General features: G+C 31.4%; 59 protein-coding genes, 3 pseudogenes and 1 other annotated feature (1 of these 63 running past the window's edge). Of the genes and pseudogenes, 13 read left to right on the top strand and 49 right to left on the bottom strand.

Features of this window, described 5'->3' with window-relative positions; all coding sequences use genetic code 11:
* The 7 genes from COC46_RS19220 to COC46_RS22400 all read right to left on the bottom strand — a co-directional run.
* A protein-coding gene (locus tag COC46_RS19220) for a GntR family transcriptional regulator (RefSeq protein ID WP_098811519.1) crosses the window boundary here: on the bottom strand, positions 1 to 159 show its 5' end (the start). Its footprint begins 564 nt before the window's first position; 159 of the gene's 723 nt are visible here — the first part of the coding sequence; the start codon lies at positions 157 to 159; its stop codon lies off the left edge, out of view.
* 18 nt (positions 160 to 177) lie between these two features.
* Complete coding sequence (locus tag COC46_RS19215; RefSeq protein WP_098811518.1) at positions 178 to 1,191, bottom strand: sugar kinase; 1,014 nt, start codon at positions 1,189 to 1,191, stop codon at positions 178 to 180.
* Entirely contained in the window at positions 1,184 to 1,936 is a 753-nt protein-coding gene (gene dagF, locus COC46_RS19210) for a 2-dehydro-3-deoxy-phosphogluconate aldolase (RefSeq protein WP_098811517.1), read from the bottom strand. Before dagF ends, COC46_RS19215 begins: the two co-directional genes overlap by 8 nt.
* Positions 1,933 to 3,042, bottom strand: a complete 1,110-nt coding sequence (locus COC46_RS19205; protein WP_098811516.1) for a DgaE family pyridoxal phosphate-dependent ammonia lyase — start codon at positions 3,040 to 3,042, stop codon at positions 1,933 to 1,935. The genes dagF and COC46_RS19205 overlap by 4 nt, the downstream gene beginning before the upstream one ends.
* Positions 3,020 to 4,123: an amidohydrolase/deacetylase family metallohydrolase gene (locus tag COC46_RS19200; protein WP_098811515.1), complete on the bottom strand. Its 1,104-nt coding sequence runs from the start codon at positions 4,121 to 4,123 to the stop codon at positions 3,020 to 3,022. Before COC46_RS19200 ends, COC46_RS19205 begins: the two co-directional genes overlap by 23 nt.
* 457 nt (positions 4,124 to 4,580) lie before the next feature.
* Entirely contained in the window at positions 4,581 to 8,681 is a 4,101-nt protein-coding gene (locus COC46_RS23045) for a S8 family serine peptidase (protein WP_098811514.1), read from the bottom strand.
* 397 nt (positions 8,682 to 9,078) lie between these two features.
* Positions 9,079 to 9,228 carry a hypothetical protein gene (locus COC46_RS22400; protein WP_098811513.1) on the bottom strand — a complete coding sequence of 50 codons (150 nt, stop codon included), beginning with the start codon at positions 9,226 to 9,228 and terminating at the stop codon, positions 9,079 to 9,081.
* Positions 9,229 to 9,392: 164 nt separating this feature from the next.
* Between COC46_RS22400 and COC46_RS22895 the strand changes: the two are divergent.
* Both COC46_RS22895 and COC46_RS22395 read left to right on the top strand, forming a co-directional pair.
* A pseudogene (locus tag COC46_RS22895) lies at positions 9,393 to 9,497 on the top strand (DMT family transporter); the annotation flags it as partial.
* A gap of 307 nt (positions 9,498 to 9,804) precedes the next feature.
* Positions 9,805 to 9,972, top strand: a complete 168-nt coding sequence (locus COC46_RS22395; RefSeq protein WP_176545227.1) for a hypothetical protein — start codon at positions 9,805 to 9,807, stop codon at positions 9,970 to 9,972.
* Between the two features lie 207 nt (positions 9,973 to 10,179).
* On the opposite strand, the pseudogene COC46_RS23160 reads toward COC46_RS22395, so the two are convergent.
* Positions 10,180 to 10,343, bottom strand: a pseudogene (locus COC46_RS23160) (IS3 family transposase); the annotation flags it as partial.
* A gap of 217 nt (positions 10,344 to 10,560) precedes the next feature.
* On the opposite strand from COC46_RS23160, the gene COC46_RS22890 reads away from it, so the two are divergent.
* Complete coding sequence (locus COC46_RS22890) at positions 10,561 to 10,893, top strand: WGxxGxxG family protein (RefSeq protein WP_255294975.1); 333 nt, start codon at positions 10,561 to 10,563, stop codon at positions 10,891 to 10,893.
* 288 nt (positions 10,894 to 11,181) lie between these two features.
* Here the strand turns inward: COC46_RS22890 and tsaA are convergent, their stop codons facing one another.
* The 5 genes from tsaA to COC46_RS19155 all read right to left on the bottom strand — a co-directional run bounded on the left by tsaA (position 11,182) and on the right by COC46_RS19155 (position 14,200).
* On the bottom strand, positions 11,182 to 11,640 hold the full coding sequence (tsaA, locus tag COC46_RS19175; RefSeq protein ID WP_098811512.1) for a tRNA (N6-threonylcarbamoyladenosine(37)-N6)-methyltransferase TrmO: 459 nt from the start codon (positions 11,638 to 11,640) through the stop codon (positions 11,182 to 11,184).
* A 126-nt stretch (positions 11,641 to 11,766) separates the two neighbouring features.
* Positions 11,767 to 12,468: a hypothetical protein gene (locus tag COC46_RS19170; protein ID WP_098811511.1), complete on the bottom strand. Its 702-nt coding sequence runs from the start codon at positions 12,466 to 12,468 to the stop codon at positions 11,767 to 11,769.
* Positions 12,465 to 13,343 carry an ABC transporter ATP-binding protein gene (locus COC46_RS19165; protein WP_098811510.1) on the bottom strand — a complete coding sequence of 293 codons (879 nt, stop codon included), beginning with the start codon at positions 13,341 to 13,343 and terminating at the stop codon, positions 12,465 to 12,467. Before COC46_RS19165 ends, COC46_RS19170 begins: the two co-directional genes overlap by 4 nt.
* A gap of 12 nt (positions 13,344 to 13,355) precedes the next feature.
* A complete protein-coding gene (locus COC46_RS19160) occupies positions 13,356 to 13,727 on the bottom strand; it encodes a GntR family transcriptional regulator (RefSeq protein WP_098811509.1) in 372 nt (123 codons plus the stop codon).
* Between the two features lie 230 nt (positions 13,728 to 13,957).
* Positions 13,958 to 14,200 carry an S-Ena type endospore appendage gene (locus COC46_RS19155; protein ID WP_369700069.1) on the bottom strand — a complete coding sequence of 81 codons (243 nt, stop codon included), beginning with the start codon at positions 14,198 to 14,200 and terminating at the stop codon, positions 13,958 to 13,960.
* A 223-nt stretch (positions 14,201 to 14,423) separates the two neighbouring features.
* Here COC46_RS19155 and COC46_RS19150 point away from each other — a divergent pair, with 223 nt between their 5' ends.
* Positions 14,424 to 16,019: a peptide chain release factor 3 gene (locus COC46_RS19150; protein WP_098811507.1), complete on the top strand. Its 1,596-nt coding sequence runs from the start codon at positions 14,424 to 14,426 to the stop codon at positions 16,017 to 16,019.
* A 378-nt stretch (positions 16,020 to 16,397) separates the two neighbouring features.
* Here COC46_RS19150 and COC46_RS19145 read toward each other — a convergent pair whose 3' ends face one another.
* Complete coding sequence (locus tag COC46_RS19145; protein ID WP_098811506.1) at positions 16,398 to 17,309, bottom strand: DMT family transporter; 912 nt, start codon at positions 17,307 to 17,309, stop codon at positions 16,398 to 16,400.
* Positions 17,310 to 17,876, bottom strand: coding sequence for a GNAT family N-acetyltransferase (locus COC46_RS19140; RefSeq protein WP_098811505.1), 567 nt, complete (start codon positions 17,874 to 17,876; stop codon positions 17,310 to 17,312). It abuts the gene before it with no gap.
* Between the two features lie 247 nt (positions 17,877 to 18,123).
* On the opposite strand from COC46_RS19140, the gene COC46_RS19135 reads away from it, so the two are divergent.
* Complete coding sequence (locus COC46_RS19135; protein WP_098811504.1) at positions 18,124 to 19,452, top strand: glycosyl hydrolase family 18 protein; 1,329 nt, start codon at positions 18,124 to 18,126, stop codon at positions 19,450 to 19,452.
* Between the two features lie 376 nt (positions 19,453 to 19,828).
* Here COC46_RS19135 and COC46_RS19130 read toward each other — a convergent pair whose 3' ends face one another.
* From COC46_RS19130 to COC46_RS19110, 5 genes are all read right to left on the bottom strand, one after another.
* The gene (locus COC46_RS19130; protein ID WP_098811503.1) at positions 19,829 to 20,737 is read right to left on the bottom strand and encodes an SH3 domain-containing protein; all 909 of its coding nucleotides are present in this window, start codon (positions 20,735 to 20,737) and stop codon (positions 19,829 to 19,831) included.
* A gap of 217 nt (positions 20,738 to 20,954) precedes the next feature.
* Entirely contained in the window at positions 20,955 to 22,430 is a 1,476-nt protein-coding gene (locus tag COC46_RS19125) for a DHA2 family efflux MFS transporter permease subunit (RefSeq protein ID WP_098811502.1), read from the bottom strand.
* A gap of 349 nt (positions 22,431 to 22,779) precedes the next feature.
* Entirely contained in the window at positions 22,780 to 23,028 is a 249-nt protein-coding gene (locus COC46_RS19120; protein ID WP_098811501.1) for a DUF3243 domain-containing protein, read from the bottom strand.
* A gap of 165 nt (positions 23,029 to 23,193) precedes the next feature.
* On the bottom strand, positions 23,194 to 24,054 hold the full coding sequence (locus COC46_RS19115; RefSeq protein ID WP_098811500.1) for a DegV family protein: 861 nt from the start codon (positions 24,052 to 24,054) through the stop codon (positions 23,194 to 23,196).
* 169 nt (positions 24,055 to 24,223) lie between these two features.
* The gene (locus COC46_RS19110; protein WP_098811499.1) at positions 24,224 to 24,865 is read right to left on the bottom strand and encodes a DUF6944 family repetitive protein; all 642 of its coding nucleotides are present in this window, start codon (positions 24,863 to 24,865) and stop codon (positions 24,224 to 24,226) included.
* Between the two features lie 108 nt (positions 24,866 to 24,973).
* Positions 24,974 to 25,234: a binding site (T-box leader), on the top strand.
* Positions 25,235 to 25,318: 84 nt separating this feature from the next.
* On the opposite strand from COC46_RS19110, the pseudogene lysS reads away from it, so the two are divergent.
* Positions 25,319 to 26,828: pseudogene (gene lysS / locus COC46_RS19105) on the top strand (lysine--tRNA ligase).
* A gap of 55 nt (positions 26,829 to 26,883) precedes the next feature.
* On the opposite strand, the gene COC46_RS22385 reads toward lysS, so the two are convergent.
* Positions 26,884 to 27,036 (bottom strand): hypothetical protein, encoded by a 153-nt coding sequence (locus tag COC46_RS22385; RefSeq protein WP_165347078.1) that lies wholly within the window; start codon positions 27,034 to 27,036, stop codon positions 26,884 to 26,886.
* A gap of 152 nt (positions 27,037 to 27,188) precedes the next feature.
* Here COC46_RS22385 and COC46_RS19100 point away from each other — a divergent pair, with 152 nt between their 5' ends.
* Positions 27,189 to 27,698, top strand: coding sequence for a hypothetical protein (locus COC46_RS19100; protein ID WP_098811498.1), 510 nt, complete (start codon positions 27,189 to 27,191; stop codon positions 27,696 to 27,698).
* A 103-nt stretch (positions 27,699 to 27,801) separates the two neighbouring features.
* Here the strand turns inward: COC46_RS19100 and COC46_RS19095 are convergent, their stop codons facing one another.
* The 5 genes from COC46_RS19095 to COC46_RS19075 all read right to left on the bottom strand — a co-directional run bounded on the left by COC46_RS19095 (position 27,802) and on the right by COC46_RS19075 (position 31,877).
* Positions 27,802 to 28,419, bottom strand: a complete 618-nt coding sequence (locus COC46_RS19095; RefSeq protein WP_098811497.1) for a rhomboid family intramembrane serine protease — start codon at positions 28,417 to 28,419, stop codon at positions 27,802 to 27,804.
* A 228-nt stretch (positions 28,420 to 28,647) separates the two neighbouring features.
* On the bottom strand, positions 28,648 to 29,583 hold the full coding sequence (locus COC46_RS19090; protein WP_098811496.1) for a serine hydrolase domain-containing protein: 936 nt from the start codon (positions 29,581 to 29,583) through the stop codon (positions 28,648 to 28,650).
* A gap of 144 nt (positions 29,584 to 29,727) precedes the next feature.
* A complete protein-coding gene (locus COC46_RS19085; RefSeq protein WP_098811495.1) occupies positions 29,728 to 30,345 on the bottom strand; it encodes an NUDIX hydrolase in 618 nt (205 codons plus the stop codon).
* A gap of 144 nt (positions 30,346 to 30,489) precedes the next feature.
* Positions 30,490 to 31,260 carry an exodeoxyribonuclease III gene (locus tag COC46_RS19080; protein ID WP_098811494.1) on the bottom strand — a complete coding sequence of 257 codons (771 nt, stop codon included), beginning with the start codon at positions 31,258 to 31,260 and terminating at the stop codon, positions 30,490 to 30,492.
* Positions 31,257 to 31,877 (bottom strand): 3'-5' exonuclease, encoded by a 621-nt coding sequence (locus COC46_RS19075; protein ID WP_098811493.1) that lies wholly within the window; start codon positions 31,875 to 31,877, stop codon positions 31,257 to 31,259. Before COC46_RS19075 ends, COC46_RS19080 begins: the two co-directional genes overlap by 4 nt.
* A 162-nt stretch (positions 31,878 to 32,039) precedes the next feature.
* Here COC46_RS19075 and COC46_RS19070 point away from each other — a divergent pair, with 162 nt between their 5' ends.
* A complete protein-coding gene (locus tag COC46_RS19070) occupies positions 32,040 to 32,447 on the top strand; it encodes a CidA/LrgA family protein (protein WP_176545226.1) in 408 nt (135 codons plus the stop codon).
* Entirely contained in the window at positions 32,434 to 33,123 is a 690-nt protein-coding gene (locus tag COC46_RS19065) for an LrgB family protein (RefSeq protein ID WP_098811491.1), read from the top strand. Before COC46_RS19070 ends, COC46_RS19065 begins: the two co-directional genes overlap by 14 nt.
* Positions 33,124 to 33,264: 141 nt before the next feature.
* On the opposite strand, the gene COC46_RS22380 is transcribed toward COC46_RS19065, so the two are convergent.
* The 11 genes from COC46_RS22380 to COC46_RS19010 form a co-directional block, all read right to left on the bottom strand.
* Positions 33,265 to 33,462: a hypothetical protein gene (locus tag COC46_RS22380; protein WP_098811490.1), complete on the bottom strand. Its 198-nt coding sequence runs from the start codon at positions 33,460 to 33,462 to the stop codon at positions 33,265 to 33,267.
* A gap of 166 nt (positions 33,463 to 33,628) precedes the next feature.
* The gene (locus COC46_RS19055; RefSeq protein WP_098811489.1) at positions 33,629 to 34,516 is read right to left on the bottom strand and encodes a GNAT family N-acetyltransferase; all 888 of its coding nucleotides are present in this window, start codon (positions 34,514 to 34,516) and stop codon (positions 33,629 to 33,631) included.
* A 23-nt stretch (positions 34,517 to 34,539) separates the two neighbouring features.
* Positions 34,540 to 35,769: an MFS transporter gene (locus COC46_RS19050; protein WP_098811488.1), complete on the bottom strand. Its 1,230-nt coding sequence runs from the start codon at positions 35,767 to 35,769 to the stop codon at positions 34,540 to 34,542.
* A 235-nt stretch (positions 35,770 to 36,004) separates the two neighbouring features.
* Positions 36,005 to 36,622 carry a TetR/AcrR family transcriptional regulator gene (locus tag COC46_RS19045; RefSeq protein ID WP_176545225.1) on the bottom strand — a complete coding sequence of 206 codons (618 nt, stop codon included), beginning with the start codon at positions 36,620 to 36,622 and terminating at the stop codon, positions 36,005 to 36,007.
* A gap of 169 nt (positions 36,623 to 36,791) precedes the next feature.
* A complete protein-coding gene (locus COC46_RS19040) occupies positions 36,792 to 37,103 on the bottom strand; it encodes an MTH1187 family thiamine-binding protein (protein WP_098811486.1) in 312 nt (103 codons plus the stop codon).
* Between the two features lie 130 nt (positions 37,104 to 37,233).
* Positions 37,234 to 38,163: a D-2-hydroxyacid dehydrogenase gene (locus COC46_RS19035; protein WP_098811485.1), complete on the bottom strand. Its 930-nt coding sequence runs from the start codon at positions 38,161 to 38,163 to the stop codon at positions 37,234 to 37,236.
* A 679-nt stretch (positions 38,164 to 38,842) separates the two neighbouring features.
* Positions 38,843 to 39,565: an amino acid ABC transporter ATP-binding protein gene (locus tag COC46_RS19030; protein WP_098811484.1), complete on the bottom strand. Its 723-nt coding sequence runs from the start codon at positions 39,563 to 39,565 to the stop codon at positions 38,843 to 38,845.
* Positions 39,562 to 40,218 (bottom strand): amino acid ABC transporter permease, encoded by a 657-nt coding sequence (locus COC46_RS19025; protein ID WP_098811483.1) that lies wholly within the window; start codon positions 40,216 to 40,218, stop codon positions 39,562 to 39,564. Before COC46_RS19025 ends, COC46_RS19030 begins: the two co-directional genes overlap by 4 nt.
* Positions 40,219 to 40,282: 64 nt before the next feature.
* Entirely contained in the window at positions 40,283 to 41,092 is an 810-nt protein-coding gene (locus COC46_RS19020) for a basic amino acid ABC transporter substrate-binding protein (protein ID WP_098811482.1), read from the bottom strand.
* Positions 41,093 to 41,364: 272 nt separating this feature from the next.
* Positions 41,365 to 44,445 carry an AAA family ATPase gene (locus COC46_RS19015; protein ID WP_098811481.1) on the bottom strand — a complete coding sequence of 1,027 codons (3,081 nt, stop codon included), beginning with the start codon at positions 44,443 to 44,445 and terminating at the stop codon, positions 41,365 to 41,367.
* Between the two features lie 2 nt (positions 44,446 to 44,447).
* Positions 44,448 to 45,602 carry an exonuclease SbcCD subunit D gene (locus COC46_RS19010; protein WP_098811480.1) on the bottom strand — a complete coding sequence of 385 codons (1,155 nt, stop codon included), beginning with the start codon at positions 45,600 to 45,602 and terminating at the stop codon, positions 44,448 to 44,450.
* A 193-nt stretch (positions 45,603 to 45,795) separates the two neighbouring features.
* On the opposite strand from COC46_RS19010, the gene COC46_RS19005 reads away from it, so the two are divergent.
* Positions 45,796 to 46,113, top strand: coding sequence for a thioredoxin family protein (locus tag COC46_RS19005; protein WP_098811479.1), 318 nt, complete (start codon positions 45,796 to 45,798; stop codon positions 46,111 to 46,113).
* Between the two features lie 252 nt (positions 46,114 to 46,365).
* Here the strand turns inward: COC46_RS19005 and COC46_RS19000 are convergent, their stop codons facing one another.
* Both COC46_RS19000 and COC46_RS18995 read right to left on the bottom strand, forming a co-directional pair.
* The gene (locus COC46_RS19000) at positions 46,366 to 46,989 is read right to left on the bottom strand and encodes a phosphatase PAP2 family protein (RefSeq protein WP_098811478.1); all 624 of its coding nucleotides are present in this window, start codon (positions 46,987 to 46,989) and stop codon (positions 46,366 to 46,368) included.
* Between the two features lie 89 nt (positions 46,990 to 47,078).
* On the bottom strand, positions 47,079 to 47,255 hold the full coding sequence (locus tag COC46_RS18995) for a YozD family protein (RefSeq protein WP_087997714.1): 177 nt from the start codon (positions 47,253 to 47,255) through the stop codon (positions 47,079 to 47,081).
* A gap of 153 nt (positions 47,256 to 47,408) precedes the next feature.
* On the opposite strand from COC46_RS18995, the gene COC46_RS22375 reads away from it, so the two are divergent.
* Positions 47,409 to 47,564: a hypothetical protein gene (locus tag COC46_RS22375; RefSeq protein WP_176545224.1), complete on the top strand. Its 156-nt coding sequence runs from the start codon at positions 47,409 to 47,411 to the stop codon at positions 47,562 to 47,564.
* A 13-nt stretch (positions 47,565 to 47,577) separates the two neighbouring features.
* Here COC46_RS22375 and COC46_RS18990 read toward each other — a convergent pair whose 3' ends face one another.
* The 4 genes from COC46_RS18990 to phaQ form a co-directional block, all read right to left on the bottom strand.
* Positions 47,578 to 48,153 (bottom strand): hypothetical protein, encoded by a 576-nt coding sequence (locus COC46_RS18990; RefSeq protein ID WP_098811477.1) that lies wholly within the window; start codon positions 48,151 to 48,153, stop codon positions 47,578 to 47,580.
* 62 nt (positions 48,154 to 48,215) lie between these two features.
* Positions 48,216 to 48,347: a hypothetical protein gene (locus tag COC46_RS22885; protein WP_255294974.1), complete on the bottom strand. Its 132-nt coding sequence runs from the start codon at positions 48,345 to 48,347 to the stop codon at positions 48,216 to 48,218.
* 160 nt (positions 48,348 to 48,507) lie between these two features.
* Positions 48,508 to 49,086 (bottom strand): hypothetical protein, encoded by a 579-nt coding sequence (locus COC46_RS18985; protein ID WP_098811476.1) that lies wholly within the window; start codon positions 49,084 to 49,086, stop codon positions 48,508 to 48,510.
* The gene (phaQ, locus tag COC46_RS18980; RefSeq protein WP_098811475.1) at positions 49,083 to 49,505 is read right to left on the bottom strand and encodes a poly-beta-hydroxybutyrate-responsive repressor; all 423 of its coding nucleotides are present in this window, start codon (positions 49,503 to 49,505) and stop codon (positions 49,083 to 49,085) included. The genes COC46_RS18985 and phaQ overlap by 4 nt, the downstream gene beginning before the upstream one ends.
* A gap of 160 nt (positions 49,506 to 49,665) precedes the next feature.
* Here phaQ and COC46_RS18975 point away from each other — a divergent pair, with 160 nt between their 5' ends.
* Together COC46_RS18975 and COC46_RS18970 are read left to right on the top strand one after the other, a co-directional pair.
* Positions 49,666 to 50,448, top strand: coding sequence for an alpha/beta fold hydrolase (locus tag COC46_RS18975; protein ID WP_098811474.1), 783 nt, complete (start codon positions 49,666 to 49,668; stop codon positions 50,446 to 50,448).
* A gap of 352 nt (positions 50,449 to 50,800) precedes the next feature.
* A complete protein-coding gene (locus COC46_RS18970) occupies positions 50,801 to 51,403 on the top strand; it encodes a hypothetical protein (protein WP_098811473.1) in 603 nt (200 codons plus the stop codon).
* A 101-nt stretch (positions 51,404 to 51,504) separates the two neighbouring features.
* On the opposite strand, the gene COC46_RS18965 is transcribed toward COC46_RS18970, so the two are convergent.
* From COC46_RS18965 to COC46_RS18940, 6 genes are all read right to left on the bottom strand, one after another.
* On the bottom strand, positions 51,505 to 52,974 hold the full coding sequence (locus COC46_RS18965) for a recombinase family protein (protein WP_098811472.1): 1,470 nt from the start codon (positions 52,972 to 52,974) through the stop codon (positions 51,505 to 51,507).
* Between the two features lie 403 nt (positions 52,975 to 53,377).
* Complete coding sequence (locus COC46_RS18960) at positions 53,378 to 53,596, bottom strand: YozE family protein (protein WP_098811471.1); 219 nt, start codon at positions 53,594 to 53,596, stop codon at positions 53,378 to 53,380.
* A 105-nt stretch (positions 53,597 to 53,701) separates the two neighbouring features.
* Entirely contained in the window at positions 53,702 to 53,992 is a 291-nt protein-coding gene (locus COC46_RS18955) for a YokU family protein (protein WP_098811470.1), read from the bottom strand.
* Complete coding sequence (gene kamA, locus COC46_RS18950) at positions 53,985 to 55,394, bottom strand: lysine 2,3-aminomutase (protein WP_098811469.1); 1,410 nt, start codon at positions 55,392 to 55,394, stop codon at positions 53,985 to 53,987. The genes COC46_RS18955 and kamA overlap by 8 nt, the downstream gene beginning before the upstream one ends.
* Positions 55,395 to 55,598: 204 nt before the next feature.
* Positions 55,599 to 55,715 (bottom strand): YjcZ family sporulation protein, encoded by a 117-nt coding sequence (locus COC46_RS18945; RefSeq protein WP_098811468.1) that lies wholly within the window; start codon positions 55,713 to 55,715, stop codon positions 55,599 to 55,601.
* Between the two features lie 217 nt (positions 55,716 to 55,932).
* The gene (locus COC46_RS18940) at positions 55,933 to 57,504 is read right to left on the bottom strand and encodes an L-lactate permease (RefSeq protein WP_098811467.1); all 1,572 of its coding nucleotides are present in this window, start codon (positions 57,502 to 57,504) and stop codon (positions 55,933 to 55,935) included.
* Between the last annotated feature and the right edge of the window lie 167 nt (positions 57,505 to 57,671).

Genomic DNA, 57,671 nt, shown 5'->3' with positions numbered 1-57,671 from the left:
GGCATTTCTAATCGTAATTTTACTTACACTAAACTCTTCTTCTAATTGAGGTTCAGAGGGAATGTTTTCGTGAATTGGATAAACTCCATGTAAAATTCGATCCTTTATCATTTCTTTAATTTGTAAGTATAACGGTCCTTTTTTACGATTCACATTCATTCCCATACCTCTCCTTTTTTAACGCTTAATATCATCAAGTGTACCAGCCATTGCCGATAAAATCTCATCTTCTGTTGACATTGGTGTATCCCCTACGATTGTACACGCTAACATTCCTGCTGCTTGAGCAAAGCTAACGGTTTCTTTAGGTGAAAACTCAGCCAATACACCGTGTAGAATACCACTTGTATAAGCATCTCCAGCACCTATTCGATCGTATACGGAAAACGAAATATTTTCAGAGAAATAAAACTCCTCATTCGTGTAAATATATCCCTTTAATGAATGAGTATTGTCACTGTTAATTGCTCGATGCGTTCCGGCTATAGTTTGGATGTCAAATCTTTTGGCAACTTTAGGAATAAGATCTTTTAGCTGAGATTCTCTAGAAGTTTCCTCCGTCTCCATCCCTAGAACATACATCGCATCTTTTTCATTCATCATGACAATATCAGCTAATGCGAGCATATCTTCATAATGAGGTTTAGCTTTACTGTATCCTCCTCCCCATAAGGAAGGTCGGTAATTACAATCAAAACAAACTAATCCACCTGTTTCTTTTACTTTTTTCGCAAGAAATTTCATAGTTTTTCTGACATCATCTGTCATTGCTAATGTAATTCCGCAAAAATGGATAACATCTGCTTGATTGGCAATTTGATCAAGATCATAATCGGTTTGTGACGCTGTATTAAAGCTACTTTCTAACCGATTTGTATAGGTCACACGACTTGAGCGTTGTCCAAAACCATTTTCTAAGAAGTACAGTCCAAGATATTTTCCGCCTCTAGTAATATAATTTCGGTTTATTCCTAATCGTTGTAAGAAGGCAATCGCCGCATCTCCTAATGGATTGTCAGGCAATTTTGTTACTAGTAAGCCATCATGACCTAACTTAGTCATCGCCGAAGCTACATTTACACCTGTTCCTGAGAAAGAATATTGTAATGTGTTTGCCTGTGCCAGTAGTTCATACCCTGGCACCTGCAATCGCATCATTACTTCTCCGAAAGCAACAATCTGTTTACGCATATTTTTCAACCAGATTTTTAGTCATTGCTAATAATTTTCTTACATCCTCAGGATTAGTTTTTCCAGTTTCTGCATTAATAATTGATGAATAGACGTGTGGAATAATTTTAGATACTTTTTCTTCCAAAGCAATTTCTAAAATTTCTTCAAAATTCTCTAAATCAATGCCACCTGTAGGCTCAAGCGCAAACCCTTCTTCACCACAAGCTTTAGCTACAGCACGGTACTCGTCCACATGCTTTAACCCTTTCATCGGGAAGTATTTTATTGCATTTCCTCCCATGTCACGAATTAATGCAATGGCAGATTTGATTGGAACAATTGCTGTTTCGCTTGCAGCACTTACAGGACCAGTAGAAATATTTACGTAACCAACTTTTCCAGTCGGTGATACTAGGGAATTTATCCAGCTATCTTTCTCTCCTAAATTAGCGCGTGTTGCACCAACCGCTGGAAATACTTGGTTGATATGGCTACCTGGGTAGTATTTTGCAATTTCAGCTACAACTGCAGCTTGTCTGTTATCACCTGCACCTAGACCAATCGATACAGCCTCATCGATTGCAGCACCGTATTCCTTCATTGCTGTAACAGCAGCCTCTACAGTTGGATAATCCTTTGAAAGAACCCCAACTAATACATGACCTTCTGCAGCTTCGAAAACTTCAACTGCATTTTCAATACTATTTGCTAATACATTTAATGCTACTCGGTTGTTATAAAAACGTTTTTCAATATTTGTCATTGTTCTCTTCCTCCTAAAATTGCTCTTAACCTTGCTTCGATTACATAAATATCATCTGATTGTAATGGGCGTGGATCAATATCGAAAAACCCTTGACGAACTCCATAATCACGTGTGTAAATCGCTATATTTCCATTCTTAAGCTTATCATTGACTTCTTTCGCTGTAGTTTTCGTTAAGACAGGATCGATATGAATTCGGGCTCTAAAAATTGCGCGACCAGCTTCATCTTGTACAATCACTACTTTAACTCCATCAATTGATTCTAATGATTTTAAAACTTGTAAACTAGCTTTTTCGTTTTCACTATTGTCTGTTTTGACAAAATACTCATCCAAAGCCTGTAATAGTCCAAAAGTCGTTTCTTTTCCGACCTTCATACTTCTCCCGATACAATGTAATTGAACTTTTAACCATTCGATATATTTTTGTTTACCTGCAACAATACCTGATGTAGGTCCTTCAATTGCTTTCGAACCACTATATATTGCTAAATCGGAAACTTTAACATATTTTTGTAAATCCTCTTCAGCGGCTGCATCTACAATTAATGGAACATTATTTGCTTGAGCTACTTCCCATGCCTCTTCAACAGAAATCATATTTTTTTGAACAGCATGATGAGATTTCACATATAAAATTGCAGCTGTATTTTCATTTATAGCATCTGCAATGTGCTCTACTTTCCCTTCATTTGCATATCCTACTTCTACTAATTTACCTCCACCAAGGAAAACCATCGTCTCTACTGGAGCACCATACTGTACGTTATGTCCTTTTAACATTACGATTTCATTTTTTTGAATTGATTCTTGGTGTAATCTTTCGCTTTTACGTCTGTTTCCTTCAGTAACAATTGCTGCGACTGAAAGAGCAATCCCACTTGAAGCCGAGTTAACAACTACTGCTGCCTCTGAGCGAAGTAGACCTGCAATATGATTTCCAGCTTTATCAACTAAATCTGAAATTTCAACGTAATTTTGTCCACCAATTTTCATAGCTTCCATGACAGTGTCCGTAGGAGCGGAAACACCTAAAATACTCATCCTACCACTTGCATTTATAACCCTTTTCAAACCATATTTAGCATTCAACGTGTTCTCCATTAATAACCACTCCTTTTACTACGATTTTTTGTTCAGCTTTACGCTCTTCTCCTTCAGAATCTAGTAATGATGTTACTCCATCCTCAACAGTAAATAGTGTAAGGTTTGCAAGATCTCCTACTGAAATTCTTCCAAGCTCTGGTTTATTTAGCCACTTTGCAGCATTAACTGTAACCGCATCAATAATCTCTTCTAGTGAATAACCTAGGTATAAAAATTTCGATAAGACATGTGACATACTGTAAACTGGTCCATTTAATCGATTTTTCCGATAAATATCTGTACTAATCGTATCGAATTTAATACCCTGCTCTTTAGCTTGTAACGCTGTTTTAAAGGAAAAACTTGCATTCCCGTGCCCAACATCTAAATGAACACCTCGTTTGATTGCCTCCAAAAACTTAGGTAGAGGTTTACCATTTTCATCAAACAAATTATTAGCCTTTCCATTTAAGTAGTGCGTAATAATATCCTTATTTTCTAGTAAGTCTAGAACATCATTAATATCCGGTGGACCTGAACCGATATGAACCATGAGCGGTAAATCCGTTTCATTCGAGAACTTCCGAGCTAATTTTAATGGTTCAACTCCATTTGAACCTACTACACTTTTGCTGATCCTTGCCTTCAGTCCGACGATAAAATCTTTATGTTCAATAATTGTCTTTTTAAGTTCATCTTCATCTAACCAAGATAAATCAGATAACTCGTCAATTCGTTTTAAACCAATTCGCGAAATATTTAAAAAAGCGAATACATTTGTTTTTGACTTTTTACAGCTATTCACCAATTTTGACATATGATCAGCACCGGTGCTGCCAGCATCAACAATTGTTGTTACCCCTGTTTTATAGCCAATCTCGTCCACATCATCTCCATATGGCTCAAAATCAGCAAATGCATGGACATGCATATCAATCCAACCGCTGGAAACAAATACCTTGTTCTTGTAATCTACTATTTTTTCACCATTACAAGTTCCAGCAGCTACAATATCCATAATTTTTTTATTTTCCACTACGATATCTACAGAACTTCCATTTAGCATTTTTACATTCTGCAGTATGAAATGATTCGTCATTTCCCTCATCCTTTTTAAGTAAACGAATTAATTGATAAATGTATTCGTTTACAACTATCTTGTTTATTATTCCAATGTAGAATAACATCTAATTTAACATTAGTCAATATAACGTTATAATGTTTAATTTTTTTTTATTCCGTTTCTTTTAATTTTGCTCCATTTCCTATTTCTCTTATACTGAACAAAGTCAATTAAAGTCCCGATTTTTCATATCTTGCCTTTAGATTTAAGTTTTTTTTATTAATAGGTTATTTAAGTAGATTGTTGATTTAGATCTGTAATTTATTGACCGAATTAGTTGAATAAGGATTGTTATTATAAAAGGAATTAGAAATATGTCTAAATTTAAACAGTGAGGTAAATTTAATTGATAAAAAAAGGAAACAAAAAAAGCTTGTAGACATGGAGAAAACTCCAATTTGTCTACAAACTAAATTCTTTATAAACACTCTATTTATTTAATTCCCAACTCATTTTTAATGTCTTCAATCGTTTTCCCTTTAAATTTTTGAATCGGTTTTGAGGCATTTTCAACATATTGATTTTGCATTAAATAATTTTTTTCAAACAATGCAAAGTCCTTTGCATCTACTACTTTATCAAAATTGATATCAGCACTTCGTTTATTTATTCCCCAATATGTTTGAAGATATAATGCGTCCATTAGATCAACGACATTGTCTTTATTAATATCTCCTGCTATTTCTCTTACTGTAGGATAAGAAATATTTTCACCTATATTAATTTCTCGATCTTTTCGTCCAATTTCCATAGGCGTATATGTTGTAAAATGACCAGGAACATCAATGATAACGGTATATAATTGTTCTGTAATTGGCAGTTTACTAAATACGACGTTGCCATTCTTTTGAATTTCACCATAATATAATTTACCTTTAGCGTCTTTCGCTGTGACTTCTGCATCAATTGTCGTGTAGTCAATGGCAAAATTAAAACTCCCATTTGAATTTAATAATCCTTCTGCATTTAGCTTTGCTGTTGCCGTTGAATAAGCGGGATAACTAGGTAATAATCCAACTTGAGTATACGGACTTACTGTTTTTCCACTACTATCTTTGTAATTAGAAGAAGTGATTATGAAAAATATAGAATTAACATTAACAAATTCATTAGCGTTCGTATCTACTTGCATATCAAATAAAGGCAGATCGCCGCTTAAACCTTCTCCAGATGTTTTTAAATTAATCGTATTTGATTTACTTGTAGTTCCTGTTGAAGTCGCTGTAAACTGTGTATCTTCGGATAAAGATACATTTTTATTAAATACAACAGATTTAAAATATCTTGAATTGTAGTCAAACTTGATTGTTAAATCCTTTGCTTGTTGCAAGCCATGTGCATAGAACGTATAGGTTAATTGATCACCCATTGTAAAAGAATCTTTATTTGGTTTTGCATAAATATATTGCGTTCCTGGCTTTATATAGTAAACGACTTTAGCCATCGTTGAGTTTCCTGCTCTATCCGACGCTACATATTGTAGCATATGGACTGGATTTGAAGATTCCACAGAGACTTCTTTCTTAAACTTACCATTAGAATCAGCAGTAATACCAATCGCCGGAGAGTTAGGACCATACCATGCATTATTATTGGCTTGTGTTACATTCATTCCATTGGCTTCCATTTCAATAGCTTCATTATCTATTATACTTCCAGATAAAGTAACTGTTTTTTGGCCAGGTGCTAATTCTACAAATGGTAGTTCTCCTTTAGGTAGAGCATTCGTGTCATCCAGTTTAAAGTCTGGACGGTTATTGTCTATATATACTTGATTCGTTGTAATAAACTGTTTACCGTCGATGGTTGTGCCAATTACTTTTATTTTATACAAACCATCCGTTGCTAAAATTGATGTAGCTCCTATCGGTTTCTTAGAATTTCCTGTAAATGGAAAATATCTTCCTGCAAATGCTTTTTGAAGGTAATAATCCTTATCTATTCCTGCACTTGAAATATTTGCAGTTCCGATAATTCCCATTTCCTTATTTGTTTTTGAATCTACTAAAATAAAATCCATTGTTTGCATAGGTGAATTAATTTTAAAATCTAAATCCGACGCCTTTACACTATAAGGTGCATTTGCTCGATTTGTAGAGATGCTTGGTGAATGAACTTTGAAATATTCAAATCCTTCTTTTACTAGACGGAAGCCAAACGGAATTTGATAATTGTCATCTGGATCCTTCTCATTGACTACATGAATATATCCTTCATATGTCCCTTTATTCGCAGTTGAAGGAATGTTTAGTTTTGCTGTAATCAATTCCTGGCTATCCGCTTCGATTTTAATGTTTTTTGGTACGGTTACGCTAACCCCATTCGCTATTGCATCTAAAGACCCTCGAGTTCCAACATTATATTCGACTGAAATAGAATACTTTTCCGTTTTATAAGAGTGATTTTTTATTGAAATTTTCGTTTTTTTTGTAAGATCATTTTTATTTAATGGAATAAACCCATAGCTAAGTCCACCAGTTTGCTCTTCAATCATTATTTTTTCATTATTTTTAATAAATGGCGTTTTATCTTGAACTACTAATTCAAGTCTTGAAAAAATAGCTTCATAGGGGTCAACTCTCCCAGCCCCAACCTCAAATACACTATAATCACTTCTTAAGGGATCTGCTGTATTCATTAATACCGTCTTAATATCTGCTGGAGTATAGTCTGGATGTGCTTGCAATAGTAAGGCAGCAATACCAGTGACATGTGGTGTTGCCATCGATGTTCCAGACATTCTCAAATACGAAGATGAATAATCTGTTATATCATTTTTGTTATTGATATAGGAAGGAACCGTCGATATAATATCTACCCCCGGTGCTGTAACTTCAGGTTTAATATCATATAGTGTTCCTGAAGGACCTCTAGAGCTAAAGCTAGCAAGATTATCACCTGGTATTACTGCCTCTCCAATAGTACCTAGGGTAACTGAAGTTGTTCCACTGATAAATAATTCATTTAACGCCAATCCGTCTTTATTTGTCATTGAAAATACTGGTATATTATCATTGCTTTCTCCCAAATAATATGGAATTTGTCCTTCATCCGCATTATTATTGTATATAATTACACCAGCAGCACCGTATTGTTTTGCATAGTTCATTTTATCTACAAGCGCATACGTACCTCGTGCAACAAATGCTATCTTACCTTGAACATTTTTTCCTGCGTAATCTGTTGCTCCACCCTCTCCAACATTAACAATATCAAATGTTTTTCCAGACATATTCGTAAAATCATCTGTCCATTTTTTCGTCATTAATTGTAACTTGCTTTCAGTTTCTTTACCGTTTACTAAAAATTTGCTGCCAAATGTAGTAACTTTCGTTGAAACAGAACTCGCCCCAACTGTTAATGCAAGTGCTGCTGCACCTGGTGAACCTAATGTGGACATACTCTCTCCAGAATTTCCTGCTGCAACCACAGCTGTAACACCATTTAATACTGCATTATCTATTGCTAGACTCGTTGCTTCTAATGGATCATTTATTGTCGAACCTAATGATAGATTAATAACATTCATTCCATCAGCAACAGAACGATCAATACCTGCGATTACAGCTGAATTCGAACCAGAACCATATGGACCTAAAACGCGGTATACATACAAGTCTGAATCTGGTGCTACTCCCTTGACTTTATAATCAGAACTGTTCTTCGCTTGACCGGCAATCGTTCCTGAAACATGCGTCCCGTGCTTCGTATAATAAGCATTTCCATTAACAAATTCAGCTTTTTTTGAAACTTTCCATTGATCGTATGTAGTTTCCATTGGATCGTTGTCATTATCTACAAAATCATAACCACCTTTGTATGCATCCTTTAAATCAGGATGGTTATAATCAATACCAGTGTCAATTACACCGATTTTTATATTTTTCCCTGTAAATCCTTCATCATGTAACTTATCAATCTTTAAAAAAGGTAAACTATCAACCTTAGTTTGTTCCTTTACTTCTGCTTTATCAACAGGTGGTTGAATTTGGATTATTGTATCACTATAAACAGCTTTAACAGTATCCAATTCCAACAAGTCCTTAACTTGATTTGCAGGAAGAGTCATAGAAACACCGTTAAACGCATTTTGATATGTATATTTAATTCGAAATCCTTCTTTACCAGATTTCTCTTTTTTTCCTAATTTTTCTTGTAATTCCTGCTTAAACTTAGTGTGTGACTTAGTTACATTTTCTTTCGCCTTCTCTAATGAAATTGATTCCCCTTCTGTAGCTTTCTCTAATTGAGCTACTTTCGCTGGATGTTCTTTAAATTCAACAATTACCGAAACATCTTTTTCACTAGTTAAATCGATGTCATCGGATAAGCGTAAACCAGTTTTTGAATCAGCTAGATCTAATTGATGTAATGCCTCTCGTTGCTCAGCTGTAAGAGATTGAAGAATAATTTCTGCTTCATTTGAAATCGCATATGCTGGCTTTTTTGTAACCAAGGTAGATCCCAAAATTGTACTACTAGCTAAAGCAATTACAGATGTGGTTTGAAAAATTTTACTACTTAACCCCTTCATTAAATACCCCCTACTTTCTTCTAAAATTAATAATTGCAAAATAAGACAAAAATAAGTGTTTTTTTCAGAAAAATCACTTAATTTAAATTATAGCCATATTTTTCTTGAAAAGTATTGGGGGATTTTACCACATACTAATTTACAAAAAAAATAAAACCAATGTCGTATTTAGTAAAACAAAGTAAAAAAAAGGTATTTTATATAGAATCTTGTAGTTTTATGTAAAATTTCCATAAAGTCATTTGGGGGAATATTATATTCTAAACCTATAATTTATCCAAATAGTAAGAAAATGACCATAATTTTAAACCGATGTTGTTTTTATCTTCAAATAAAAAAAGAACTTCAAATAAGAAAAACATAGGGAGTTTTTAGTCTTCCTATGTTTTCATTCAACTTATTTATCTGTTTGTTTTTGCTTCTTTTTCAAATACTCCGCACGCATTTTTTCAAGTTGCTGCTTTTTATCAAATTTGGCAGGCGTCTGTTTTTCATGAAACTTTGTCACAGCCATTTGACCTTTAGTATCCAATTGATATTTTCCCACTATGTTCACCTACTTTTCTTCTCTTTAAAGAGCATCTATTCACCAAATATAATATACCTTATTTTACTGAATTAATCCTATTACTTTATTAGTATACTGCTAACCTTGCATATATCAGTAAAAACATTAACGTAGTAAAATAATTCATTGCCAAATGGTATTCATACTATTTCTTTTTCTTGGGTATGCAAAACTTAACAGGTCATCAGATTGTATTGCTAAGCTATGTTGATCCATTTGTAGCTATATTGATTTCAGAATCTATTTTAACATAATTTTAATTATCAATTTCAATGTGATTTATATTTTAACTATTTTGCCATTAATCCCAACAAAAAAACGAGCTTCTGACAACTCGTTTTCTTCAACTAAAGCATCATTTAGTTGTATTAGCTTAGGTATATTTTTTTCGAAATCTTCAATTAATTTATCTAATTTATATTCTATATTTTGTAGTAATTGTCTGTATTTAGCTTGATTTCTAATTCTTCTTTATATGCCACCCGCTAAATAGACTCCTCTAAAACTGGAAAGGTTAATAGATACTATACGTTTACATTAAGAGCAGCAAACACCATGAAGAATCCAAAAAATACCCCGATTATTGGGACAAACAATACAATATTAGACTTTTGGAAATGGGCATTTCCAAATGTACAAACAAACTCATTAAGAGGGAAATTTGCAGAGTTTTTAGTGGGGAATGCAATAGGAGCAGCAAACAAGCCGAGAATAGAGATTTAAATAAACATTATCCAAAACAAAAAACACTAAGATTAAATTCTTTTTAAAAAATAGCAAAGCCAATCACTTATGGAGAATTATAAAAAGCAGTGAGATAAATGTTTAAAAAAGGCCCACCTTTGCACATAACCCTATCAAGTAGACAATGAATAAAAGAGTATATTAAGCTGCGACCCTTTCTCGATATGCCATCGGGGAAAGGTCGTTTCATTTTTCTTGGAATCGATCATTGTTATAACAATAAATATTTTCCTGAATCGCCTTTGCTGCTTACACCTTGTTTTCGGGTTCACCAAATACAACTTTTCCGTTTTTAAATAAGAAAAGAAGCTCTTGATACAAGCGTTATCGTAAAAGTTACCTTTCCTAGAACGAACGACTTACTTCCCTTCGTTAATAAATTCATTCTTTTCTTCTTTAACGAATAGGTACAGGTACCAATGCTATTATTTATCAAAAGAAAGTAATTATACTAAAAAAGTATTTTAAATAGTGGTTAAAATTACCAAGATAGTTTTAGTTATTACTACTAAAACTAATCAAGTACTTATCAGTACTTTTTCTAAAAGAGAAGGGTGGTGAATTAAAATGAAAAGATTTTGTTTAGTACTATTTTCTTTATTCTTATCGATATCAGTTTTAACTAATAATGTTTTAGCTGCAAACGTCAATACTGATGAATTTAATACTAATAATCGATACAATTCTATTGGTGATATGAATAATGATCGATACGATCAAGATAATTTGACTAATAATCGTTATAATCCAAGTAATATGACTAATCGATATAACCCAACACCTGTTACTAACACTACAACTACAGATGATGTTAATGATAATAATTGGGGTTGGCTTGGATTACTAGGACTAGTTGGATTACTAGGTTTTAGAAGAAAAACGCATGAAAACAGAGTATAATTACTTTAGCCAAAGATTTGTAACATCATCCTTTAAAATTTTATCTGTAGGAATTGATCCTTTCTAAAAAAGAACTGTTTATGGGGCTGTTGAAAAAATGGGAAAGGAGTTAATTCTCCTTTCCTCAGACTGCTCGCCAAACGCTGCGATAGGACGTGTTATCGTTCTTCTACTTCCAGTTTTTCCAAAGCAATTTTCACGAAAAGGGCTAAATTCATAAAAAAATGAGCTTCTCGATGTATTAAAACAGTAAACAGTTGAGAAGCTCTTTTTCATTTTAACAATTAATCACCAATATTTTTCCATCAAAGTCCTTGACCAATCAGATTGTTTTATCTCACCTTTAGGAAGAAACTCTTTCATGATAGGTTTGATATCAATAATTGGAGTTCCATCGATTGCATCCAACCCTCTTACTGTAAGTATGCGGCCAGTATGTTTTAAAAGTTCTACAGATGTTAACCCTAATTTATTTGGCCTGTTTTTACCTCTTTGTGCAAAAATTCCTACCTTAGGATACTGAAGATTATTTCTAGGGTGTCTTGCATTATATTGAATCATTTCATCAGTCACTTTGTTAAAATAAAAAATTATTTCTAAATGTGAAAAATCACTAATACCACTCAACGCTTCTTCATCAAACTGATCATCTAACTCAATTTCAGAGATAATCGAACCCCAATGATCATCTTCAATTTCTTTTCTTGAATTTTTAACATAAGCAATCGGATTAATTGTATATGGCATTTTCAATCTCCTAACTTAATGTATTTTACTTTCTATTATACAGAAACTATTAAATCCTAGTTTCATAGTTTTACAAATTAACGTAAAAAAGTATGCAATAATTAGCATACTTTTTTAAATAATATATTAATTTCTACCCTTCATTTTTAGCGGTGCATTTTTCATCATTGGAAATGTTAAGGCCTGAAGGATCATTCCTAATATTCCAATGGATGTAAAAATATTTATCGTCTTAATTTTTAAAATCCATGAAAGCATATCTGCAGTTATACCATTTATAGATAAGAACGTCATGAATATGCTTAGTATAACTAACGCAATTAAGAAATAAAGAATACCCAATCTTCTTATTACTACAGCAATAAAAGAAGAGAGACCTAGGATGATAAATCCAATCATAAGGTCGGTCCAGTAATACGTAAAAAAGTGATAATCTGATGAAATTAATCTACCTGGATGAAAAAATTGAAAACTATTTATCCCTTTATCTAATAGAATTTTCATAAAGAAGTAAAGTATATTTAAATAAGTAATACTTGTAATGACCATTACTACTGCCATAATATTATATGATTTTAAAAATTGGATTCTAGTACTGCCTAATCCAATTGCAACTTGAAAAGGTATGACCAATGATGCAACACCAAACGTAGCTATTCCTCCATAAGTCGGTCCAAACAGGGCTGCACCAGTTTGCAAAGGAATATTAAAGATTATACTAATTAATAGATAGACAACAGCCAAAAATAAAGTAATGAACGAAAATATTTTAAAATACCAACCAAACTCATCAATTACAAGTTGATAAGTACCTCTTATAGACCTCATTGTTTCACCTCTTTATTTTTATTGATTGTTTTATTTATTAAATAGTCTTGTAAAGTTGCTTTTTCAATTGAAAGACGATATTCTTCAGCGATATTCTTCCAATTAGCAGTGAATAACTCATCGATCATTACTTTTTGAGTTGAACTAATTTTGGTAGAATCCAATATCGATACATTTTTCGTTACATGATTGATTGAATCTATATCGCCCGAAAGAATAATTCCTTTTTCTCTCATTACTTCCATTTGTTCATGAAATAGAACTTTTCCTTGATTTATTACAACGATTGTTTCACATAAAGGTTGAATTTCTTCAATATGATGTGTAGAAAGTAAGATCAACCTTGGATTTTCTTCGTAACTTTCCATTAATGCATCGTAAAACTGCTTTCTTTTTACCGCATCCAAACCATTCGTTGGCTCATCTAGAACCGTTATTTTTGCATTACTAGCTAACCCTAAGATGATTTGGGCAGCAGTTTTCATTCCTTTTGAAAATTTAGCAATTTTCTTCCTTAATGGTAATTCAAAAAGTTCAACTAAATGTTCTGCGAATTGTTGATCCCAGTTAGGATGAAAGTACTCTCCATATTTTAATAGATCTTTTATTCGCCAATTATGGCCAAATGGATGATTTTCTTGTATATAGCATATATTTTTTAGTGCATTTAGATTATTATAAGGTTCTTCTCCTAATATTTTTACCGAACCTTCATTAGGTTTATAGTGTCCAGCTAACAAACTCATTAAAGTTGTTTTCCCAGTACCATTTCTTCCCCATAAAGCAATTATACTCGGCTCTGTTTCAATTAAATTAAAATCAGATAAAACCGGTGTATTTTTATACCCATACGTCAAATTTTTTATTTCAATCAATAGTTTCTCCCCCTAATTAGAATCTTTTTTTCTTTTTATCAATTCAATCACCATTTCTTCATTTAAATGAATTCTCTCGGCTTCTTTAAGTAAAGGGGCAACATATTCTTCATAAAACTGCTGTTTGCGCTCTATAATTAACTTTTCTCTCGCACCTGTTGAAACAAACATACCAACACCTCTTTGTTTAAAAATGATTTCCTTATCAACTAATGCTTGAAGACCTTTCCGCGCTGTCGCAGGATTAATATTAAAAAAGCGAGATAATTCATTTGTTGAAGGTACTTGTTCCCCTTCTTTAATTCTTCCATCTATAATTTCGTCCATAATCATAACCGCAATTTGTTGGAATATTGGCTGTGATTCATCTAATGTCGGTTTCATTAGCACCTTCCTTTCTCAGTTGGTTAGTTATTCAGTTGGTTACTTATGTAACTAACCATACTACTCTTTAAATCATATGTAAAGTTTTTTATTTAAGTACGCCTATTTTTTGTGTAAAAAAAAAAGCTTATTGCGTATAAACAATAAGTTCTATGTTTTATTTGATTTTTATTTTTCCTGAATTCTTCCGTTTATACAATTTTTACCTTCTAAATAGATTGGTGACTCACTTAAAGGTAAAACTTTAACAGATTTATATACATACTTGTATAACTACTCGTATTACCAGGTAACACATTAATTAGATGACTACTTTTACTAATTACTTCTATTATTAATGGGCCAGTACTACTTTCACTATTATAGATTGAAACTGTTGCTAATGCAGTTAAGTCTCCACCTAAACTCCACAGTTCAACTGGATTTTCAAAACCTTCTTGAATCAAAATATTACCGCAAAGATCAACTGGAATGCATGGATCACACTTTGGAGTATCGATTTAATGTTCAAGAATAGCATATAAGATCTAAAATTAGTTCATCATTGATAAAAAAGAATATTCTTATTTTATTACTTGGATATACTTTGTTTATAACTTGCTTACTAATTGTTTCATCAAACGCTGAATTCTAGTATAATAGATAGGATGTAAAAATTTGTTTATGATCTTTGATTTAGAAAGGACTTTATAATAGATGGCAAATAAAGAATTAATTAATCAAGTTGCTAAGCGCCGTATCTTTGGGATTATCTCTCACCCGGATGCTGGTAAAACAACATTAACAGAAAAATTACTACTTCATGGTGGAGCAATTCGTGAAGCTGGAACTGTAAAAGCTCAAAAAAATTCAAAATATGCAAAATCTGACTGGATGGAAATAGAAAAGCAACGTGGAATTTCTGTAACCTCTTCAGTTATGCAATTTGAATATGATGATAAAATGGTATCAATCATGGATACTCCTGGTCATAACGATTTTGGTGAAGATACATATCGTGTACTAACTTCTGTTGACTCTGCTGTGATGGTAATTGATGCAGCAAAAGGTATCGAAGCACAAACTAAAAAACTTTTCCAAGTTTGTCGTATGCGTGGTATCCCTATTTTTACTTTTATGAATAAATTAGACCGCCAAGCGAAAGATCCATTAGAATTAATGGAAGAATTAGAAGAAGTTCTAGGTATGCCATCTGTTGCAGTTACTTGGCCTATCGGTAGTGGGATGCAATTTGAAGGTGTATTTGACCGATTAGAAAATGAAGTTCATCTTTTCCGTAAAGATGAAGTAATTAAGCTTGGTCAAGACGGCGTGCACGGTCCTGAATTAGAAGCTTATTTAGAGCCTTCAAATTTAGAAAATTTACGAGATGAAGTTGATCTTTTAGAAGGTGCAGGAAATGAATTCAATCTTGATTTAGTACAAGCTGGTGAACTTACGCCTGTTTTCTTTGGAACAGCTTTAGTAGACTTTGGTGTAACACCATTTTTAAATCATTTCTTAGATATGTCACCTGCTCCAGGTCCTCGTAAAACGATTAATGGTGAAGTTAACCCGACAGATGAAGTATTTAGTGGATTTATTTTTAAGATTCAAGCTAATATGAATCCTGCTCACCGTGACCGAATTGCATTTTTACGAATTTGTTCAGGCGTATTTGAAAGAGGAATGAACGTAATACTTTCTCGTACAGGAAAACAAATTAAATTAAGTCAGTCGACACAATTAATGGCTAATGACCGTGAAACGATTGATCGAGCATATGCAGGTGATGTAATCGGTATTTACGATTCAGGTACTTATCAAATCGGTGATACAATTACATCCGGTAAACAAAAATTATTCTTTGAGCCATTACCAACTTTCCCACCTGAGCTATTCTTACGAGTAAGCCCAGTTAACTCATTAAAATCTAAGCACTTCCATAAAGGTGTTGAGCAATTAGCTCAAGAAGGTGCAATTCAAGTTTATAAAAATGAATTTAATGAGGTCATTTTAGGCGCAGTAGGTCAACTTCAATTTGAAGTTTTTGAATACCGTTTAAAAAATGAATATGGATCTGATATCCGAAAAGACCATGTTGATTATAATATTGCTCGTTGGGTTAAAACTGATGATGTAAAAGGACTTAAGAAGTATCAAGATATGCGAAACATGCTTGTATATGACCGTTTCGAACGTCCACTATTCCTATTTGCGAATGAATTTACGTTCAATCGCTTCAAGGAACGTCATGAGGAATTAGAATTAGTTGACGCTCTTGATGTTAATAATGAAATACAAGTTGATTAATTTAAAAGTGGATGTTTTTACATCCACTTTTTTCATGCTGTAAAATATGAACCAGTCAATTTCGTCTTTATTAAAGCCATTTTCATCGTTAATTAAACCACTTTCACCATTAATTAAGCCACCTTCCATACTTAATTAAGCCACTTTCACAGTTTTTTATGCGGTGTTCACAAACTGTTCGTATTTTTCAATATTCTTTCAATTATACCAACGAAAATAGCCGACCCTACTATAATTACAGTAGTAAGTCGGCTATTAATTTATTATATTACATGTTTTTCTGAATCAATAAAAGTATTCCAGAAGGCATAAATGTAGCAAATTTACCTCCGAGTATAATTACTGCTGATATGATTACTCCACCATTCTTTTCAATGTTTATGCTTTTTTTGAATGATATTGAAACTCGGCCTTCTGCTTAGGTTCTTTAATCGATAAATACACAGCAATAAGAATTAGAATACTTCCTATGAAAAAAGAAAGATTAATATCTTCATTTAATAGAAAGTACCCAAAGATTGTTCCAATTAAAGGCTGTAAAAAGAAAAACAAAGATCCTGTGGATGTATCGATATATTCAAACCCTTTATTCCAAAGATAAAATGCACCTGCTGTTGAGATCGTTCCTAAAAAAACGACTCCAAGCCAAATCCAACTATTAGATGGCAAGTTAGTTAAGTGTTTATTTTGTTCAAAAATCGCAAAAGGCAAAGTAAAAATTACACCAAATACTGTTGCCCAAGTTGTAACCGTTAATGATGAATATTTAGTAGTCTGAACTTTACTTAAAACTGTATATAATGCCCAAGTTATTGCTGCTCCTACTAATATAAGATTACCATAATATGCTCCTGAATTAGCACCACCTTGTGGCAATCCAATTACAACAACTACTCCAATCGTTGCTAAAATTAAAGATAAAATTTTACGGCTATTAATCTTTTCTTTTAAAATGATAAATGCAAAAAATGATATTAGCGCTGGTGAAGCTGAAGTAATTAAGGAGCCCATTGCTGCACCTGAAAGCTTCGTACCGAGAAATTGTAAGCCAATTGAACCAGTATAGCCGACTAAAGCTATGATCGCGATTGGAAATAGATCCTTCTTACTAATTTTCCAGCTTTTTTGGAAAAAGCTAATAATTCCTAATGTTAGTAAAGCTAAAAGAAATCTCATTTCGAGTAAAAGCCATGGGGTTATACTATCTAATACTACTTTACTAACAACATATGTCATTCCCCAAATACTAGCGGCCAACGATAAATACAATGCTCCTTTAAAGAAGTTCATTTAAACACCAACTCCTACCTTATTCCAATCATTTTTCGTAAGTTCAAACATAAATTCAGTTACATATTGGCCTTTAAAATAAGAATTCTCGATTTTTTTTACTTCTTTAAATCCCAATTTTTTTAATAATTTAATGGATGATGCATTACGCTCATCAGCAATTGCGTTTATTTTTACTTTATTTAACTCATTGAATAAATAATTAATTAACCCATTTAAAGCTTCATTTGCATATCCCTTATTCTGATACGATGGTTCTAATGTAAAGCCGACTTCAACTTCATTTGCTGGAGTTAATAAAGTATGCACACCAATGTCACCTATTAGTTGACGATCCATTTTATATTCAATCGCAACTTGAACCCATGAATCTTGAATATTCATTTTAGCGGCTTTTTGTTTTTCAATAAAATCAGTTGCCTGTTCATATGTATAATTCTCCCACCCCTGATAAATCGCCACATCAGGATTTGAACGATATTTATAAAAGTTATTAAGATCTTCATCTTTAAATCTTCTAAGCTTTAATCGACTCGTTTCTATTTCAAAAAATTCTGTTTTCCCCATATTCCACCTCTATAAATTCCTTTTTAACATAAGAGTTCTTTTTATTATACTTTGAAATTTCAAAATAAACATAACATTTTGGACTTTACTTTTTAATACGAGCATTAAAAGTACTTCAATCTTCAGTTCAGAACAAAATTCTCATAATCATTTGATTACTTATATAAGTAAAATTTTCTAATTAAGTAAAGGATATTTAATGAGTTGTTAAAATTAAAAATACTACCTAATTAAGGAGGTATTGCGTTTGGCTAAGCGTTTATTAATATTCCTATTTACATTATTATTTTTGTTATTATCTCCAGTTTTAACTGCTAATGCTTTGATTGTATATGAAGTAAAACCTGGGGATACTTTGAAAAAAATATCAAAACAATATAAATTGAATGTAAAAAGCTTTGCAAATTTAAATGGATTAGATCGGAATGATAAGCTTGTGATTGGACAATCTATGATAATTCCTGGGTCTACATATTATGTGAGACAAGGAGAAACTTTATGGGATATTGCCTTTCGACATTCAATTGATATTAATTATTTGAAGAGTAAAAATCATATTACTAGCGATGTAGTTATTCCAGGTCAAAAATTAATTATTCCCTCATCTCCTAAAACGACAATTTGGACCGGATCTTACTTAATTCCTAAAGATAAAAAAACTAATAAATGGATGATCGATTATTATAAAAAGTCACTGACAAGTATTTATATATTTGAATTTCACCCAACTTCTCAAGGAAAATTAATTAAAGTAAAAGAAAATCAGTCTAATCGGTTTGCCTGGAAAAATCACATTCTTCCTTTCGCCACATTAACTAATATTAGTAAGAAAGGTTTCGATCCAAAACTAGTGCATTCATTACTTAGTAATAAAGCATTGCGAAAAAGGTTAGTAAAAAACATCTATTCTCTTTTAGACAAAAATGATTATAAAGGAATATGTATAGATTTTGAATCACTAAACCCTGAAGATATGAATAACCTCAATTTATTTATGAAAGAATTATCTGTGAAACTTCATCAATCAAAAATGCAAGTCATAATGGCGATGCCACCAAAGGAAGCTGATCATATTCCTCAATTTTATGATGCATATGATTACAATACGCTTGGTAAATATGTTGATAAGATGTTTTTAATGACATATAACTGGCATTGGCCAAACAGCTCCTCAGGGCCAATTGCTCCATTAAATGAAGTGAGAAAAACTTTAAATTATGCTGTGTCAATTGTACCAAAATCAAAATTATTATTAGGAATACCTCAATATGCCTACGATTGGCCAATTACTGGGGAAAAACGAAAAGGTATCGCATATTCCACTCAAAATGCAATTAAAAAATATAAGAAGTATGAAAGTGAAGTCTACTTTGATCGGGAAACTTTATCACCAGCATTTCGTTATACTGATAAAGATGGAATTCTCCATGAGGTTTGGTTTGAAGATCCTAGAAGTTTACTTGCAAAATTTCACCTTGTAAAAGAATATGCTTTAGCAGGATTGGGGTGTTGGCATTTAGGTATTACAATGCCTCAGACTGAACAATTATTACTAAATGAATTTAAGATTAAATAAAAATTAACAGCCAATTTTTACATGATTGGCTGTTTTTTTGGGGGCTCTGTAAATTATGCATTTCTTGTTCAACTGATATGAACGAAAACTCACCTTACCCAAATGGTTTTGATTTTATGTTTTTAGACGGACTTAATCTAAGCCTACCAACTTAGTTTTTTATTTTTACTAAGTCTGTGAATTACCATTTTTATAGGTAAGAATAGAAGTTTTTATTTTCAAACCTTGAGAATAACTTCCTTAAAACCTTGGCACGAAGGCAAAAAGTATCAACAGTTTTGATGGGCCTCTTCCTTCATCAGCAATTCCAATAGCAATAACAAGTATGTCATATCAAAAAAAACTGATCAAACAATTGACCAGTTTCCAAATCATATTAATAGTTAGTTAATTTACTCAATGGTGTTTGAATAATTAGTGGTTTTTTTGCAGGGTCTAACCATTTTAAAATTGATACGACATTTGCTTTAGATGTAGCTGTACAGCCTGCAGTGTAACCTGAAGTTCCTGCGATATGGAAAAATATTGCACTCCCTTTTCCTGGAGTTCTTGCTGTATTATAGTTAATGACAAATCCATAATTGTATAGAGAAATATTCATCTTTTCAGCGCTATTCCATCTACCTTTATTTTCTGAAGCTAATTGCCACGTGTTATATAAATTACTATTTGAATCATCTACCCAAACATCATTTGAAGTAATTTTACGGTATGTCATTTTCGTACCAGGATTTGAATATCTACCGAATGCTTTAGTGATTGTATATTTTCCTTCTGGTGTTTCATAATCACCTTCATGTTTATTACTAATCATCCCGTTTTTACCGATCACACCTGTATATGTATGTAATTTCTTCCAACTAGTACTACTTTTTTCAAATGTTTCAATTAAAACATTTCTTGTACTCTCGTTTTGTGCTGAAACTACGATTAATTGCTTTGAAGTACCTAAAGTTTTCATTTTGTTTACGGTTGTAGCTGAAACTGTTGTGGGGGATTTTTTTATGTATTTACTTGAAACCCATCCAGTTTTCGTCCCACTTGTTATTTTATACCAAGACCCACTTGTGCGAGTAATTGATACTTTAGCACCCTTTTTAAGTGTTCCAACAACTTTATATGTAGTGCTAGGACCACTTCTAATATTTAATACTGATGCAGTTACTGTTCCATTCACAGTTGCGGCTTCCACAGTCTTAATTGAATTCGGAGTATTATTTCCGTAGAATAAACCTCCAGTCAAAATTGAAAGTGCCAAAGTTGCTTTACAAATACTTTTAAACATTTAATCAGCTCCATTATTATGTATATCTATTTTCATGAGCCTTTATTATACAGACTAATCTTTACATAATAAGGACATTTTTATTACAATTCAACTAGAATTATATCATTTCTTTTAAAATTGTAGAAAGTATTAAAATTTATTCGATAATAAGTAAATTATACTATATAAACCAAAAAACAGAAGCCAAAATATATTTCGGCTTCTGTTTTATTTATTAGTGTCCTACCATCATTGAAGACTTTGATTCATCAAGATCTTCTTGTGATGTATTTGTATCTTGTACTTTCGGTTTACGTAAAATAATGGCTAACAGCGCTCCGGCTAATGCAATTCCTGCTGCAAGTAAGAACGTATCTCCAAATGCTGAAATCATTGCATTTAATGGATTTGTTGCTTTTGCCATATGATCCTTTGTACTAGAAGTTAAAAATCCTGCCATACCTGCTACTGCAAATGACACCATTACTTGCTGTGCAGCTGCAGTTAAAGGTGTTACACGACTTACTAAATGTCTTGGAGCAGATTGTAATACATGTGTATTGATCGGCATCATTGATAATCCCATACCTGCACCCATCATAGCAAGTGTTAGCATAATAAATGTATTTGACGAGTCAACTGAAATTTTTGAGAAAATGAAAAGTGAAGATGTTATCACCGTTAATCCAACTAACGCCATCGGTCTTGCACCAACTTTATCATACATTTTACCACCAATTGGCATCATTAAAGCAGATGCTACTGCTTGAGGTAACATGATTAAGCCAGTTTCAAATGCACCATACTGTTTAACTGTTTGTAAAAATAACGGAACAATTAAGAAAGAACCGAATAATGCAATTTGCATGATCCATGTAATTAAAATACTTCGAACAAAATCAGACGATTTAAAAACTCGTAACTCAAGTAAAGGTTGTTTTTGGCGAAGTTCAACAACGATGAAAAGTAATAATGCTACTCCACCAACTATTAAACCTGTTAATGTTTCTTTTGAAGTCCAACTTGTTGAACTTTGGCTTACTCCAAAAGCTAACATCGAAAAAGCGATTGGGGCAATCATAATTCCTAATCCATCAAGAGCAGGAACTGATTTTGTTTCAAATTTAGGTAAAAATTTAGCTCCAATTATTAATGCGATAATACCGATTGGTAAATTAATTAAGAAAATCCAGTGCCAAGTAGAATATTCTACAAACCATCCTGAAATAACTGGACCTAATGCAGGTGCAAGTAACATTGGAATTCCAAGCATACCCATAATTGAACCGATTTTCTCTGGAGGAGCTAATCTAAAGATAATTGCCATACCGATTGGTGCAACCATCCCTCCACCGATTCCTTGAATAATACGATAAATAATTAATTGTTCAGGTGTTTGCGCAACCGAACAAAGTACAGAACCGATTGTAAAAAACAAAATCGTTAATAAGAAAATTCTTTTTGCTCCAAATCGATCAGACATCCAACCCGCAAGTGGAATTACTGCTGATAAAGCTAATGTATACCCAGTGATCGTCCACTGCATTTTAGTTAAATCAGATTTAAAATATTCTGTAATACCCGGTAATGCAACGTTTACTACGGTACTATCTAAAATAACCATTATCATTCCTACGATTACTGCCATCATTGGACCAATAATCGTTTTAACACTAAACGGCTGTTCCGCCGAATTTTGCTGATTATTCATATATTATCCCCATTTCTTCTGTCTATTTGAAAAACAATATTCGGTTAAATTTGCAAATAAAATTATTAGTGCAAATTTCGATTTATGATATATGTGAAATTTGAACAGAAAGTCTATCATACAAAAAAATAAATAAAATGTAAATAGTAATTGTCCTCAAATCAAAAACAGTATTTACAATAAGTACAGTATATTTGATAAATTGGTCCATTTCAACCCTAATTTTTATTATTTTTGTAGTTTTTTTGAAAACCCTCAATTCATTCATCATATTGCCATAAACAGACGAAATAAAAAATAGCCCTTATGATTTTATTCACCAGGCTATTTTTTAATCACATTATTTTAATTATTTATTTTTAACATACTTCATCATAAGATGTGCAATTGTATGTTGCTCTTTTTCATCTGCAACAGTCCAAAGGTCTTTTAAAATTTGTTCTTCTGCATTTTTCGGTTCTACTTCATTTGCTAAATAATTTCCTAAGCGATACGCCATTTCAGAGATCGCACCTTCTCCAACACCTTTTTCATCTGTTGCCTCTAAACGATCACCTAAAAAATCTTTCCATTGATCCCAGTTATCTAAAATTGACATCTTTTTCACCTCATAATAATAGTAGTTGAAGATTACATAAATACTATTTACTTTTTATGTAGAAATTATGTACGGATTATTATCTGGGTAAGATTTTCAGAAAATTAAAAACAAAAAAAGAGCTAATCTCATTAGTTCATTGAAATTAGCTCAATTTTAATTTTTCTATTTATTCTCATTCATAAAAAATATTGCTAAAGTACCTGGACCTGCGTGCGCACCAATAGCTGATCCGATCGAATTGATGACAAATTCCTTACATCCAAATGATTCAGTAATAGCATTTTTTATTTCAAGAGCTTTATCAAGATCGTCGCCGTGAGAAATACCGATTAATTGAGTAGATAAATTGGCCCCTCTAGATTCCATTAATTCAATCATTCTTTTTATTACTTTTTTAGAACCCCTTATTTTTTCAAGTGGTATTAATTTACCATCTTCAACATGCAAGATCGGTTTGATATTTAGTAAATTCCCTACAAAACCTGCAACTTTACTTAAGCGACCTCCACGAACTAAATACTGAAAGTCATCAACTGTAAAAATATGTTCAATATGTTGAATACTGTGTTTTATATTATTAACAACCTCTTCTTTAGTAGCTCCATTTGAAGCAATTTTTGCAGCATTTACAGCAATTAATCCTTGCCCAATCGAAGCACACTTCGTATCAAATATTTCTAAATCAAAATCAGGAAATTCCTCAACTAACTCATTTTTAACCATTACTGTTGATTGATATGTACCGGATAACTCAGATGAAAAGGCAATATAAATACATGGAATATTTTCTTTTGCATATTTAACAAAAGTATTATAAATATACTCGTAAGATGGTAAGGACGTTTTAAATACTTTACCATTACGCATTTCATTAAATAAAGTCTTTGAATCTAATGTTACACCATCAAAGTATTCTTTTTCATCTTCTGAATAAACCCTTAATGGTATTACATCAATATTGTATTGTTCTATGATTTCTTTAGGTAAATCAGCCGCACTATCTGTTATTATTTTTAAACTCATATAATTTTACCTCTGTTTCAAAAATTAGTTTACTCTATTCTCTCACAAAATGTTTTTACAGAAAAATTATTTGTTTTAATTTAATTTTAATAATATTAATTAGCTATTGAAATCCATATACCTTCTTTTTTTCGTATTGTTCACAAAAATTTTAAAATTACCATTCAAATTACTTTTTTGGATAATAACCGTATCTATATTCATGATGATTCTCTGCTTCTTGCTCCTTCTCTCTTCTCTTATTAGTAAGTGCATACACAATAAGAATTGCTCCGAAAACTTGAACCCAACTACCAACAAGTAGTAGTTGTTCTCCTAAAATAATTTTATCATTCAATAATGCCACATTACCAACACCATCAATTAGTGCACCTAAAGCAATTAATTCACTTCCATAAGCCTCAATTTTGGCAAGTTGCGTCCCCTCTACTAATGCTCCAGTAGTTTCAAGTTGAGCACCAATTGCTTGAATAACACTTCCAACTGCATTTAATTTATGTCCTTCTTCTTCCAATCCCTCACGTTCTAGACCTGTTGCAACTGTATTCGTAATGTTACCTGCTGCTTGTATCCAAGCCCCTACCATAATTGTTAATTCATATTGCTTTTCTTCCTTCTTGTATAATTTTTCTCTTCCTATGGCCTGAATTGAGTTGCCAAATGCTTCGATTGCATTACCTTTAGCGAACAAATCTTTACCAAAATCTTCACTAACAATTTTTTTACTTGATACACCAACTGCAGAAGTTAATGTACCAAATAATAAAAAATATCCTCCTATTAAAAGTAAATCTTCAACTGAATCATTCATTTGAGCACCTACCTAGTTTTATGCATATACACATTTTATTCAAGTTTAAAATTAATTGACAATTAATATTGTTTTAATTAATATAATAACAATTAATATTTCGAAAATTGAATGGCTATGAAGAGAAAAGTAATAAAGCTAAATTATTTACAGAGAGCTCCGGTAGCTGAAAAGGAGTAATAATCATCTTCATGAAAAAAGACTTAGAGCTTCGTATGGAACTAAAGTTTAACTTTAGAGATGGTACGACGGGATCTCCCGTTATAGAGATAGGGTATAAGCATTCGTGCCGTACCTGATAAGGTTGATATGGTAACATATCAATAAACTGGGGTGGTACCACGAAGTTTACAAACTCTCGTCCTCAAGATGATTAATCTTGGGGGTGGGAGTTTTTTTATTTGTAATTAATCGAGTAAATACAATAAATTATTATAATTTTGAGGTGAAAGCATGCATTGGGCATATAAAATCGCAAATGAATTAATTGAAAGATATCCTAATAAAGAAACTTATGTTTGTGCCTCTGGCATAAGCCCATCTGGTTTTAGTTCATGTTGGAAATTTCCGTGAAATTATAACAACTTATTTTGTCGTAAAAGCATTAAATAATTTAGGTAAAAAAACAAGATTTATCTTTTCTTGGGATGATTTTGATCGATTAAGAAAAGTACCGAATAATATCGATGCTTCTTATAAAAATTTTATCGGCAAAGCATATTCAAATATACCTGATCCATATGGATGTCATTCATCTTTTGTTGAACACTTTGAAAGAGAATTTGAAAATTCTTTAGCTAAACTCGGTATTGAAGTCGAGTTTATTTATCAAAGCAAAGAATACAATTCTGGAAGATATAATACTGAAATTATTCACGCACTTGAAAAAAGAAAAGACATCTATGATCTATTAATGAAATTCAAAACAAATGTTCCTAATGAACAAGAGCGCAATGAATTTTATCCTATTACACTATACTGTGAAAATTGCGAGAAAGATGATACCGCAATTACTCATTATAATGAAAAAAGTAAAATGATACATTATGGTTGTAATTGTGGATTTACAAATCATGTATTTGTAGAAGATGCAAGCAACATAAAATTGAACTGGAAAATTGATTGGGCTATGAGGTGGATGAAAGAAGAAGTAGTTTTTGAACCTGGCGGAAGAGATCACTCATCTGAAACAGGTAGTTACAATGTTTCAAAAGAAATAGCTAGAAACATTTTTAACTATGAAGCACCTTGCTATACACCATATGAATTTATTGGAATAAAAGGTCAAAATCAAAAAATGTCTAGCTCTACAGGAAATTTGATAACACCCGCAGAGTTATTAAAAATCTATTTACCAGAAGTCGTTCTCTTTATGTTTGCTAAATATAAACCAACTGCAGCATTTAATATTGGTCTAGATGAAGATGTTGTTAAGAACTACTCCGAATTCGAAAGGTATAAATCAAATTATATTAGTCATTCTTTACATGACTTAGATATTCGTGATTCAATCCAATTTGCGCATACAGAAGAAATTGATACGAAATTTCCAAAATTTAATCACGTTGCAAGTATACTACCTTTGATTAATTACAATATAGATCTTTTACAAGATGTTATTAAAAATAATGGTGAAACTTACTCAACTGAACATATAGAAAATATTAGCCTAAAGGCGGAATATTGGATAAAAAAATATTATCCGCAAAAAAATATTCATGTGAATCAAGAGCAAGCAATTGATTTTTATTTAAACTTAACCGAACAAAAAAAAACTGGTTAAAAAATTTGAGTGTTCTTATTTCATGAAGATAAAAAAACGATGAAAGCAAACCAAAAAGAATTTTTCACTATGATTTATCAGCTAGTTTTAAATAGACCAAGTGGCCCACCGATTCCATTGTTATTACAAGCAGTAACGAAAGATCAATTAATTTATTTATTAAATTTTACTAAAAATTAATATTGAGCAAAAAAATGGACTCAGATAATAATTACTGAGTCCGTTTTTTTAAATTTTATTGAATTCGATTTTTAAATGCTTCTTCTGTCACGATATAATCTTCTTCACGATCTTCATGTTTACGGTCTTCTGGAGCTACTAATGATCCTTTTGGATGAGTAGGTTCATGACCTTTTTTCTTGTGATTAAAGCTTTTACCTCTTGCCATAATAAATCCTCCTTCGTCAAATCATCATTAATAATATGAGTATTTGGACATTAACTTATTGATGGTAGATTATTACAGAGAAAGCGTTTTTTTTAATCTAAAAAGGATGATATGATAAAAAAAGCATTTACATTAAAAGTTTGAGGTAAAATATGAAAAAAGAAATTGCATTAAGTATTTCAAACCATATAAAAAATTGGATGGCATCAAATAATTCTTTATTTGATATTAAAGAAATTCCAACCGCATTTAATACGTTACAAAATTTTCAACAATGGACAAATGGTAAACCGATTGTTTCAGCTTTTCATTTAAGTAAAATTGAAGAGGAAAGCTATTATTTACTATTGATCGACTGGCATCGAAATGAAAATTATTATTTAGTAATTTATGTTGAAAATAAATCTACAACTGCTGCAGAAATAAGAGAAATTAGTGAGCGAGATGGACAATTATCATTAAATTGGAAATACAATCCATTGAAACGCGATGGTAAAAATGCTGAACGAAAAGCATACTTCAAGCAAGCATTCGGTTCGTTACAGGTAGAGGTACCACTCCCAGGTTCCTCAACTGATGTTGAACGATTTTTTAATGATCTCTACAAATTATGTAGAAATCGTCAAACTGCTGATCGAATTACAGAAGTATTTGATTTTTAAAATTAAAATGAATGAACAAATTGTAAACATCCTTTTAACCAAATCCATACAAAACAAACCTAGTTCAATTTTTGAACTAGGTTTGTTTTAGCAAATATGTAATTTAAACATTTACTGAATGTTGAAATCTTGCCGCTTTACTTAATAATAGCGGAGTCATCACAAATCCAATAATCAACCCAGCTAAATGACCAGTTAGACTTGTGGATGGGATGATTAATGAAGAAAGTAATCCAATTCCTAAAAACGTTATGACAAACTTACGATCATCTGTGAAAAGCATGTTTTTTCTAAATAATGTAATAAATAAGTACATTCCTAAAAATGCATAGCCAACACCAGATGCACCTGTTTCAACAGTATTTGGTGAATGGTAAAAATTAATAATAAATCCTGTAAGAATAACAGATGCTAAATAAAAAATTAAAAATTTAACAGACCCTAACGCTCGTTCTAATGGCCTACCTAAAATAATCATAAACGTCATATTCATAAAAAAGTGAGCGTAGCTTCCGTGCATAAATGCATACGTAAAAAGTCTCCATATTTCACCTTGCTCAACTAATTCATGTTCATATCCACCCAATTTGATCATATTTTCAATTGTATATCCGCCTATAAATGTCGTAATAATTGCTAATATGGAACATAAACCAACCATAAATGTTGTGATTGGATATTTCTTAATAAACGTTTTGAAGTCTTCTGTCACTAAAAACATCAATCTTCATCCCTTCTGGAGCTATTATCAAATTGTTGTATTATTCTCTATTTACTTATTTCGACATTTTTCTGTAAATTCCTATTCCAAAATAAAAAAATCAGACAAAAAAGGAATTACAGGAATAAAGGAATCGTAAATAAGAATAGATAAAATTATTGAAAGCTGCATTTAGGTAGATTTAAAGTGATTCCAATCCATATTTTGTATCCTACATTTAATCCTGCCCTATTCTTTTACTAAAAATGAAGAGAAATATTTTTGAAAGATTTTTAATGGAGTAAACGTATGTATATATTTCGCGCTTGTAAAAACAACTACTAATTGTTGCTTTGGTGAAACAATAATAAATTGGCCTCCATAACCCATAGCAAAGTAAATGGTTGGGTCTACATCATTTAATTCTTCATTTTTTAATACCCACCAATGATATGCATATGAACCAACATGATGATATGTATGGAATTTTGCTTCCGTTGATTTTTCAATCCATTCACTTGATATTAGCTGCTTATTATTCCATTTCCCTTTTTGTAGCATTAAAATCCCAAGCTTTAACAGATCATCTGTTGTTAAACTCAAGCCAAATCCACCAATATTAATACCCTTTGAATCTTCGTGCCAAATAAACTCTTTTATACCTAATGGTTCAAATAGCATTCGATTTGCGAAAGAAGATAATTTTTCATTCGTTGCCATCTGAATAATTGCACTTAATACTTGTGAAGCACCTGAATCATATATCATTTTCTCCCCTGGATTATTGACCATTTCCTTTTCTAAAACATATCGAATCCAGTCTTTACTGTTAATCATCGGGAAAGGACGTCCGCCCCACTCTCCCCATTCTTGCCAATCATATCCGGGTGTCATGGTTAATAAATGATCTATTGTAATATTTCTTTTTTTCGTTTCAATAGTAGGAAAGAATTTTGAAATCGATACATCAACACTTTCTATAAATCCTTTATCTATTGCAATTCCCATCAACATAGATAAAACACTTTTAGTAACAGAATTAATTTTAAATAATTTAGATTCACTTTTAGAATTTTTATAAAAACAATATTTAACTTCTCTATTTTGGTAAATAACACAAGTTGAAATATGTTCTTTTTTTAAATCGTTTTCTAATTTAAGAAAATTCATCGTATTTGTTTTCAAATTATATCTCCTCTTAAGGTGATTAAATTATGTATATTTTCTATTTAAAAAGTAAATAGTTTAATGCCATAAAAGAAAATCGAGCTGCATTAGCAACTCAAATAGTTTCTATTTAACTTATTATATATCTTTTGTAGATTTAGTTTAGTCGAAACAAGTTTCTTTTAATGGATTTTCATTATATTCAAACATTAACTTAATTTGAGATGCAGTATTTCGACTCAATGAAAGGTCTGGTAAATGCTCTGCATCAAAAAAATCTATGTCACTTGTCTCTATTCCAGTAGTAGAATTACCTCCTATAATTTCACATTGTATAAAAAATTTGTAGAAGTGATATGATTGAGGTGGATGTGCATGCTTGGTCATATCTAAAACTGCAAGTAATTTCTTCACTTCAACTTTGTAGCCTGATTCTTCAAATATTTCTTTTACTACATTTTCAGAAGCTGATAAGCCTACGTCACAAAATCCACCCGGTAAAGACCATTTATTTTCTATTTTTTCTTTTACTAATAAAATTTTCCCATTTTTAAAAACAACACCCCTGACATCTACCTTTGGTGTTGGGTAACCATGTTCATTTCGAAATAATCCCTCAATCTCCTCTATTTGCAATTCTGAATAATGATTCATAATATCAGCACTTATATGTCTTAATTCTTCATACCTTTCTTTATCATAAACATCTTTCGTAAAGGTCAATCCTGCTTGAGAAATTGCTTGGATTTTTTGTGCCCATTCTAGCCATTTTAAACTCATAGGAACCCCTTCCTTTTTCTAATATCTTTCATTTTTTTTTAACTATTCTTTATACATTGTCCTAACCTTAGTTTACGCATATCGGCTTTTGTTGACATACTAAATGCCTAGATAAAAAAAGAAAGCTCTAAAACTTAGAACTTTCTAATTTGAAATAATTGAATCATTCATCGTTAACATAACAGGACAATGATCACTACCCATTATTTGAGAGTGGATTTCAGAGTTAATTAATTCACTTTGTAATCGATTTGAAAGGATAAAATAATCAATACGCCATCCAATATTTCGTTCACGAACTTTTGCCATATAGGACCACCAAGTATATGAACCTTCTTTAGACGGATTTAAATAGCGAAAACTATCTGTAAATCCGCTCTCTAATAAGGCTGACATTTTCCCTCGTTCTTCTTTTGTAAAGCCAGAATTTGTACGATTTGATTTTGGGTTTGCTAAATCAATTTCATTATGTGCAACATTCAAGTCACCACATAAAATGACAGGTTTTTTTTCATCGAGTTTGTTTAAATAATTTTTAAAATCATCTTCCCATTTCAATCTAATCGGTAATCTAGCCAAATCTCGTTGAGAGTTAGGCGTATAAACATTTACCATGAAAAATTTCTCGAATTCTAAAGTTAATACTCTTCCTTCAAGATCTTCTTCTTTTCCATTAAATCCAAAACTTACATTTAATGGTTTATGTTTCGTAAAAATTGCCGTTCCTGAATAACCTTTTCTAACTGCAGAATGCCAAAATTGATAATAACCTTCTAATTCTAATGTTATTTGATCTTCTTGGCACTTCGTTTCTTGAATACAAAATATATCTGCATTTTGTTCATTAAAATAATCTAAAAATCCTTTTTGTACACAAGCTCTTATTCCATTTACATTCCAAGAAATTAATTTCATACTTTTTTCTCCAATTTACGTTTGGGTTTCGGTTTTACTAAAGATGAACGATAATCAAATTGATGAATCTGACCATGGTAAATTGAAGTTTTATCGTATAACTCTTCAAAGGATGAGATTTCATATTTCTTCGTTAAATGAAGAAATATTTTTGCACAGCATTCTGCATCTGCTAATGCATGATGATGATGGTCTAATAAAATACCAAATTGGTTTGACAAAGTATCTAATGAATAACGGGATTGTTTAGGCAATACCTTTTTAGCAAGCTGTAATGAACATAGTAAATTATTTAAAACTGAAGGTACTCCATATCTTGATAAATTATCTTTTAATGCATAACCATCGAATGGTAAATTATGTGCTACTAGTGTTTTCCCTTCAATTTTATCTTTTATTGTTTCATAAAATTCCGGGAAAAGAGGTGCATCTTGTACATCTCTTGGTCTAATTCCGTGCACAGAAATATTCATAGAAAAAAAATCTTCTTCAGGATTAATAAGGGAGTATACTTGATCAACAATCACTCCATTTTCAACAAATACAAAACCAGCAGCGCAAATGCTATGACGATTGTAATTTGCTGTTTCAAAATCAAACGCTACAAATGAATTCATAATTAATAACTTCCTCTGTTTATATGATAAATCTATTATAAACTTTTTTAAAAAAAGATGCATTTTTATAATAACGAAAAAAATACACATTTTTGTCACAAATTATTGTACAATATGTAGATTAATAATCTCTTAGTCATTAAGATTCAAAGGATGTTGAGAATGAAATTTGTGCAATTGATTGTTCAAATAAGCTTTTTATATTTATTATTTTTTATAGGAAATTTAATTCAACAATACTTTCATTTGATGATCCCAGGTAGTATTATTGGGATGTTTTTACTATTTGGTTTACTATTCATCCCTTTTTTTAATGAAAAATGGATTCAAAATGGAAGTAATTTTTTAAGTAAGCACTTAACACTTTTATTTATCCCCGCAACTGTAGGAATCATGAGGTATCCTTCCATATTAAATTTTCATGGATTCATTTCAATTGTTATTGTATTAGTTAGTACAGTTCTTGTATTTAGTATTACAGCAAGTATTAGTTCATATCTTTCAACGAAAACCCGTAAAAAACAAACGGAAGATCTAATGATTGGGAGGGATACGAATGAAGGACTTTAAGAGTTTGCTATTTATTTTATTAACAATTTTATGTTACATCATCGCAAAAAAAATGTACGCTAAATACACCAATCCTTTACTGATTCCGATTGTAACATCTACAACAGTTATTATGATCATCCTTGTAAATCTACATATTTCCTATGAAAAGTATATGCTTGGAGGAAAGTGGATTAATTTACTTTTAGGACCTGCTGTTGTTTCATTTGCTTATCCTTTATATGAGCATCGTGCTACGCTTAAGAAGCATTGTCTTTCTATATTTATTAGTGTATTTGCTGGAACCGTCATCGGTCTTTTTTCAGGTGTATATTTATCGCTATGGCTCGGATTAAAGAAAATCATCATGCTTTCGTTAGCTGCAAAGTCAGTAACAACACCATTAGCAATGAGTATCACTTCAATAATAGGTGGAATTCCATCTTTAACAGTCGTTTATGTGATGATTGCTGGTATTTCTGGATCGATAGTTGGTCCTTTTATTTTATCAATACTGAAAATTGATCACCCAGTTGCAATCGGAACTTCATATGGAATCGCATCACATGGGGTTGGGACAGCTAAAGCAGCAGAATATGGAAAAATTGAACAAGCAATTAGTTCAATTGCAATGACATTAAGCGCGATTTTAGCATCAATTCTTATTCCATTTTTAATTAAATTAATTCTTAAATAAATCATCCCACAAGGCATTTCGTTTCCTTGTGGGATATTTTGTTTGTTTAATTATGATTTTCATAGTTTAGTTGTTTTTCATCATAAAAAAGAGTCCCAAAAGTACGAGACTTATGAGACATACTCTTAAAGGTTTTTTAGTTTACCAAGGTCTTCCACAACATGGGCCATATCCACCCCATGGACGATAGTAACCCCAAGGTCTTCCCCATCCCCAAGGTCCAAATGCAGCTGCTCCAAGTAAAAATGGGAGGAAGAATGGAAAAAATCTTTCATCCTCATTTTGCTGCTGTGGATATTGATAATAAGGTTGCTCAATTTGATGACGATAATCATACATTTTAAATCACCTCCATACTTAATATTGTACGGAGATTAGCTCAATTAGGAGCAAGGTCAAGTAGATAGGTAAAAGTACAAAATACAGATGAAATGCGTTAGATATGTTATGGCATTCAGGCCACAGATAAATTTTCTCCGTCTGAACCGAGCTTGTTACTCCTACCCTAGATCAATTTGTACATTTCATATTGAGCTATTTTTTCTTTCTTAAATTCTAGTTTTTTCATGAATGCTTCTAAGCTATTATTATTTGGTATTGATGTTGAGAAGGCTTTTATATTTAGTTCAGTAACTGCGGTTTGTAATAAGTTAGTAGCTATTTTTCTATTACGGTACGCTTTATCAACCATTAAGAAGCTAATTCTACCATTTTCATTAATAGCTAGTGCTCCAACATTTTCATTGCTAATTTTAGCTAAATAGTAACTAAAATTGGTTAGTTTTTCTAAATAATCAATATCATTTTGCCAGTTTATATGGTAATCCCAATGATTAATCGCATCTTTAAATGTATTAAACGCGACCTTATTTATTTCTGCATTAGATTCTATTTGCTGTTGTTGTAAACTAGTTAAATCAGCTTTTGAAAAATAAGAAAGATCATAAATTTTTTCATATCCAAGTTTTTTATAAAAATTAATTGCTCGGTCATTTCCAACAATCACTTCAAGGAATTGTTGTTTACATCCATTTTTCTCTGCTTCTTCTTTGTGTAGTTCAAATAATTTCTGACTTACACCTACTCCGCGATAATCTGGACTAATTGCCAACGTTCCACATCTCATTGTTTTAATATTTTCATAGGTTTTAATTCCACCTAATATCACACCAACTGCTTTATTTTCATGAATAGCTAAAAAAGAGTGCTCCAGTTTATTCCCTTCTGGGCCAAAAAACAAATTTACAAATTGCTCTTTAGTGTAATTAAATTTAACCATATAATCTGAAAAGCCTATTGAAAATGCTTGAAATGCTAATTCAACATCCACTTCGCTACATCTGAAAAAATTTATTTTCTCTAGCTCTATACTATTTTTCAAATTTGTTTCCATACATTCACGTCCCTTGTTTATTATTATTTAGATACCATGATTTCATTTTCATTTTTTTGAATAGAATCATAGTTAAAATCGATTTTTCTTTTAATTAGTAAGTAACCGGTTACGCAAATAATCAGTATGATTAAGCTTCCATGAAATAACCATACAAGATGTGGCATCGTTATAAATGATAATAATGGTGATGCCGCTACAAAACCAATTGTAAAACCAACTCTGTTTAATAAATTGGCTACTCCGAAGATTCTACCTCTTATGGAATTTTCAGTTTTTTGAATCATTGTGGAAAAATAAGTCCCTGCTGCATTATCAAAAAATCCTGTGAAAAAAGCAAATAAGAATACAATCCATAATAGTTGATTAGATAAAAATAAAATGAAACCTAAGGATGTTAAAACTGATGCTCCGTAATACATAAATAAATAATGCTGTTTTAACCATGATACTTTTGGAATTAACCAAGTCGAAATGATTCCTCCAATACCCCAAGTACCCCAAATTAGTCCTTGATAAAATGTTGCATGTTCTGAACTTATTTTTTCTGCTAATATTGGTACTCCAACATTATGAGAACTAGCTGAGAATGTTTGAAACAAAAAGACCATGAACACTAATAATAATAAAGGTTTGATTAATACGTAAGTTTTAACTTCTTTTAAATCATCAAACAATTGTCGCCAATTTTTATTCTCATTATTTTTGACCGTATTTTCCCATTTATAAAAGATTAAAACAAAAGCCGACATGAAATATGAAAGAGCATCTATTCCAATGATCACGCGATAATCTACAACGGTTGATAAGAATGCTGATCCTAAAAATCCAATTACCATGCTAATTGCAGCAAGCCTGGAAATAAATGCATTGATCTTTAAAATATTTTCTTCACCAAATATTTGTGGTAAGTCAGCACTAAAGCTTACTGAAAAAAAGCTCCCCAGCGCACCAATCATAAACGCTACAATCGCAAACATAGTAGGTGAAGGGAAAATGCATAAAACTAATATACTAATTCCTCTAGTAATATCACTAAATATCATTAGCTTTCTTCGATTATATCGATCCGCAATTACTCCAGAAAATAAACTTGTTAAGATGCCTCCGCAAACGCGAAGTGCTAAAATTGCTGCTAGCCATGTTGTGCTTTTCGTCATCGAATAGATCACTGCATTCATTACAACAAGTTCCATCATACTACCTATATCTGAGAAAGCTTTTGTATATAAAAAATAAACCTTTTCCCCCAATATGATCCCTTCAATCTACCAAAATTAAAAAAACAAATCGCTTTAGTAAAACATAGACAAATAAATAAGTCTGATTTGGACTGAATTCATTGTAATTCCTCCCTTCGAAATAAAACTGACTATTAAGTTTATTTTATTATATGAATAGTGTATGTTGTTTGTTTTATTTTTAACATAAAAAAATTTCTGAATTTTAACTTTAGGTAGGAAAGCATTGACCTTCACTACCTAAAATTTATTTATGATTTTCTATATAAGACATAATCATTTCTTCTGCAGCTTTAAATTGGGCCTTGTAAAGTTCATCCTCTTCTACTACAGAATAATGTAAGCATATGCCATCAATATTAGCCCAAAACAAACTAGAAATAATATCTGGATCGATTGTTTTCTTAAATTCACCAGATGCTATTCCTTGTTTAATAATTTCACTTAAAAATAAACGGTATTGATCTTTATATCTTTCAATCATGATCGCTTGTAGATTTTCGTGTCTAGCTGAATTAATCCAAAATTCCATATGCACTCTAATCATATTACGCCATTTTTCTGTTAAAGATATTTCACTATACATTTGAAATAGCTCTTTCAATTTATCTTTTGATGAACTAATATTCTCAAAGCGTTGATTAATTCTTTCAAATGTTTGAACTGTTCTTTCCTGCATTAAAGTTAAATACAGCTCTTCCTTACTTTTAAAATAATTATAAATTAATCCTTTACTCGTTTTGGAATATGCGACTATGTCATCCATTGTTGTCGTATGGTATCCTTTTTCTCCAAAACATTTTAAAGCACTTTCAAGAAGACTCTCTCTTTTGCGTTCTTTGTAATCATCTGAGACTTTTGGCATTGAACACATTCCTTTACTCTTTAAATATATTTAAACTGACTATTTAGTTTAGTTTATCAACTGAATTATGGAATTTCAATAATATATTCGAAATAATCACACAATTATTTTCGAATGATAAAAAAAGTGACTAAAAGCCGTTAGACCTAGTCACTTAATAAAGACCTAATTAGTTTTGTTCAAGTTTAGCTTTAACAGAAGCTAACTTACCTTCCATTGTGCTCTTCTTGTCTCGGCGATCATCAATTCGAATAGTCGTCGCAACTCTTGAAATTCCATTTGCAAATGGTACTTCATGCATTTCTTGGACAACTTTTAATAATAGTGGTAATTCACCTTCAATAATTGTATTCATAGGTGTAAGCTGGTATTTTACCTCACCATCATACTTTTCTAAAACTTTATGTATATTTGCTACATAAGCACTCACGCTAGGTGTTTCAGTGCCGATTGGTACAATTGAAACGTCAATAATTGCCATTTTTGAATACTCCTTTATTAATCAAATTGTTACTTGTTTATCCTAACATGTTTACCATAAAAATGAAAAATTTTTAAGAGCATTTATTGTTTTAAAATCTTCATTTTGAAAAGTTAATACCTTCATCTAATTAGTAGCCCTTTTCAATCTTCACTCCATTTCTTACACTCTCGTTATTTTCTAATTTTGAAAGAGTCTCAACAAAACACTTCACACCATCGTTAGGTAAAGTAACTGCTGATATATGTGGTGTTATTTTTACATTTGGCATTTGCCATAATTCTGAATCGGCTGGAAGTGGTTCAATAGCAAAAACATCTAAAATCGCTTTTCTAATATTGCCATTATACAAAGCTTCTTTTAAAGAGTCTTCGCATACAGTCGCCCCTCTACCAACATTTATAAACCCTACATTGTTTAAATGTTTGAATGTATCCATATTTAATATATTTTTTGTTTCATTCGTAGAAGGAAGAACACTAATAATCCAATCTGCATCATCTAAAATTGTGTTCGCTTCTTGGAATGTTACTACTTTTTCAAAAAATGGTTTTTGATTACCACTCATCGAAACTCCATATACTTGCATTCCTAAGGTCGATAAAACTTTTCCGATATATCCTCCAATTTCACCAGTACCATAAATGACTACTTTTTGATCTTCTAATGATTTCGGTATGTGAAATTCCCACTTGTTTACAGACTGTAAACTTGAAAATTGTTCGTGTAATTGTGCATCCTGAAGAATGTAACTTAAACAATATTGGCTCATTTTTGGACCAAAAACATCAATCGTTCGAGTTAATAAAACATCATTCTTCCATTTAATTTTCATAAAACTATCTACACCAGCTGCTAAAGAATGAACCCACTTGATATTTCCAAATTCAAAATTAGGCGTTGGACGAAAACCAACATACGTATCAGCCCATTCATAATCCTCTTTTGTTACTTGATCTTCTGGTATAAAACGAAATTCTTTTGATAGATTATGAGATTCAATAATATCTTTCAGCTTATGATGAATTCGGCTAGTTACTAAAATTTTTTGAATTTCCATTGCCCTTCCTCCTTTTCATGTCCTAAATAAATTTTATCATACTATTTCGAAAAGAATGAAAAGAAAGCCCTTCTAAAATTACTATAAAATGAAACTGTAAAAGAAGTTTAGTTGATGGTATAACAAATTTGAAAGCAAGCGTGTGAGGACCGCATTATAAAGATTTATTGTGCAAATAAACTGCAAATAAAATTCTAAAATCACGTTAAAAATAGAGGCTGGACCGCAAACAAGCGTGTGAGGTGCGCAATTAAAAGATTTAACTTTGCAAATAAAGTACGAACTGCAATTAAAATTCTAAAATCGCAATTAAAATTGGCAGAACTGCAATTAAAATTAGAGAATCGCAAATAAAAATAGCAAAACTGCAAATAAAACTTTAATAATCGCAAATAAGAGAAAGAAATACCCATACCTGTTATGGTATTATCGCTTAAAATTGGGCAAAAGTTAGAGGCTTTTAAAAAATAAACTAGCAAAATTGTTTTAATTTTGTTTATTCGGGTTGAAAAGTTAATAGAATCTACTATTTTTCTTTAAGTATCATTGCTAAAATCGTCCACATAAAAAAGACGCCGAAATATACCCTCAGGGTAACTCCGGCGTTTACAAGATAAGGTTTGTCTTTACTAATTACACAATATATCACTTAACCTGCCTAATGGAACAGCCTCATTCCTTATAATACTTTACTTAAGAAACTTTTTGTACGCTCATGTTTTGGGAAATCAAATATTTGACCTGGATCGTTTTCTTCTACTATGTAGCCCTGATCCATAAAAATGACGCGGTCACCAACTTCTCGTGCAAAACCCATTTCGTGTGTCACAATAACCATTGTCATGCCTTCTTTCGCTAATTGCTTCATAACTTCTAATACTTCTCCGACCATCTCAGGGTCAAGGGCAGAGGTTGGTTCGTCAAACAACATGATTTTAGGTTCCATCGCGAGCGCTCTAGCAATGGCTACACGTTGCTTTTGTCCACCAGATAGAGAGTCTGGATACACATTAGCTTTATCTGAGAGCCCGACCTTTTTTAGTAGTTCTAATGCTTTTGTTCTTGCAATATCGTTCGGTTTATTTCTAACTTTTTTAGGAGCTAGAATAATATTTTCTAAAACTGTTAGATGCGGGAATAAATTAAAATGTTGAAATACCATGCCCACTTCAGTCCGAATTTTGTTTATATTAGTCTTTTTAGCTGTTAGATCGACATCCTCGATCAATACTTTTCCGGCTGTAATTGTTTCTAACATATTTAAACATCTAAGGAAGGTTGATTTTCCTGAACCAGAAGGACCAATCACAACGCATACTTCACGTGGTTGAATGGTAATATTGATATCCTTTAATACTTCTAGCGAACCAAATGACTTTTTAAGTTTTTCGACTTTAATCATCCTATTGTCAACCTTCTTTCGATACGATTTAATACAAAGCTTAATGTTAATGTAAGTACTAGATAGATTACTGCAGCAGTTAAATATGGTTCCCATACTCTGTAATATTGACCTTGCATTGCTTTACTCCAATACATAAGTTCAGGAGCTGCAATAATAGCTGCTATAGAAGATTCTTTAATTAATACAATAAATTCATTACCAAGGGGAGGGATCATACGCTTTACGGCTTGAGGTAAAATAACATATCTCATTGCTTGTCCATGTGTCAAACCTAAAGAGCGAGATGCCTCCATTTGTCCTCTTTCAATCGATTGGATTCCTGCACGAAATATTTCAGCAATATATGCACCAGCATTTAATGAAAGTGCAATGATAGCAGCTGCGACAGCATTTGTTTCACCAATAAAATAAGGAACAACACCAAAGTGAATTAAAAGAATTTGAACAAATAATGGTGTTCCTCTAAAAAAATTGATATACCATACAAATGGTAGTGCTAACCATTTGTTTGATTGCATTTTGCCCAATCCAATAAATAGTCCGATTATGGTACCTAGAAAGATCCCGACCAACGATAATCCAATCGTATAACCAGTTCCTCTTAAAAAATACGGTATGTATTCTTTTACAATTTCAAAATCAAATCCCATTTCTTTTCCCCCATTTACTTAAAATTGCGTAACACAGAAGTTGCGTTACGCAATTATTAATCTACTATTTATTTTCTTCTGCCTTTAATGTTTCAAGATCTGGCTCTGAACCGAAATGATCTTTATAAATTGTTTCATAAGTTCCATTGTTTACTACTTCTTTAATGGCTTTATCTAATTTACCTTTTAATTTACTTCCATCTTGAAGTAATAAGCCGTAGTATTCAGGTTCAAAACTATTTTTATCATCAATAACTACTAGCTTTTTATCAGGGTTATTTTTTGCATAAGCTTCAAGTACTCCATTATCTGCTACTACTGCATCAGCTCCGCCACTAAGAAGCTCTAAAATTGCTAAATTGTTATTTTCGAATTTTTTTAGATTTTTATTGTTCTTTCCAAACATTTTTTCAACTGCTTCTTGGCCTGTTGTTCCATTTTGCACTGCTACAACTTTTCCTTTTAAATCTGCAGCTGATTTTATACTACTACCTTCAGGAACTAAGATTTTGTTGATTGAAAGAAAATATGGAGTCGTAAAATCATATGTTTTCTCACGATCTGCGTTAATTGAGATAGATGACATACCAATATCTGCAGTCTTTCCACCAATTTCAGCAAATAAAGGATCCCAGCCAGTATTGACAATTTTTATTTTTAATCCAGCCTCTTTAGCAACGGCATTTGTAAAATCAACATCAAAACCAACTATTTTACCGTTTTCAAGATATTCAAATGGTGCATATGCAGCATCAGTAACAACTCTTAATGGTTTGTCCGCTGATCCAGTCGTTTTGGCATCCTTTCCACATCCCGTTAAAATTAGAGCTGTTGAAACTGCAAATGCAATCGATAGTGTCTTAAACTTTTTCATTTAAATACCCCCAATTAGTTTAAATATGTAATTTTTTTTTTTGATTAGATGTAATATATTGAAAATTTAATATATTAAGATTTTTTATAATTATATCTATTCTTGTTTAATTATGCAATACTATGTCAGATATTGTTAAATTCCTCCAACATCCAGTTTGACTAAAAATTTTATTACTTGTCTCTTATTATATATATATTTCATTTTAGAAAACTTATTTGTAAATTTAATAAACCGGAAACAAACATCTTGTTTCCGGCTTTCATTTCATATTATTTAATTAGAATTGATAACTCCGAATATCCTTTATTTGTTTTATGAACTTCAATGACTGCTGGCATTGCATCTTTCACATCTTGCACATGGGAAATAACGCCAATTAAACGACCCGATTTTTGAAGCTGAATTAGTGTATCAATTGCTTTTGTCAATAATTCATCATCTAGTGAACCAAATCCTTCATCTATAAACAACGTATCGATTGATACGCCACCTTTATGCGCTTGAATAATGTCTGCCATACCTAGAGCTAAACAAAGTGACGCATTAAACTGCTCTCCACCAGATAAAGTTTTTACGTCTCTGGCTAGTCCAGTATAGGAATCATAAACTTCTAGTCCTAAACCACTTTGTTTTCTTCCTTTTTCAACTGCATCTTTTCGTTGTAATTGGAATTGTCCGTTAGATAAATGATCTAGTCGGATATTTGCTGATTCAATAATTTGTTCAAAATAATCTAATAAAACATATCGTTCAAACGAAATCATTTTATCATTATCGCCTTTTGTAACTTTATATAAATCAGTTAAGCCTGCTAATCTTTGTTCGGTTCTTACAAAATCCTCTTGATAGATTTGTAGATCGGTTTTCAATTGGTCTAATCGTTTATTTAACTCTTGTAAACGGATCATTTCATTTACAATTTGATCTGTATTTTGAGTAATTTCTTCCAAGTTAATTTTAAGATCAGTTTCGTCTATTTTTTCCATCGATTGCACTTGTTTTTCAAGTAACTCTTTTTCAGTGCTTAATCTTTGAAGATTTTCCTCAAACATCGATAGATCGTTTCGATATTGATCAATTAATTGGATATATTTAATAGCATTAATAAACTCTGATTCGACATTAAACTGATACTCAGATAATTTTTCATGATAAACAATCGTTGTATTTTGAATATCTTCTTTTAATTTTGATACTTCGTTTTCAAGATGTGAACGAGTTGTCTCTTTAACCGTTTTTTGCTCGGTTAGCATGTTGTGTTCTGCTTCAACTTTTGAGATTTTCGCTTTTAAAATAGAAATATTTTTTTCAATTTCGTTTTTTTCTAATTGCCATTTTTCAAGAGTTCTTAAAGATTCAGGTAATCTTGATTCAATTTGTACAATGTTAATTTTTAATTCATTTATTTCATTTATTAATTTATTCATTACTTCGGCTTTCTCAGTAACTTTTAAAGTTAAATCATTAATTAGTTGTTCTTTCGTTTTAATTAATTTATTAATCTTTTCGAAATCAGCCTTTTTCTCATTCAGTTTGTTTAAGATTAATTCATTATCTTTAAATTCTTTCGCAAGAAATTTTAGGCTTTCGTTTGTGAAATCAAACTGTCCATGCTCTTCAAAAAACGACTGTTCATCGTTTTTCAATGTGTTTTCTATGCTTCTAATCTCTCCCTGAATTGTAGCGAGTTCAGTCTGATGTTGATTGACTTGCAATTTTAATTTTTCAGCTTCATCTTCATTTACAGATCCATTAAATTTAGCAAGAGATGGATGGTGGGTACTTCCGCAAACTGGACATTGCTCTTGATCCTTTAAATCTTTCGCTAAAAAAGCTGCTTTTTGCTGATGCATTTCAAGCTCAATTCGGTCAAGTTCATTTTTTAAGTTTAGATGTTCTAAATTTTTCATACGATAATCATTTAATTTTTGCTCTAAATCTTTCTTTGCAAAAACGATACGTTTTGCAAATCCACCTTTTAGTGAAATTTCTTTGTTTAATAAGGAAATTTTAGCCCACTGTTCATGAATACCTTCTAATTCATTTAAGCTTAGTTTTAATTGTTTTAATTCTTCACTTTCATTCTTTACATCCATTTGTAATGACTTTTCATCATTTTCAATCACATGAAGTTGATTAGACTTATTAGCGAATTCGATTTTTAGCTTTTGAAAAAGATCGATATCATCTTTTAAAGCTAATAGATTAACCAATTGACTTTCAAAACTACCAAGTTTTTTATGTTCTTCAGGTAGAGTTGCTACTTCAGCAGAAATTTGTTCAATTTTAAAGAGTGTTTCTTTTAAACTTTCAATTTCAACTAATAATTTATTGTTAGTTTCTTGAAGTGAGTGATTTAACTTCTCAAGCTCGGTTTTGATAGGTAACACTTTTTCAGCATTAGTTGCTAATTTTATTCTTAGTTTCTTATCTTCAACTTCTAACTCTTGTTCCTTTAACATTGTTAATAATTCATTTAACTCATGTAATCGATCAATGTTTTTATTATGCGCCTGTGCTGAAAACAACTTTTGTTGCATAGCCTCTAATTGTGATTTTTGTATTTTTTCACTTTCTTCAAGTCTTTTTAAATCATCTATTATACTTGTGATATGTTCAGTCAAAATGTCATTCACTAAATGTAGATTAATTTGAGTATCGTCAGATAGTTGAATTCCTTTTTCACTTAATAATTTTTCAATTACTTCTAATTTAATAACGATTTTTTGCTTTAAATTATTAAAGTGACTTTCCATTTTTTTTCTTTCTGAATTCAAGGTTTCAGATACCTTTTCATAAAGTTCTGTTCTGAAAATTTTACGTAAAATTTCTTCCTTTTCTTTTGTATCTGAAACTAATAATTTTCTAAATTCACCTTGTGGAAGCAGGACAATTTGTTTAAATTGATCTGCATTGATTCCTAGTAATTCTTCTACTTTTTTGTTAACAATCGATGTTTTATTAAATTCCTGGCAATAAGGAACTTTTTCGTTATTCTCAATTTTATAAAACTCGATTTTATCGCCGGTGATTCCTTTATTTTGTTTCTTCTGATGACCTTTTTGTCTAAAAATATTAAATTGATTTCCTTTTAATTCGAAAGTCAACTCTACGCTTGTATATAGATCATCATCTGCAAAATGGCTTCGAAGTAATGTTTGATCATTCCTATTTTCACCGCTTGCTTCTCCAAAAAGTGCAAAACAAATTCCATCAAATATCGTTGTTTTACCAGCACCAGTTGGTCCAGTGATTGCAAATAATCCTTTTTCATTTAGGCGACTAAAATCAACATGTACTTTATCTTTGTATGGTCCAAATGCATGAAGTACTACTTTTAATGGCTTCAAATCTATTCCTCCCTTACAAAGATGTCATGAATTATATCCTTCATAAATTGTTCGTCTTCATGTTTTAAATCTTCATTTTTCATTTCTTTATAAAAAGACTGGAACAACTCGAGCTGATTTTTCGATCTTTTTTCTACTAAACTCAATTGATTTGATTGATCTGATTGTACAGTTGTACGCTTACGACTAACGTGCATCGCATTAGGATAAACCGTTCTAATTTGCTCCATCGGTTGTACAACTACATGTTCATCGGTTAATTTTACAAATACATAGTCTTGATTAACAGGATGTTGTCTGATTTCCTCAATTGTCCCTTCTATTGATCTTAAATCTCGAATTGGGTGAAAATCTTTCTTAACAACTGTTAGTTCACCATTTCCTTTTATCTCAACAATTAAACAGCCTTTTTTATGGTTTTCTTCTGAAAGTGAGTATTTTAAAGGAGAACCCGAATAGCGTATTGATTGATTGCCTACGTAATGGGCACGATGTAAATGACCAAGCGCAGTATAATTAAAATGCTTAAAATTATGATGCGATACGTACTCAGCACCACCTATTGAAAGTGTACGTTCACCTTCTGTCTCTTCATCTGATGGATCGCCATTATTTGTTACGAAAGCATGTCCAACAAAGACATTTCGAACTGAAGGGTCTAATTCTTCATCTCGAATTTTATTAATAATTGCTTTCATTGCATCATCATGTGATTGAATATCCTCGTTTTGTAAAATATAACGGACAATACTAGGTTCGGCATACGGAATTAAATAAAAATGAACTTCCCCTTCTTCATCATGTAATATAACTTTCTTAAAAGGAGTTTGAAACTTCCCTACTAAAAATAAACTTTCTTTTTCCATAAAACGACTTCCAAATTCAATTCGTTCAGCACTATCATGATTTCCAGCTATTGCAAGAATTGGTGTATTACATTCAATGACAATTTTATGGAATACTTCATTTAACAATTCAATTGCTTCAGTTGGAGAAACACTTTTATCATATAAATCGCCAGCTATAACAACTGCGTCTGGTTTTTCTTCTTTAATAATTGAAATGAACTCATCTAAGATGGCTCGTTGGTCTTCAGTCATATGTACACCATGTACAATCTTACCAAGGTGCCAATCTGCTGTATGAATAAACTTCATTATATACACCTCATTATTTTTATTACTTTGCTAATAATAATCACAGCTTTTCTATATTATATTTTACATCAACATACGAACGTTTGTATGCTTTTAATTAACTTAAATTATAAAAGTGCATTATTAAGCTAAAATAATTGAAATACTAATCATTATGAGACAAAATATACCTATTAACACTTAGGAGGCAATTATGGAAAAAATAGTAGATGTAAAAAAATATGAGGAAGTTATAAAAAGTGAAAAGCCAATCGTGGTAAAATTTTATGCAACATGGTGCCCAGATTGCACACGTTTAGATGCTTTTATTCCAGACGTTATTGAAGAACATCCTTCATTTACTTGGTACACAATGGACCGCGATGAGTTTCCTGAAATCGCTAGTGAGCAGCAAGTAATGGGAATTCCGAGTTTACTTGTATATAAAAATGGTGAAAAAATTGGTCACTTACATAGCGCAAACGCAAAAACACCAGAATCAGTTGAAGAATTTTTATCAACATTTGAATAATATTAACGAAATCACAAGGAGAATCCCTTGTGGTTTTTTTACTAAAATTACTAAATCACACAGAGTACTCCAACTTATGGCTTTCGCTCAAGAGAATTCGATAAGCGAACTGCTGCTACTATAAAATATACATTATTTTTATATCAAGTATATTTACCGTAAATAAATCATGTTCAAGAAACAAAAAAAACACCTATAACAGATCGATCTCGATCTATACATTTATAAGTGTAATTTTTGCAGATTCAATTTTTATAGCTGTCTTCTTTCATGTAAATTAATAAATACATTTTTACAAATACTGTACCAAGCGTATCCGACTAACCAACCAGCTATAATATCAGAGAAATGATGTACATGTAAGTAAATTCTGCTCATAGATATTAAAAAAATCATTGATAGGACGATAAATTGAATAATTCTTTTTTGTTTCATCAATGATGGTTGTAGAACAATCAGAAGAAAGCCTAGTGTTAAAAAGAAAGATGTAGCCATTACAGCATGACCACTTGGGAAACTAAATCCGCTTTCTACATAGTACATTGAACTAGGTCGCGGTCTTTCATATACATCTTTTAATAATGAAACAACCACTCTTGCAGTTACTAATGTAATAACAAATGAAATCCCCGTCCAAATTTGCTTACTAATGATGGAATAGATTAGTATAATGACAGCAAATGTTAAGTACATCTTGGATGAACCAAAATCTCTTAAGAAATAACAAAATGAATCTAATGCATCTGTCCGAATAATTTCGAAAAACTTAAACGCTGAATTGTCTAAACTTCGAATCATGTTCGAATTATAAATTAATCCTAAAATAACAAATAAAAATATAGCTGTAAAAATAAGTATCCAATTATTTTTTTTCATACGATCCCCCAATTTTATCACAGTTTGTTATGCTTGTACTATTGATACAAAGAGAAAAACGACGAGAGCTCCCGTCGCCACTTCCATGACTATTCATCTTCCTCATCAATTTCATCAATCATACATTTTTCTAGTAAGTACTCAAAAGTAATATCCGCTAGTTCTTCAATTTCCTCTTCCTCAGGAACATATCCTCGCTGAATGAGCTGTTGATAGAAAAATTCTGCTATTTCTTCCGTATCAATAACTACCTCAATTTCTTTCACTAGCATCACCCCTTACTAGTTAATATGTAAAAAATGAGAAAATATGAAAAAAACCTTACCAAGCACAAAAAATATTAATATGTAACCTTTTGCATAATACAACATTGACAAGCATATATTCAATTAAAACATGTTAAAGGGGCGAGATTACCAATGACAAAAATGGACAAGCTAGCTAGTTTAAAAGAAATTATGGTTAATGACGAAATGTTTGAAGAAGCTGTTGAAAAACTGACGACAATTGCATTCTTTATTTTAATAGGGATAGGCATACCTTTTATGATTCATATAATTCTACAATTATTGTAGAATATCCTCTCTCTCAATTTGTTTTCTTTTCTGAGAATTTATTTAAATTTTTTAGTACTAGATCCATAACAATTTTATATTCTTCATCTTGGAAGATTGAATACAAAACAGCGTAATCATTATATATATCTAATAAGCCATCGATAATTTCTTGTTTTGTTGTTTTATTTCTATTTTTATTAAAATCATTCATTGAGCGAAGTTTTTCTAGGTCTAGTTTTGAAATACCATTTTTATCATTTCTTAGTTTCTTTAAAATTGCATTTGCAGTTTGTGCTGAAGCAATTAACGTTAAATCTGTTTCATCGGCTTCTAACCATTCCCCATCTGTAATACGCGCTAATTCATAAATTGTATCTTCCCACGCGTCATTTTTATATCGCCATACCTCTGTACGATATCCAACAATTCGAAAAATTTCTTTCTCATATCCATTTACTTGAACAAGGTCCCCGAAAGAAAATGAATAATTAACCTCTATCCATTCCTTCTCAAGTTTTTTTCCATCATATTCGTTGAGAAGTTGAAGAGTATTCTCAACATAAAGTCCGTCATGATTATTCACTTCGTAAACAAAAACGCCGTCCATCAGTTTAATATTTATTAACTTTCTATTTTTATTGGCTTATTAAATAAAAAAACCACTACGATTTAAGAGAGTGGCTTTTTTGAAGTATTTGTTTTTATATCTTCTTTTTTTATTTTTAAAGTTAATTTTAGTAATGCTTCTGCAGCTAGTTTTGCATTCATCGAACCAATTTCTTCATATTTAAACTGCTCCATGAAGAAACACCCCTCTATAGACTATTCAGAGTACTAGTCTATCGTTCGTGGTAGGAGGAGAAAAGGAAAGGGAAAATTAATAATCCCTTTTATCTGCATAAAAAAACAACTCACTTGATTTATGAGCTGTTTTTTAGGATATTTCAGTTCTCTGTTTTTCTTACTTACTAACAGCACCAAACATGAATTTAAAACAATCCTCAATTTGATGATTAAAACTTGCATGGGCTGTTCTTAATTGTTGTGCATAATGATCATTTAATGATGACCAAACTCGATTTCTTTCCTTTAAACTCTCTATGTAGTCTTCACCAGCTAGTTCAAACTGCTCTTCTAATCTTTCAAATAACTCAAATGTAGCATTTAATGGGGTAGATAATAACTCACTAAATTTACTTACGGCTTCTTCAAATTGATTTAAACTTGATTGAACATCTTTAGAAACATCTGTCTTTGCAATCCTAATTTTAGATGTTCTTACATTTAAATTACGATTAAAGTTCTTAACTTCCCCAAATAAACCTTTTACTGCATTGCGATATTCCTCATTAAATTTCTTGGTTTCTTTAAACACTTTCATATATGCATTTAATCTTTGCTCACTGCTCTCTCTTAAATGTGTCAAACTACCTTCATATTGATCCCAAAGTGTGTTAAAAAAAGGATCCATAAAATATTGTTCTTCTTTCTCAACTTCCATTTTTTGTAGTTCCACCTTTGAAACTTTTTGTGCCGTCAAATTTCTTCCTCCTCATTTTGTTTCGAATTTTTCTCTATTTTATCCTCTCTTTGTAATGGAGGCATGTAGAGCTCAAGAAAACTTGTGTACATTTTGAAAAATTGATCTAGCATTGATTGATAACGTTCGAGTTGCCTTGCATTACCTCGTAAGAATTCTTTTCCAGTTTCAGTAATTGAATAGCAGCGCTTAGCAGGTCCGCTTCCTTTCGTATCCCATTCTGAAAATACAAGGTTTTCTTTCTCTAGTTGTCTTAATAATCGATATAAATTCCCTTGATCAAGTGTTTGAAATCCGAATGCGTGGAGCTTTTGAATTAATTCATAACCGTGAAGTGTCATACGACTAAGGAGTAGAAGAATAAAAGGCATAATAAAGTTTTTTGAAGGAGTAATATTTTTATCTTTTTCATTGTTCATTGGTAACACCTCTACAATAAATCTATAGGTGTATTTTACACATATATGAATATACCGTCAATACGGCAAATATAATTTAGTATAAATTTTCAAAAAACTTAAATCATACCGTTTAATCGTCAAAAAGTTTGGTAAACAATTACCAAAGGAGTGATTAAAATTGTACGCTACGAAGACTGAAACGATAAAACTGTACTATAATCGATTAGGTACTGGAGAACCTCTCGTATTAATTCATGGCCTTGGCGAAGTAAAAGAAGGCTGGTTTAAACAATATGAGCTAGCGGATGAATACGATTTAATTATTCCTGATTTGCGTGGTCATGGTGAAAATAATTTAACTGAAGGCATATCAATTAAGAATTTCGCAAAAGATGTACTAGATTTAATGGATGAGTTAGGCATTGAAAGTGCTCATATATTAGGTTTATCAATGGGCGGAACAGTTGCACAAGAAATTTATCGCCAAGCACCTGCAAGATGTCGATCATTAATTCTAGTTAGCACCTTTCATTTCGCTCCAAGAATAATAGGTTTATGGTTTTTACATTTTAAAATGTTACGTTCAAAAGTCTTTACCCCACAACAGCTAAGTGAGATGACGGTAAGAGCATGCTTATTTTCATGGGAAGAAGAGACATTAAAACAATTTAGAAAATATTATCGACCGAATCCTGAAGGATATGATAAATCAATGAGAGAATGTTTTAAGGTGGATAATAGAGAGTTATTACCAAAGATAAAAGTACCTACTCTTATAATTGGTGGTCAGTTTGATACGATAACGCCAGTATGGATCCAATTACTAATGCATCAAAGTATCCCTAATTCAAAATTAGTGATTTTCAAAAATTCTGGCCATGTAACAAAAATGGAAGTTGCAGAAAAATTTAATCAAACTATACGCTCCTTCATAAATAAACAAAAAACCGTTAAGATTTAGTAAATTAAGTAAGAACAAAATCCTCAGACTGTTGAAAAACGATCTTTTCATTAAGTGTTTAATCAGTTAAAACCATACCAGCGGTCCTAATCAGCCTGAATGTCTCGAATTAAATATATTTCAATCAGTCTGAGATATTTATGATCAAATACTTGAAAACTTCCCCGTTCCAGGGCTAAAGTAAATAAATTAATATATTGAATGTTAAGCAACTTTCCAGCCTGATTCCCACAGAAAATGGGTTGTTTCTTCTGCACAAATTCGTTACAATAGACCGATCTAAACGAATAGAATCTACTGTTCTATTATAAAAAAAGCCTCCATATAGTTTACAAAAAAGGAGGGGCCAAATATGTATGAAAATCTGTTACAGACATTTGATTTATTTCTTATCATTCTATCAATCATTATTGGTGCAATAGGCGGATACGCGAATATATTATTAGCAAATGAAGGCTACATAAAAAGTTATCATTTTAAAGATTCTGATGGTAGAGAAAGATATTCACTTGGTTCTAAGCGAGAAATAATTCTTGGTGCGATGGCAGGTTGTGCATCATACCTCATCGCAGTCGTAACGACAACTCATCCAACCCCTGCATCTGTAATTATTTTTGCTTTTATTTGTGGAATTAGCGGCGGTGCATATCTAGAAAAATTGGTCGATAAGAACGTTAATGATAAAATTACTGATTTTAGCAATACACTAGCTGAAATAGAAAATGAGAAGAAAGCGAACGAAAAGGCAAGTGATTCTTCGAAGGTGTATCAAAACGATACTAGTGTTGTCGATGCAATCGAACAAAATAATGAGAATGATCATAGGGATCATGCTACAAATAAAGAAGTTGATTTACATTACAATGTTTTAAAGAAAAAATTAAAAAATGCACGAAGCACCAAGGAAGCTGAAAAATATTTTAATGATTTAGTCAAATTAATCAATAATGGGTAAATTTTTATTGTGGGTATTGCTAAAACAAGTTCAGTCGTATCTTTTCAGATATAACTAAACTTGTTTTAATTTTGGTTTATAATGATTTTTGTTTTTAGAAATTAAATCCATTCTATTTTAATGGTGGCAACTTTTTTATTTCGAGTCGTATCATGACTCGAATCCATATTACTACTAAACCATATTTTTTTAATAAATGACTTCAAAAACAGATTGCATAGTTCTGGGTCGATTTCTTCTAAATGGTCCAATGTTTCAATAATCTTTTGTATTTTTTGGGCATTTTCTTCACTTCTTCGTAGATTTTCAATTTGAGTTTTATAGTGTTCAATTTGTTCATTAATTTGATTTAATTGAACTCTATTTTCATTTTTTAATTCTTCAAATTCAAATTTATTAATTTCTCCATCCATCCTCATTTCTCTAATATTATTTTGTCGTTTATTCATTTTGTCTTTTTGCTTCATTAAAGAGTCAAGTTCATTCATAAATCTATTTTCTAGCTCTATAGTTTTCTGAGAATCTAGCATTTTTAGTGCTATTTTAAACTCTGATTTTTTGTCTTTAATACTTTTTAAAACAAATTCTTCGACTAGATGATATTTATAGCCTCGATCTTTACATTGATTATTTGAAATTTTATATGAACAAGATTTAATAAAATCAGAACTCGAGTTATCTTTTTGAATATATCGCTTTCGACCACAGCAATTACAAAAAATTAAATTTTGTAACCTCCGAATTGCTTTTCGTTTTTGAAAATAGACTTTTTTATTATCTTGTAATAAATTTTGGACCGCAAAAAATTTTTCTTTACTAATAATTGCCTCATGGGCGTTTTCAATAAATACTTCATCAATTATCTTATGATGAATACGTCTACTAGCTTGAATCACTCCATAATAAACTGGATTCACTCTAAGTTGACTAATATGAGATGTAGTAAGGATTTTACCTTGTCTACTCCTCCAATTTAACATATTTAACTGTCGCGCTATTTCATTTACAGAAACTCTTTCTAAAGATTTATCGAATATATATCGAATGATCTTTGCTTCATCTTCAACTATTTCTAATCTTTTATCCGAATTTTTACGATATCCAAGTGGAGTCTTATTGCTCATTACCCACTTTCCTTGCTCAGCTGCTGCTAATCTACCTCTAGATAAACGCTTTTTTATTTGCTTATATTCAAAGTTAGCCAATACTGCTTGAAAGGAAAATAACATTTCATTGGTTTCCTGGGATAAATCTATTTTCCCTTGAGGTGTTAATATTTTTATATCATTTAATATTAATAATTGCTTAATTTGTTCAGCATGTGCATTATCACGTGAAAGACGATCAATATCCATAATAATTAAATAATCAAATTCATGGATTTTCTTTAATAACAAATTTAATTGTTCCCGTTCGGTATTTACTCCACTCGATATTTCCTGATAAATAATATATTTTAAATTATGTTGGTTTGCTAATTTAATTAAAGCGTTTTTATGATTAAGTAAAACCTCTTCCACATCTTTTTGCTCTTCATTTCTTGATAGTCTGAGGTATATTGCTGCTAACATGGGACCACCTTATATTTTCCTAATTTGGCCAAGTGATTATCTCCCAATAAAAATAGAAAGTTAATATTTGTTATCTTACCGACAGTACCATATAACGTTATCACGACAATATCATCTACGTTATATTTTGGTTGTTTTTTCTTTGTCATAATACTTCTTACCTCCTTCTCCATTCGTCGTGACTAATTCGTTTTTACTGTATACTATGCAACCAATAGATAATTGTCTGTCATTTTCATAGTAAATAAAAAAAGGGATTAGCCTATTTTGTATTTAGAATTTATAAGAAGGAATTAGGAAAAGAAGTATCAAGGTTTAAAGGGAATTAATTTAAAATACAGACTAGTTTTTTTGCGTTTAATTTACAAAAAAAGATGCAACTTAGATTTAACTAAGTCGCATCTTACTGATCTTCTTCATATAATTTCCAAGCTTCATCAAAAACGCTCATCGATTGATGGAAAGTTCCATCAAATTCTAAGTAAGAGCTAATTTCATCATAGCTGGAAGATTGTTTTGGAAACGAGTGATCATTAAAAAGATGATCTGCTAATATTCCAATTTCATTAGGAATTTTATAGTTTCTATGTTTCATCATATAATGGTAAAATGACTTTCTCATGATTCTCCCTCAATTTTTATTCATTATTTTGTCTCTTTATTAAAAGGTTGTTACTATTTAATAACTTGTAATGCAGAGTTATTTTATAATTTAAAAATACTCGTTCTATGACGAGAAGTCAAAATAATTTCTTTTTAATAATCTCGGCTGCTTCATTAAATCATCAAATGCAATGGAAGCTGGAAGTTGTTTTGTTGAAATAAGAAATAGCTGATCTTCTATTGATTTGACCATTTCTTCCTTTTGATAGGTAAATTTACACTTTTCACAATGAAGTGATGGTACATCCGTAATTGTGATTGCTCGAGAACCATCTGGTAACTCCCAATGTACAACAGCTTTTGTTTCTTGTACATTCTCTTCTCCACACCAATCACATTTTAATGTATTATTCATCTTTCTTTACACTTCCATCCATTTTTTGAATTTGCGCTTGATATTTTTTCTCTTTTAATTCATCCCTTTTTTCTCTTTTATTCTTTAATGAACTATGATCTGGATCTGTTTGGTATTGCTCTCTCTTTTTCATTCTTTCTAAATCTGCCGGGATCAGACTTTGCACTTGATCAGTCATGATACTAGCAATTCCAACTTTAGCAGCTTTATTTAAATAATCAGGATACACTAGTGAAAAATATTCTTCAGCTGTATCTTCTTTATAGTTTTCAGGCTCCGGATAAGATGTAATTACTCCCTCAAAATTTCGTAACACTGTTTTTTTACTACTTTGAGAGACGATATAGTTTGGTTGAAGAGAAATTTTACCTCCACCACCAGGTGCATCAACTACAAAGGTAGGTACTGCATAACCAGAAGTATGTCCTCGTAACCCTTCAATAATCTCTAAACCTTTTGCTACTGGTGCTCTAAAATGACCAATTCCTTCTGATAAATCACATTGATAAATATAATATGGTCTTACTCTAATTTTTACTAAGTCATGCATTAACTTTTTCATTATCGGTACACTGTCGTTAATTCCAGTTAATATAACAGACTGATTTCCAACTGGAACACCAGCATTTGCAAGCATTTCACATGCCTTCTTTGCTTCTTCAGTGACTTCAATACTCGTATTAAAATGCGTGTTTAACCATACAGGGTGGTATTTTTTTAAAATTTCGCATAGGTTTTCGGTAATCCTTTGTGGAAATACAACAGGTGCTCTAGTACCAATTCTAATAATTTCTAGATGGTCAATTGCCCTTAAATTTTTTAAAATATATTCTAAAATATTGTCATTAATTAGTAATCCATCTCCGCCTGAAATAAGTACGTCTCTTATTTCTTCATTTTGACGAATATACGCAATCGCGTCATCTAATTGTTTTTTTGGTACGCCCATTCCGATTTGCCCTGAAAATCGTCTTCTTGTACAGTAGCGACAATACATTGAACATTGATTTGTCACTAAAAATAGCACTCGGTCAGGATATCGATGCGTTAAACCTGGTACCGGACTATCCTCATCCTCTCCTAGTGGATCTTCGGAGTCATATTTTGTTTTATTTAATTCTTTACTAATTGGTACAGATTGCATACGTATAGGACAGCGAGGATCGGTAGGATTCATTAAAGAAGCATAGTATGGAGTGATATTTAAAGGAATTGTTTTTGTAGATATTCTAACTCCTTCTTCTTCATCCTTCGTTAAATCGATCACTTGCTTCAAATCGTCTAAGGTTCTTACTGTATTCGTTAATTGCCATAACCAGTCGTTCCATTGTTCTTCCGTAACATCTTTCCATAAAGGGATATCTTTCCAATGTCTTTGAGGTTTATAAAGCTGATTTTTCATTTATGGTCCTCCTTGTTTAATAGGACAATTTAATTTTAATTAGTTAAGTAGAAATTCCTAGTTATATACCTACTTCTTTATATGCACTTAATAAAAACTTGGTGAAAAGACTACTAATTGAAATCACTAAGAATGAAAAGTAAAAATGAAATAAACCGACTAACTTGTTGTTAGTCGGTATCTGTGGCTGACGCTCAATAGTTTTTAGAAATTTACAATACTTGCACCGATGATAATTAATAAAATAAATAATACAACGATTAACGCAAATCCTCCACCACATCCAAAGCCTCCGCCATAATAAGGTGAATAACCTTTCATATATATTGCCTCCTTCACTTGCTTATTAGAAATCACAATAAAGTATATGTTAGGTTCACAATCCTTGTTACATGGGCAATAGTCTATATTTTAGGTAAAATTGAATATTAATTCTCAAAGTCTTAATTTGCATCGCCACCTAACACGATTTAATCGAGTAGTGAATAAAAAAAGCCTTGAGAAAATAATTCTCAAGGCTTTATAGTATGAGTAAATTTTAAAAGAAAAGTGATAAAATAAATGTCCAAATACAAACGAATGCTAGTAATCCAAAACTATATTTTAACGTCATCTTGGTTAATGTAGATTCATTACCTGTTTCTCCTACTGCAGCTGTTGCGATTGCAATTGATTGAGGGGAAACTAGTTTTGCAATTACCCCACCAGCTGTATTGGCAGAAACTAATAACGAAGGATTTGTGCCTAAAATATTTCCAGCTGAAACTTGAATTGGAGCAAATAAAGTATTGTTATTAACTACAGAACCAGTCATAAATACACCAATCCAGCCTAAAATTGGAGATAAAAATGGAAATGCATCTCCAGTATGTGCAACCGCTTGGCTTAAAGCACTTGTTAATCCACCATAAGTCATTAATTTTGCAATACTAATGATCGCACAAATCATAAGTATCGGTACCCAAAACTCTGAAATTGTCTTTTTTAGTAGAGATAAACCTTTACTAAAATTTATTGATTTAGAAGTAAAAATAGTTACAAATGCAGCTAATAATATTGCAGTACCTGTTGCACCGATTAGATCAATGCTGACATTAATAGAGGAACCCGGTACAACGAATTTTATGACAGTTGAAGCGAGTGCTCCTCCCTCAGCAAATAAACCTTTAAATGATTTTAAGCTCCAAATTAACACGAAAATTGTAAGTAAATAAAATGGTGACCATGCTTTTATCACATCAACCATAGTATAAGATTCAGTTTTAAATTCTTTCCCTTTTAGTAAAAAAATATTTTTAGGTTGCCATTTTTTAAGAAATAATGCTAAAACACCCATAGTTAATAAAGAAGGGATAATATCTGCTAACTCTGGACCTAAAACGATTGTCATAAATGCTTGAGAAACTGTATAAGTAATAGACGTTACTAAAATTGCAGGCAGAATTTCTTTAATACCTTTAAATCCATCAATTAACCAAACTAAAAGAAATGGAATCGTAAAGTTAATAATCGGTAATGTTAATGCCGTCATAATTGAAACTTTCATTGAAGTTACACCATGTAATCCAAATGTATCAATAATTCCCACCGGTATCCCAATTGCACCAAATGCACCAGATGCACCGTTAGCTATTAAACAAAGCATTGCTGCTTGTAATGGTTTGAAGCCTACTGAAACTAGTAATACCGCACAAATTGCTATCGGTACTCCAAATCCTGCTGCCCCTTCAAGAAATGCGTTAAAGCAAAATCCAATTAATAAAAATTGAATACGTTGGTCACTTGATATCCCAACTATACTGCTACGTAAAATATCAAACTTACCTGATTCTACTGTTATTTTATATAACCATACAGCCATTACAATGATATAGCCAATCGGCCATAATCCTTGGATTGTTCCTTGAGTTACACTACCGATAGATTCACTAATAGGTAATTTAAATATTGTCAGTACGATAATAAATGTAATTCCAAGGTTTAATAATGCTGCATAAATTCCTTTCATTTTAAAAACTGTTAAGCATAAAAGAAATAAAAGAATCGGTACAGCCGCTACTAATGCTGAAATGGCAAGATTATCAAATGGATTAAAACTATCTACTAACATTTTGTTTTCTCCTTTGTTTAGGTTTATAGATTTAACATTTATTTAGTTAAAAATATCTACAAAATCTCACCTATTTATTTTTTGTTAAAAAAACTCACAAACGTTTATTTTATATTTTTTAAAATGCTGCCTAATATTATTAGTAAAAATTTTAAAATAAATATTAC

It is taken from the genome of Bacillus sp. AFS041924 (assembly GCF_002577195.1).
Taxonomy (GTDB): domain Bacteria; phylum Bacillota; class Bacilli; order Bacillales; family Bacillaceae_G; genus Gottfriedia.
The sequence above is the reverse complement of the archived record's forward strand: the minus strand, read 5'-3'. Positions and strand labels throughout refer to the sequence as shown.

Coding starts and splice junctions, on each gene's coding strand:
- COC46_RS19035 (WP_098811485.1), bottom strand. CDS start 38,163: ATGGAAATTCAAAAAATTTTAGTAACTAGCCGAATTCATCATAAGCTG.
- COC46_RS19065 (WP_098811491.1), top strand. CDS start 32,434: ATGAAGGACTTTAAGAGTTTGCTATTTATTTTATTAACAATTTTATGT.
- COC46_RS19070 (WP_176545226.1), top strand. CDS start 32,040: ATGAAATTTGTGCAATTGATTGTTCAAATAAGCTTTTTATATTTATTA.
- COC46_RS19000 (WP_098811478.1), bottom strand. CDS start 46,989: ATGAAAAAAAATAATTGGATACTTATTTTTACAGCTATATTTTTATTT.
- COC46_RS18940 (WP_098811467.1), bottom strand. CDS start 57,504: ATGTTAGTAGATAGTTTTAATCCATTTGATAATCTTGCCATTTCAGCA.
- COC46_RS19080 (WP_098811494.1), bottom strand. CDS start 31,260: ATGAAATTAATTTCTTGGAATGTAAATGGAATAAGAGCTTGTGTACAA.
- COC46_RS18955 (WP_098811470.1), bottom strand. CDS start 53,992: ATGAATAATACATTAAAATGTGATTGGTGTGGAGAAGAGAATGTACAA.
- COC46_RS18965 (WP_098811472.1), bottom strand. CDS start 52,974: ATGTTAGCAGCAATATACCTCAGACTATCAAGAAATGAAGAGCAAAAA.
- COC46_RS19055 (WP_098811489.1), bottom strand. CDS start 34,516: ATGGAAACAAATTTGAAAAATAGTATAGAGCTAGAGAAAATAAATTTT.
- COC46_RS19115 (WP_098811500.1), bottom strand. CDS start 24,054: ATGAGTTTAAAAATAATAACAGATAGTGCGGCTGATTTACCTAAAGAA.
- COC46_RS22395 (WP_176545227.1), top strand. CDS start 9,805: ATGAAGAATCCAAAAAATACCCCGATTATTGGGACAAACAATACAATA.
- COC46_RS19205 (WP_098811516.1), bottom strand. CDS start 3,042: ATGGAGAACACGTTGAATGCTAAATATGGTTTGAAAAGGGTTATAAAT.
- COC46_RS19095 (WP_098811497.1), bottom strand. CDS start 28,419: ATGTTTTTAGTGACAGAAGACTTCAAAACGTTTATTAAGAAATATCCA.
- COC46_RS18990 (WP_098811477.1), bottom strand. CDS start 48,153: ATGGACGGCGTTTTTGTTTACGAAGTGAATAATCATGACGGACTTTAT.
- COC46_RS19025 (WP_098811483.1), bottom strand. CDS start 40,218: ATGGGATTTGATTTTGAAATTGTAAAAGAATACATACCGTATTTTTTA.
- COC46_RS18960 (WP_098811471.1), bottom strand. CDS start 53,596: ATGAGAAAGTCATTTTACCATTATATGATGAAACATAGAAACTATAAA.
- COC46_RS19085 (WP_098811495.1), bottom strand. CDS start 30,345: ATGAGTTTAAAATGGCTAGAATGGGCACAAAAAATCCAAGCAATTTCT.
- COC46_RS19170 (WP_098811511.1), bottom strand. CDS start 12,468: ATGAGGTCTATAAGAGGTACTTATCAACTTGTAATTGATGAGTTTGGT.
- COC46_RS19045 (WP_176545225.1), bottom strand. CDS start 36,622: ATGCCAAAAGTCTCAGATGATTACAAAGAACGCAAAAGAGAGAGTCTT.
- COC46_RS18945 (WP_098811468.1), bottom strand. CDS start 55,715: ATGAAAGGTTATTCACCTTATTATGGCGGAGGCTTTGGATGTGGTGGA.
- COC46_RS22890 (WP_255294975.1), top strand. CDS start 10,561: ATGAAAAGATTTTGTTTAGTACTATTTTCTTTATTCTTATCGATATCA.
- COC46_RS19040 (WP_098811486.1), bottom strand. CDS start 37,103: ATGGCAATTATTGACGTTTCAATTGTACCAATCGGCACTGAAACACCT.
- COC46_RS22885 (WP_255294974.1), bottom strand. CDS start 48,347: ATGGAGCAGTTTAAATATGAAGAAATTGGTTCGATGAATGCAAAACTA.
- kamA (WP_098811469.1), bottom strand. CDS start 55,394: ATGAAAAATCAGCTTTATAAACCTCAAAGACATTGGAAAGATATCCCT.
- COC46_RS19110 (WP_098811499.1), bottom strand. CDS start 24,865: ATGAATGATTCAGTTGAAGATTTACTTTTAATAGGAGGATATTTTTTA.
- COC46_RS19160 (WP_098811509.1), bottom strand. CDS start 13,727: ATGAAACCGACATTAGATGAATCACAGCCAATATTCCAACAAATTGCG.
- COC46_RS19200 (WP_098811515.1), bottom strand. CDS start 4,123: ATGACGAATCATTTCATACTGCAGAATGTAAAAATGCTAAATGGAAGT.
- COC46_RS19140 (WP_098811505.1), bottom strand. CDS start 17,876: ATGGGGAAAACAGAATTTTTTGAAATAGAAACGAGTCGATTAAAGCTT.
- COC46_RS18970 (WP_098811473.1), top strand. CDS start 50,801: ATGTATGAAAATCTGTTACAGACATTTGATTTATTTCTTATCATTCTA.
- COC46_RS19030 (WP_098811484.1), bottom strand. CDS start 39,565: ATGATTAAAGTCGAAAAACTTAAAAAGTCATTTGGTTCGCTAGAAGTA.
- COC46_RS19005 (WP_098811479.1), top strand. CDS start 45,796: ATGGAAAAAATAGTAGATGTAAAAAAATATGAGGAAGTTATAAAAAGT.
- dagF (WP_098811517.1), bottom strand. CDS start 1,936: ATGACAAATATTGAAAAACGTTTTTATAACAACCGAGTAGCATTAAAT.
- COC46_RS23045 (WP_098811514.1), bottom strand. CDS start 8,681: ATGAAGGGGTTAAGTAGTAAAATTTTTCAAACCACATCTGTAATTGCT.
- COC46_RS22375 (WP_176545224.1), top strand. CDS start 47,409: ATGACAAAAATGGACAAGCTAGCTAGTTTAAAAGAAATTATGGTTAAT.
- tsaA (WP_098811512.1), bottom strand. CDS start 11,640: ATGCCATATACAATTAATCCGATTGCTTATGTTAAAAATTCAAGAAAA.
- COC46_RS22380 (WP_098811490.1), bottom strand. CDS start 33,462: ATGTATGATTATCGTCATCAAATTGAGCAACCTTATTATCAATATCCA.
- COC46_RS22385 (WP_165347078.1), bottom strand. CDS start 27,036: ATGGCAAGAGGTAAAAGCTTTAATCACAAGAAAAAAGGTCATGAACCT.
- COC46_RS19120 (WP_098811501.1), bottom strand. CDS start 23,028: ATGTCAATTTTAGATAACTGGGATCAATGGAAAGATTTTTTAGGTGAT.
- COC46_RS19075 (WP_098811493.1), bottom strand. CDS start 31,877: ATGAATTCATTTGTAGCGTTTGATTTTGAAACAGCAAATTACAATCGT.
- COC46_RS19125 (WP_098811502.1), bottom strand. CDS start 22,430: ATGAATAATCAGCAAAATTCGGCGGAACAGCCGTTTAGTGTTAAAACG.
- COC46_RS19145 (WP_098811506.1), bottom strand. CDS start 17,309: ATGAACTTCTTTAAAGGAGCATTGTATTTATCGTTGGCCGCTAGTATT.
- COC46_RS19130 (WP_098811503.1), bottom strand. CDS start 20,737: ATGTTTAAAAGTATTTGTAAAGCAACTTTGGCACTTTCAATTTTGACT.
- COC46_RS19100 (WP_098811498.1), top strand. CDS start 27,189: ATGAAAAAAGAAATTGCATTAAGTATTTCAAACCATATAAAAAATTGG.
- COC46_RS19150 (WP_098811507.1), top strand. CDS start 14,424: ATGGCAAATAAAGAATTAATTAATCAAGTTGCTAAGCGCCGTATCTTT.
- COC46_RS19020 (WP_098811482.1), bottom strand. CDS start 41,092: ATGAAAAAGTTTAAGACACTATCGATTGCATTTGCAGTTTCAACAGCT.
- phaQ (WP_098811475.1), bottom strand. CDS start 49,505: ATGAACAATGAAAAAGATAAAAATATTACTCCTTCAAAAAACTTTATT.
- COC46_RS19215 (WP_098811518.1), bottom strand. CDS start 1,191: ATGCGTAAACAGATTGTTGCTTTCGGAGAAGTAATGATGCGATTGCAG.
- COC46_RS19010 (WP_098811480.1), bottom strand. CDS start 45,602: ATGAAGTTTATTCATACAGCAGATTGGCACCTTGGTAAGATTGTACAT.